52 protein-coding genes, 2 pseudogenes and 1 riboswitch (1 of these 55 only partly in view) are annotated in these 55,559 nt (G+C 73.6%); of the genes and pseudogenes, 22 read left to right on the top strand and 32 right to left on the bottom strand.

The window, feature by feature from the left end:
- Positions 1-92: 92 nt before the first annotated feature.
- The 3 genes from ACIRVF_RS14850 to ACIRVF_RS14840 form a co-directional block, all read right to left on the bottom strand.
- Positions 93-1,166, bottom strand: a complete 1,074-nt coding sequence (locus tag ACIRVF_RS14850; RefSeq protein ID WP_402816762.1) for a serine hydrolase domain-containing protein — start codon at positions 1,164-1,166, stop codon at positions 93-95.
- A gap of 95 nt (positions 1,167-1,261) precedes the next feature.
- Entirely contained in the window at positions 1,262-1,837 is a 576-nt protein-coding gene (locus tag ACIRVF_RS14845) for a GNAT family N-acetyltransferase (protein ID WP_402816760.1), read from the bottom strand.
- Positions 1,838-1,861: 24 nt separating this feature from the next.
- Positions 1,862-2,254 carry an ankyrin repeat domain-containing protein gene (locus ACIRVF_RS14840; protein WP_402816758.1) on the bottom strand — a complete coding sequence of 131 codons (393 nt, stop codon included), beginning with the start codon at positions 2,252-2,254 and terminating at the stop codon, positions 1,862-1,864.
- Positions 2,255-2,656: 402 nt separating this feature from the next.
- Between ACIRVF_RS14840 and ACIRVF_RS14835 the strand changes: the two genes are divergently transcribed.
- The 3 genes from ACIRVF_RS14835 (at position 2,657) to ACIRVF_RS14825 (ending at position 5,244) form a co-directional block, all read left to right on the top strand.
- Complete coding sequence (locus ACIRVF_RS14835) at positions 2,657-2,851, top strand: hypothetical protein (RefSeq protein WP_097238968.1); 195 nt, start codon at positions 2,657-2,659, stop codon at positions 2,849-2,851.
- A 124-nt stretch (positions 2,852-2,975) separates the two neighbouring features.
- Positions 2,976-4,592, top strand: a complete 1,617-nt coding sequence (locus tag ACIRVF_RS14830; protein WP_402816756.1) for a hypothetical protein — start codon at positions 2,976-2,978, stop codon at positions 4,590-4,592.
- A 277-nt stretch (positions 4,593-4,869) separates the two neighbouring features.
- A complete protein-coding gene (locus ACIRVF_RS14825) occupies positions 4,870-5,244 on the top strand; it encodes an RNA polymerase-binding protein RbpA (protein WP_030279777.1) in 375 nt (124 codons plus the stop codon).
- A 72-nt stretch (positions 5,245-5,316) separates the two neighbouring features.
- Here the strand turns inward: ACIRVF_RS14825 and fxsA are convergent, their stop codons facing one another.
- The 5 genes from fxsA to ACIRVF_RS14800 all read right to left on the bottom strand — a co-directional run bounded on the left by fxsA (position 5,317) and on the right by ACIRVF_RS14800 (position 10,286).
- Entirely contained in the window at positions 5,317-5,895 is a 579-nt protein-coding gene (fxsA, locus tag ACIRVF_RS14820; protein ID WP_402816754.1) for an FxsA family membrane protein, read from the bottom strand.
- 55 nt (positions 5,896-5,950) lie between these two features.
- Positions 5,951-7,603, bottom strand: coding sequence for an apolipoprotein N-acyltransferase (gene lnt / locus ACIRVF_RS14815; protein ID WP_402816859.1), 1,653 nt, complete (start codon positions 7,601-7,603; stop codon positions 5,951-5,953).
- Positions 7,604-7,714: 111 nt separating this feature from the next.
- Positions 7,715-8,167 carry an N-acetyltransferase gene (locus ACIRVF_RS14810; RefSeq protein ID WP_402816752.1) on the bottom strand — a complete coding sequence of 151 codons (453 nt, stop codon included), beginning with the start codon at positions 8,165-8,167 and terminating at the stop codon, positions 7,715-7,717.
- Between the two features lie 42 nt (positions 8,168-8,209).
- The gene (locus tag ACIRVF_RS14805) at positions 8,210-9,814 is read right to left on the bottom strand and encodes an amidohydrolase (RefSeq protein WP_402816750.1); all 1,605 of its coding nucleotides are present in this window, start codon (positions 9,812-9,814) and stop codon (positions 8,210-8,212) included.
- Positions 9,815-9,845: 31 nt separating this feature from the next.
- Entirely contained in the window at positions 9,846-10,286 is a 441-nt protein-coding gene (locus tag ACIRVF_RS14800) for an Lrp/AsnC family transcriptional regulator (RefSeq protein ID WP_030058365.1), read from the bottom strand.
- A gap of 230 nt (positions 10,287-10,516) precedes the next feature.
- Here ACIRVF_RS14800 and ACIRVF_RS14795 point away from each other — a divergent pair, with 230 nt between their 5' ends.
- Positions 10,517-11,035, top strand: a complete 519-nt coding sequence (locus ACIRVF_RS14795; RefSeq protein WP_402816748.1) for a hypothetical protein — start codon at positions 10,517-10,519, stop codon at positions 11,033-11,035.
- A 98-nt stretch (positions 11,036-11,133) separates the two neighbouring features.
- Here ACIRVF_RS14795 and ACIRVF_RS14790 read toward each other — a convergent pair whose 3' ends face one another.
- Positions 11,134-12,297 carry an acyl-CoA dehydrogenase family protein gene (locus ACIRVF_RS14790; RefSeq protein ID WP_402816746.1) on the bottom strand — a complete coding sequence of 388 codons (1,164 nt, stop codon included), beginning with the start codon at positions 12,295-12,297 and terminating at the stop codon, positions 11,134-11,136.
- A 289-nt stretch (positions 12,298-12,586) separates the two neighbouring features.
- On the opposite strand from ACIRVF_RS14790, the gene ACIRVF_RS14785 reads away from it, so the two are divergent.
- On the top strand, positions 12,587-13,183 hold the full coding sequence (locus ACIRVF_RS14785) for a uridine kinase (protein WP_402816857.1): 597 nt from the start codon (positions 12,587-12,589) through the stop codon (positions 13,181-13,183).
- A gap of 382 nt (positions 13,184-13,565) precedes the next feature.
- Positions 13,566-15,563: an AAA family ATPase gene (locus ACIRVF_RS14780; protein ID WP_402816855.1), complete on the top strand. Its 1,998-nt coding sequence runs from the start codon at positions 13,566-13,568 to the stop codon at positions 15,561-15,563.
- Positions 15,564-15,583: 20 nt separating this feature from the next.
- Here the strand turns inward: ACIRVF_RS14780 and ACIRVF_RS14775 are convergent, their stop codons facing one another.
- The 10 genes from ACIRVF_RS14775 to ACIRVF_RS14730 all read right to left on the bottom strand — a co-directional run bounded on the left by ACIRVF_RS14775 (position 15,584) and on the right by ACIRVF_RS14730 (position 24,519).
- A complete protein-coding gene (locus tag ACIRVF_RS14775) occupies positions 15,584-16,570 on the bottom strand; it encodes an NAD-dependent epimerase/dehydratase family protein (RefSeq protein WP_402816744.1) in 987 nt (328 codons plus the stop codon).
- Positions 16,571-16,743: 173 nt separating this feature from the next.
- Complete coding sequence (locus tag ACIRVF_RS14770) at positions 16,744-17,787, bottom strand: hemolysin family protein (RefSeq protein ID WP_402816742.1); 1,044 nt, start codon at positions 17,785-17,787, stop codon at positions 16,744-16,746.
- Positions 17,784-19,127 (bottom strand): hemolysin family protein, encoded by a 1,344-nt coding sequence (locus ACIRVF_RS14765; protein WP_402816740.1) that lies wholly within the window; start codon positions 19,125-19,127, stop codon positions 17,784-17,786. Before ACIRVF_RS14765 ends, ACIRVF_RS14770 begins: the two co-directional genes overlap by 4 nt.
- Before the next feature lie 245 nt (positions 19,128-19,372).
- Positions 19,373-19,813, bottom strand: coding sequence for a PH domain-containing protein (locus ACIRVF_RS14760; protein WP_402816738.1), 441 nt, complete (start codon positions 19,811-19,813; stop codon positions 19,373-19,375).
- A 163-nt stretch (positions 19,814-19,976) separates the two neighbouring features.
- Entirely contained in the window at positions 19,977-20,825 is an 849-nt protein-coding gene (gene hisG, locus ACIRVF_RS14755; protein WP_402816736.1) for an ATP phosphoribosyltransferase, read from the bottom strand.
- Between the two features lie 63 nt (positions 20,826-20,888).
- Positions 20,889-21,161 carry a phosphoribosyl-ATP diphosphatase gene (locus ACIRVF_RS14750; RefSeq protein ID WP_030279806.1) on the bottom strand — a complete coding sequence of 91 codons (273 nt, stop codon included), beginning with the start codon at positions 21,159-21,161 and terminating at the stop codon, positions 20,889-20,891.
- A gap of 103 nt (positions 21,162-21,264) precedes the next feature.
- Positions 21,265-21,738 carry a 6,7-dimethyl-8-ribityllumazine synthase gene (ribH, locus tag ACIRVF_RS14745; protein WP_402816734.1) on the bottom strand — a complete coding sequence of 158 codons (474 nt, stop codon included), beginning with the start codon at positions 21,736-21,738 and terminating at the stop codon, positions 21,265-21,267.
- Positions 21,739-21,854: 116 nt separating this feature from the next.
- Complete coding sequence (locus tag ACIRVF_RS14740; protein ID WP_402816732.1) at positions 21,855-23,126, bottom strand: bifunctional 3,4-dihydroxy-2-butanone-4-phosphate synthase/GTP cyclohydrolase II; 1,272 nt, start codon at positions 23,124-23,126, stop codon at positions 21,855-21,857.
- Positions 23,123-23,770 (bottom strand): nicotinamide riboside transporter PnuC, encoded by a 648-nt coding sequence (locus ACIRVF_RS14735; protein WP_402816730.1) that lies wholly within the window; start codon positions 23,768-23,770, stop codon positions 23,123-23,125. Before ACIRVF_RS14735 ends, ACIRVF_RS14740 begins: the two co-directional genes overlap by 4 nt.
- The gene (locus tag ACIRVF_RS14730) at positions 23,767-24,519 is read right to left on the bottom strand and encodes a riboflavin synthase (RefSeq protein WP_402816728.1); all 753 of its coding nucleotides are present in this window, start codon (positions 24,517-24,519) and stop codon (positions 23,767-23,769) included. Before ACIRVF_RS14730 ends, ACIRVF_RS14735 begins: the two co-directional genes overlap by 4 nt.
- A 227-nt stretch (positions 24,520-24,746) precedes the next feature.
- A riboswitch (FMN riboswitch) is annotated at positions 24,747-24,874 on the bottom strand.
- Between the two features lie 126 nt (positions 24,875-25,000).
- Between ACIRVF_RS14730 and ACIRVF_RS14725 the strand changes: the two are divergent.
- A pseudogene (locus ACIRVF_RS14725) lies at positions 25,001-25,096 on the top strand (DUF4242 domain-containing protein); the annotation flags it as partial.
- Between the two features lie 19 nt (positions 25,097-25,115).
- On the opposite strand, the gene ACIRVF_RS14720 reads toward ACIRVF_RS14725, so the two are convergent.
- Complete coding sequence (locus ACIRVF_RS14720) at positions 25,116-25,433, bottom strand: antibiotic biosynthesis monooxygenase family protein (protein WP_402816726.1); 318 nt, start codon at positions 25,431-25,433, stop codon at positions 25,116-25,118.
- Between the two features lie 211 nt (positions 25,434-25,644).
- On the opposite strand from ACIRVF_RS14720, the gene ACIRVF_RS14715 reads away from it, so the two are divergent.
- From ACIRVF_RS14715 to ACIRVF_RS14695, 5 genes are all read left to right on the top strand, one after another.
- Entirely contained in the window at positions 25,645-26,340 is a 696-nt protein-coding gene (locus tag ACIRVF_RS14715) for an MSMEG_1061 family FMN-dependent PPOX-type flavoprotein (protein ID WP_402816724.1), read from the top strand.
- Between the two features lie 310 nt (positions 26,341-26,650).
- On the top strand, positions 26,651-27,067 hold the full coding sequence (locus ACIRVF_RS14710; protein WP_402816722.1) for an HIT family protein: 417 nt from the start codon (positions 26,651-26,653) through the stop codon (positions 27,065-27,067).
- 310 nt (positions 27,068-27,377) lie between these two features.
- Entirely contained in the window at positions 27,378-28,292 is a 915-nt protein-coding gene (locus ACIRVF_RS14705; RefSeq protein WP_402816720.1) for a glycoside hydrolase family 19 protein, read from the top strand.
- A gap of 192 nt (positions 28,293-28,484) precedes the next feature.
- Positions 28,485-29,540 carry a serine hydrolase domain-containing protein gene (locus ACIRVF_RS14700; protein WP_402816718.1) on the top strand — a complete coding sequence of 352 codons (1,056 nt, stop codon included), beginning with the start codon at positions 28,485-28,487 and terminating at the stop codon, positions 29,538-29,540.
- Positions 29,541-29,890: 350 nt separating this feature from the next.
- Positions 29,891-31,108 carry an alpha/beta hydrolase family protein gene (locus ACIRVF_RS14695; RefSeq protein WP_402816716.1) on the top strand — a complete coding sequence of 406 codons (1,218 nt, stop codon included), beginning with the start codon at positions 29,891-29,893 and terminating at the stop codon, positions 31,106-31,108.
- Positions 31,109-31,227: 119 nt separating this feature from the next.
- Here ACIRVF_RS14695 and ACIRVF_RS14690 read toward each other — a convergent pair whose 3' ends face one another.
- Positions 31,228-31,764: a winged helix-turn-helix transcriptional regulator gene (locus ACIRVF_RS14690; protein WP_402816714.1), complete on the bottom strand. Its 537-nt coding sequence runs from the start codon at positions 31,762-31,764 to the stop codon at positions 31,228-31,230.
- Between the two features lie 117 nt (positions 31,765-31,881).
- Between ACIRVF_RS14690 and ACIRVF_RS14685 the strand changes: the two genes are divergently transcribed.
- Together ACIRVF_RS14685 and ACIRVF_RS14680 are read left to right on the top strand one after the other, a co-directional pair.
- Positions 31,882-33,339, top strand: coding sequence for an MFS transporter (locus ACIRVF_RS14685; protein WP_402816712.1), 1,458 nt, complete (start codon positions 31,882-31,884; stop codon positions 33,337-33,339).
- A 534-nt stretch (positions 33,340-33,873) separates the two neighbouring features.
- Positions 33,874-34,128, top strand: a pseudogene (locus tag ACIRVF_RS14680) (IS701 family transposase); the annotation flags it as partial.
- On the opposite strand, the gene ACIRVF_RS14675 reads toward ACIRVF_RS14680, so the two are convergent.
- Complete coding sequence (locus ACIRVF_RS14675; protein ID WP_402816710.1) at positions 34,104-34,469, bottom strand: VOC family protein; 366 nt, start codon at positions 34,467-34,469, stop codon at positions 34,104-34,106. The pseudogene ACIRVF_RS14680 and the gene ACIRVF_RS14675 overlap by 25 nt on opposite strands.
- A gap of 10 nt (positions 34,470-34,479) precedes the next feature.
- Positions 34,480-35,121, bottom strand: coding sequence for a TetR/AcrR family transcriptional regulator (locus ACIRVF_RS14670; protein ID WP_402816708.1), 642 nt, complete (start codon positions 35,119-35,121; stop codon positions 34,480-34,482).
- A gap of 639 nt (positions 35,122-35,760) precedes the next feature.
- Here ACIRVF_RS14670 and ACIRVF_RS14665 point away from each other — a divergent pair.
- On the top strand, positions 35,761-39,441 hold the full coding sequence (locus ACIRVF_RS14665) for a SpoIIE family protein phosphatase (RefSeq protein WP_402816706.1): 3,681 nt from the start codon (positions 35,761-35,763) through the stop codon (positions 39,439-39,441).
- A 113-nt stretch (positions 39,442-39,554) separates the two neighbouring features.
- Positions 39,555-39,968: a nuclear transport factor 2 family protein gene (locus tag ACIRVF_RS14660; protein WP_402816704.1), complete on the top strand. Its 414-nt coding sequence runs from the start codon at positions 39,555-39,557 to the stop codon at positions 39,966-39,968.
- A gap of 181 nt (positions 39,969-40,149) precedes the next feature.
- Here ACIRVF_RS14660 and ACIRVF_RS14655 read toward each other — a convergent pair whose 3' ends face one another.
- The 3 genes from ACIRVF_RS14655 to ACIRVF_RS14645 all read right to left on the bottom strand — a co-directional run bounded on the left by ACIRVF_RS14655 (position 40,150) and on the right by ACIRVF_RS14645 (position 43,172).
- Positions 40,150-41,217 (bottom strand): S-adenosylmethionine:tRNA ribosyltransferase-isomerase, encoded by a 1,068-nt coding sequence (locus ACIRVF_RS14655; RefSeq protein WP_402816702.1) that lies wholly within the window; start codon positions 41,215-41,217, stop codon positions 40,150-40,152.
- Positions 41,214-42,038 (bottom strand): SDR family NAD(P)-dependent oxidoreductase, encoded by an 825-nt coding sequence (locus tag ACIRVF_RS14650; RefSeq protein WP_402816700.1) that lies wholly within the window; start codon positions 42,036-42,038, stop codon positions 41,214-41,216. The genes ACIRVF_RS14655 and ACIRVF_RS14650 overlap by 4 nt, the downstream gene beginning before the upstream one ends.
- Before the next feature lie 186 nt (positions 42,039-42,224).
- Positions 42,225-43,172: a pseudouridine synthase gene (locus tag ACIRVF_RS14645; protein ID WP_402816698.1), complete on the bottom strand. Its 948-nt coding sequence runs from the start codon at positions 43,170-43,172 to the stop codon at positions 42,225-42,227.
- 203 nt (positions 43,173-43,375) lie between these two features.
- On the opposite strand from ACIRVF_RS14645, the gene ACIRVF_RS14640 reads away from it, so the two are divergent.
- Together ACIRVF_RS14640 and ACIRVF_RS14635 are read left to right on the top strand one after the other, a co-directional pair.
- Positions 43,376-44,464, top strand: a complete 1,089-nt coding sequence (locus tag ACIRVF_RS14640; protein WP_402816696.1) for a PP2C family protein-serine/threonine phosphatase — start codon at positions 43,376-43,378, stop codon at positions 44,462-44,464.
- A gap of 119 nt (positions 44,465-44,583) precedes the next feature.
- Positions 44,584-44,973: a DUF3224 domain-containing protein gene (locus tag ACIRVF_RS14635; RefSeq protein WP_402816694.1), complete on the top strand. Its 390-nt coding sequence runs from the start codon at positions 44,584-44,586 to the stop codon at positions 44,971-44,973.
- 23 nt (positions 44,974-44,996) lie between these two features.
- Here the strand turns inward: ACIRVF_RS14635 and ACIRVF_RS14630 are convergent, their stop codons facing one another.
- Positions 44,997-45,761: a poly-gamma-glutamate hydrolase family protein gene (locus tag ACIRVF_RS14630; RefSeq protein WP_402816692.1), complete on the bottom strand. Its 765-nt coding sequence runs from the start codon at positions 45,759-45,761 to the stop codon at positions 44,997-44,999.
- A 313-nt stretch (positions 45,762-46,074) separates the two neighbouring features.
- Between ACIRVF_RS14630 and ACIRVF_RS14625 the strand changes: the two genes are divergently transcribed.
- Positions 46,075-46,965 carry a DUF5995 family protein gene (locus ACIRVF_RS14625; RefSeq protein ID WP_402816690.1) on the top strand — a complete coding sequence of 297 codons (891 nt, stop codon included), beginning with the start codon at positions 46,075-46,077 and terminating at the stop codon, positions 46,963-46,965.
- A gap of 14 nt (positions 46,966-46,979) precedes the next feature.
- Here the strand turns inward: ACIRVF_RS14625 and ACIRVF_RS14620 are convergent, their stop codons facing one another.
- Positions 46,980-48,419 carry a GuaB1 family IMP dehydrogenase-related protein gene (locus ACIRVF_RS14620; protein WP_402816688.1) on the bottom strand — a complete coding sequence of 480 codons (1,440 nt, stop codon included), beginning with the start codon at positions 48,417-48,419 and terminating at the stop codon, positions 46,980-46,982.
- 329 nt (positions 48,420-48,748) lie between these two features.
- Between ACIRVF_RS14620 and ACIRVF_RS14615 the strand changes: the two genes are divergently transcribed.
- Both ACIRVF_RS14615 and ACIRVF_RS14610 read left to right on the top strand, forming a co-directional pair.
- Complete coding sequence (locus ACIRVF_RS14615; RefSeq protein ID WP_402816853.1) at positions 48,749-50,242, top strand: SDR family NAD(P)-dependent oxidoreductase; 1,494 nt, start codon at positions 48,749-48,751, stop codon at positions 50,240-50,242.
- Between the two features lie 24 nt (positions 50,243-50,266).
- Positions 50,267-50,719 carry an NUDIX hydrolase gene (locus ACIRVF_RS14610; protein ID WP_402816686.1) on the top strand — a complete coding sequence of 151 codons (453 nt, stop codon included), beginning with the start codon at positions 50,267-50,269 and terminating at the stop codon, positions 50,717-50,719.
- Between the two features lie 133 nt (positions 50,720-50,852).
- Here the strand turns inward: ACIRVF_RS14610 and ACIRVF_RS14605 are convergent, their stop codons facing one another.
- From ACIRVF_RS14605 to ACIRVF_RS14595, 3 genes are read right to left on the bottom strand one after another with little or no spacing between them, the layout of a single operon-like run.
- Entirely contained in the window at positions 50,853-53,087 is a 2,235-nt protein-coding gene (locus tag ACIRVF_RS14605) for an FtsX-like permease family protein (protein ID WP_402816684.1), read from the bottom strand.
- On the bottom strand, positions 53,084-53,770 hold the full coding sequence (locus ACIRVF_RS14600; protein ID WP_402816682.1) for an ABC transporter ATP-binding protein: 687 nt from the start codon (positions 53,768-53,770) through the stop codon (positions 53,084-53,086). Before ACIRVF_RS14600 ends, ACIRVF_RS14605 begins: the two co-directional genes overlap by 4 nt.
- Entirely contained in the window at positions 53,767-54,291 is a 525-nt protein-coding gene (locus ACIRVF_RS14595; protein WP_402816680.1) for a PadR family transcriptional regulator, read from the bottom strand. Before ACIRVF_RS14595 ends, ACIRVF_RS14600 begins: the two co-directional genes overlap by 4 nt.
- 361 nt (positions 54,292-54,652) lie before the next feature.
- On the opposite strand from ACIRVF_RS14595, the gene ACIRVF_RS14590 reads away from it, so the two are divergent.
- Complete coding sequence (locus ACIRVF_RS14590; RefSeq protein ID WP_402816678.1) at positions 54,653-55,306, top strand: hypothetical protein; 654 nt, start codon at positions 54,653-54,655, stop codon at positions 55,304-55,306.
- A 111-nt stretch (positions 55,307-55,417) separates the two neighbouring features.
- Here ACIRVF_RS14590 and ACIRVF_RS14585 read toward each other — a convergent pair whose 3' ends face one another.
- Positions 55,418-55,559, bottom strand: the 3' end of a protein-coding gene (locus tag ACIRVF_RS14585) for a YoaK family protein (RefSeq protein WP_402816676.1). 536 nt of this gene lie beyond the right edge of the window; 142 of the gene's 678 nt are visible here — the last part of the coding sequence; its start codon lies beyond the right edge, outside the window; it ends in the stop codon at positions 55,418-55,420.

Below are 55,559 nucleotides of genomic sequence, written 5' to 3'. Positions count from 1 at the left end.
CGGCCGTCCTCCGTCGCGGCCACCCTGCCCCGACCGCCGCTGCGCGAAAGGCGGTTCGTACCTAATCCACCCGATCGGGTTGCGCGCTCGTCTCACCCGAAGACGGCCCGCCGGAAGGCGTTGCGCAGGTCGGTGAGGGACTGGGTGATCCGGCTGTGGTGCACCTGGTTGGTGAGCAGCAGGGCCCAGCGGCCGAGCCGGCGGGAGACCCAGATGCCGGTACCGGTGAAGCCGTAGTGGACGAAGGTGCCCTCGGCGGGACCGGTGCCCGGGGCGTACAGCCAGGACAGGCCGCGGGCGGGAGCGAGGCCGCCGGTCTGTTCGCGCAGCGATTCGGTGATCCACGGTTCGCCCCAGGGGAGTCGGGGCGGCGGGGCGAGCAGGGCGGTGAGGAAGCGGGCGAGGTCGGGGGCGGTGGAGAAGGCCCCGGCGTTGCCGGAGACGCCGCCGAGCAACCGGGCGGAGGGGTCGTGCACCACGCCGCGCAGGTGGGCGCCGGCCGACGGGTCGTACTCGGTGGGCGCGGTGCGGGCGGTGTCCGCGGCGTCGAGCGGCCCGTAGCGGGTGTCGGCCATGCCCAGCGGCCGCCAGGCCCAGCGGGCGGCGAGTTCGTCCAGTGGGGCGCCGCCGAGGTCCTCGACCAGGTAGGTGAGCAGTACGGCGGCGCGGTCGGTGTACTCGACGGCGGTCCCCGGCGCGCGGTGCAGCGGGGCCGCGATCACCCCGGCCCGGATCGCCGCCGGTGCCCGCCCGTAGAGCTGCTCGAAGCGGGTGTACGGGAGCAGACCGGCGGTGTGGGCGAGGAGTTGACGGGCCGTCACCGCACCGGCCGGCCGCCCGGCGGTGGGCGGCCACCAGCGGCCGAGCGGTTCGTCCAGCGGCAGCCGCCCGGCCCGCCACAGCACCCCGGCGCAGGGCCAGAGCGCCACGATCTTGGTGAGGCTGGCGAGGTCGTACAGCGTGTCCGGCCCGGCGGCGAGCCGCGCGTACGGGCCCTGCCCGAGCGCGCCGTGGCCACCGCCGCCGAGCGTGCCCCCGGCGTCGCCGACGGCCCAGACGGCGCCGGCCCCGAGAGTGCGCACACCCTCGCGGACCAGTCGGTCCAGCTGGCCGCCGGGCGCGGCGAGGGCGGGAAGCCGTTCGGTGTCGGGCGGTTGGTGGCTCACCACCGGTGTCTACCCGGCGCGCGCACCGCCCAGACCCGTCGGCACCCCCGCCGCCGGCACCCCCGCCGTCGACGCCCGACCGCGACCGCGACCGTTCAGACCGCCGCCGCGAGCTCCTTGCCCATGCAGATGCTCTGCGGGTGGTCCTTGTAGATGCCGAACTTGCGGATCGCCTCGTAGCCCTCGGAGCCGTACAGCGCGATCGCCTCGGGCTGCTCGGTGCCGGTCTCCAGGATGAAGCGGGTGCGCCCGGCCTCGACGGCGGTCTCCTCCAGCCGGCGCAGCATCGCCCGGGCCAGGCCCCGCCCGCGGGCGTCCGGTATCACGAACATCCGCTTCAGCTCGGCGTCCCCGTCGCGCAGCCCGTCCGGGCCGGCCTGCTTGGCCCGCCAGCCGCCGCAGGCGACCGGGCGGCCGTCCAGGTACGCGATCATGAACAGACCGGCCGGCACCTCGAAGTCCTCGGGGTGCATCACCGTCTCGTCCGGGTCCCCGTAGCGGCGGACGTACTCCTGCTGCACCTCCGCCGACAGGGCCTGTGCGTCGGGGTGGGCGTACCCGGTGATGCGGAACTCGACGGCGCCGGTGACCTCGGTGGCGGTGACCACGGTGCCGGTGACCTCGGTGGCGGTGACCACGGTGCCGGTGACCTCGGTGGCGGTGCTCTCCATGGTGGAAGAGCCTACGGCTTCGGCTCAGCGGCCCTCGAACCGGGCCAGCAGCTCGGTCCTGCCGAACATCGCGGCGGCGTCGACGGCGGACGGGACGCCGGCCCTGGGGTCGGCGCCGCCGGCCAGCAGGGCGTCGACGACCTCCGCCCCGCCCTTGAAGACGGCCCCGGCCAGCGGGGTCTGACCCTTGTCGTTGGCGCGGTTCGGGTCGGCACCGCGCTGGAGCAGGGCTTCGACGGTGGCCGCGTGGCCGTGGTAGGCGGCGAGCATGACCAGGGTGTCGCCGCTGCCGTTGGTGAGGTCCGCGGAGACGCCCGCGTCGACGGCGGTGGTCAGGGTGGCGGTGTCGCCGGCCCGGGCGGCGTCGAACAGCTTCCCGGCGAGCGCGATCACCTCGGCGTCGGGGGCATCGGTCATGGCGGACTGCCTTTCCAGGGGTCTGGCGGGGTTCGTGCGTACCGCACCGTAGCGGTCGGCGGCGGACCGGGCCACCCGGCGTCCGGATTCCGGATCACGGCCGCGCCGGCCCGGAACCCGGTACGACGGACGGCCGAACGGATCGCGCGGCCGTTCGAGCGAACTTCCGGGACCCCCCGGAAACTTCCCACCCGCCGGCCGGGAATGCGTCGGCACCGATTCCTCGTGACATCCGCGCGACAACCGCCCCCACCCGGGCCGGTTCGCATGCCGCCGTCCGGCTTCCCGGCGGAACCACACGGCGAAACCACCCATTTGCGCCGTTCCATCATCTATTACTTTTTGTCACGATAAGTGCACTTTACGTAACACTGTCCCCGTCCCCCTCCCCGAGGAGCAGAAGTGATCCTCTCGATTTCCGGCATCGTCCTGTTCGGCACCATCGCCTTCCTGTTCTTCCGCAGGGACGGACTAAAGGTCTCCCACGCCATCGTCTGCGCCCTCTTCGGCTTCTACGTCGCCGGTTCCTCGATCGCCCCGAGCATCACCGCGGGCGGCGCCAGCCTGGCGAGCCTGCTCGGCGGCATCCGGTTCTAGGCGCGCCGCCACTCCCCCACCGGCCCGGGCGCGGATCCCACCGCCCCGGGCCCCGTCGTACCACGAGCAGTCCCCCCTCACCCCAGCCCGTCCCACCCGTCCCACTCGACCGGGGAGTCACGGAATGCCGCTCCACCGCCACCTCGTCAAGGGCCGCGAGTTCGCCCGCACCGCCGGGGACCACGCCACCGACATGTTCGCCCCGCTCGCCGTGATCGGCCGCGGGCTGCGCCACCACGCCGGCTGGGCCAAGGACCGCTGGCAGGCCACCCCGAAGGAACGCCGCGGCCCGACGCTGTTCCTGTCCGCCGCGATGCTGATCGGGATCTACCTGCTGCCGCACGGCCTGCTGTTCGCACTGATCGCCCTGATGGCCAGCGCCGCCTGGGCCGGCCGGGCCCCCAAGGCGGCCCCCGCCCCGCCCGCGCCCGACGTGGCCGACATCAAGCTCGGCGCCCTCTACTCGGCCCTCACCCCGTACCTGTGCGGGCCCGAGGACGCCAACCCGCTGTACCACTTCGAGGGCTCCTACAAGAAGGCCTTCGGCTCGTGGGAGTTCGACGCCGAGGGCCGGCTGTCCCGGCTGGAGCTGAGCTACCCCGCCTACTTCACCGACACCGAGCCCGCCGCCCGGGCCCGGATCGAGCAGGTCGTCCAGGGCAAGGCCGGGCGGGCCCGGGAGTACCGCTTCGACTGGGACGAGGAGTCCAACCGGCTGCGGATCACCGCGCTCGCCCCGCTGCCCACCGACGTCGTCGCCCAGCGCTTCGTGGCCGCCCCCGGCGAGATCGTGCTCGGCTTCACCGACGAGGACGGGACCGCCCGCACCATCCCGGTCGCCCAGGGCGGCGTCGTCACCCAGCAGCCCCCGGTGGTCTGGCGCACCGGCCCGCGCTCCTCCGAGCCCCACCTGCTCGCCCTCGGCGTCGCCGGCTACGGCACCTCCAGCCTGATCCGCTCGATCGCGCTCCAGGCCCTGCCGTACGGCGACCTGGTGGTGATCGACGGCGCCGGCACCGGGGAGCACGCCTGCCTGGTCAACCGGCCCGGCGTGCACACCGTGGAGACCAGCCTGCACGGCGCGCTGGCCGCGCTGAACTGGGCGGCCCAGGAGACCGAGCGCCGGCTCGCCGCGCTGAACGCCTCCCGGCACACCGGCGCCAGCCTGCCCGAGGACGTCACCCGGCCGCTGTGGCTGCTGCTGGACCACCCGACCGAGCTGGGCGAACTCGCCCGCGCCGAGGGCCGCCCCGACCCGCAGGACCTGCTGGAGCTCCCGCTGCGGCACGGCCGGGCCGCCCGGGTCACCGTGGTGATCGCCGACGACGTCGAGGCCCGGGACCGGATCACCCCGACCGTCCTCGCCACCACCCGGGCCCGGGTACTGCTCGGCCCGGCCGGCTCCGAGGAGGGCCGGGCCGCGCTCGGCGCCCCGCTGGACATCGTGCCCGCCGCGCACGCCCCGGTCGGCCGCGGCTACGCCCGGATCGGCAACGGTGCCCCCGTCCGGCTCCAGGTGCCGGCCACCGTCGACCCGCTCGACGACGAGGCCCCGGCCCAGCTGCGGGACGCCGTGATCGCCCTGCTGCCGCACCGCGACAGCAGGACCGAGGCGGCCCCCGCCGCGCCGCCCCGCCCGGACCGCCCGCCGGTGGTCCGGGCGGACGGCACCGCGCCGTCGCACCACCAGGTCGACCTCGGCAAGGCCGAGCCGATGATCCGTTCCCGACCGATCTCCTGATCCCGCGGGAAGCGGGGTCGGCGGGCGGCGCCGAACGGCCGCCCGGTACGCTCGTCACAGAAAGTCCCCACGATCACCAGATGTGAAATAGGTGACACCCGGGGTGATATCCCCGGCCAGATGTGACAAATCGGGCGCTGGTGGGTACAAACAGGGGCGGCACGACAGACGACGCATGTCCCGGGACGGGAATCTTCGTCGGAAGCCGAGCGTTGACCGAACGACGAAGAACAGCGACCACTAGTCCTGTGGGCCATAAGCCCGGGAGGCACGATTCATGAGCGAGCGAGCTCTCCGCGGCACGCGACTCGGGGCCACTAGCTACGAGACCGACCGTGGTATCGATCTGGCTCCCCGCCAGACCGTCGAGTACGCATGTCAGAACGGACACCGATTCGAGGTTCCTTTCTCGGTCGAAGCGGAGATCCCCCCGGTGTGGGAATGCCGCTTCTGTGGCCAGGAGGCGGCACTTCTCGACGGTGACGAGCCGGAGGAGAAGAAGGTCAAGCCCACGCGCACCCATTGGGACATGCTGATGGAGCGCCGGACGCGCGAGGAGCTGGAGGAGGTGCTGGCCGAGCGGCTGGCCGTGCTCCGCTCCGGTGGGATGAACCTCGCGGTGCACCCGCGGGACACCCGCAAGAGCGCCTGACAACACCTCGCTCCCGCCGCGTGCGGGAGGACGCGAAAAGGGACCCTGGTCACCAGGGTCCCTTTCGCGTTGTCAGCCGTTGATCGGCGGGCGGTAGGTGGTGTCCGGGCCCTGCGGGCCGCGCGGGCCGGTCTCCGGGTCGACCACCTCGCCCTGGATCACCTTCCCGTCCGGGCGGTGGATGCGCAGCTGCTCCTGCAGCCGCACCGCGTCCGCGAAGGGGGCGGCGCCCACCGGCGAGGTGCTGCGGATCGCCTTGTCCGCGACCTTGCGGCCGACGGCCCGCCACAGCGCCCGGGTCGGCGGGAACAGCAGGGTCAGGGCGACCAGGTCGGACAGGAAGCCGGGGACGATCAGCAGCAGCCCGGCCAGGACGGTCATGGTGGTGCCGGTCTGCGGTTGCTCGGACCGGGGGTCCTTGCTCTGCTCGATCGCCGCCGACAGCGCCTTCAGTCCGGCCCGCTTGATCAGCGAGCCACCGATCACCCCGCCGGCGATGAGCAGCAGCAGGACGGCGAAACCGCCCAGCCACGAGCCCACCAGGACCAGCAGCCAGATCTCCAGCACCAGCCAGGCGGTGATCAGCAGCGGCAGCACCCGGCGGAGCCTGCTGCGCGGGACCGGACGGGTGGGCGTAGCTTGCTGGGTCACGGTACGAATCCACTCCAAGCGGTGCTCTGCGCGCCGCACGGGAGGTCCGGGCCGGCTACGGCACCACCTGGTTCAACGATCCCCCGGCGGCCGGTGTTCCGACCGCCGGCTTCCGGCGACGGCCGACCAGGAGGGCGGCACCGCAGGCCAGCAGGCCGCCGATGGCCAGCGTCCACTCCGGGAGGGCGCCGACCCGGTCGGCCACCGTGGTGCCGTCGCGCAGCGGGACGGTGGCGGACAGCTCGGCCGGGGTCAGCTCCGCGGTGCGCTGCTCGACGGTGCCGTCCGGGGCGATCACCGCGCTGATGCCGCTGGTGGCGGCGATCAGGACGGCCCGGCCGTGCTCGACCGCGCGCAGCCGGCTCATCGCGAGCTGCTGCTCGGGCTGGCCGGTCTTGGCGTAGGTCGCGTTGTTGGTCTGGACCACCAGGACGCGGGCGCCGCTGTCCACGGTGTCGCGGACGATCTCGTCGTAGGCCACCTCGAAGCAGATCACGTCGCCGATCTTCGCCGGGCCGAGCTGCATCACGCCGTTGTGGTCGCCGGGGTAGAAGTCCCGGGCGACCCGCTGGAGGCGGGTGATCACCTTCATCAGCTCGGCACGGAACGGCACGTACTCGCCGAACGGGACGGGGTGCTGCTTGGTGTAGGAGGCGCCCGGGCCGGTGACCGGGTCCCAGACGATGCCCTCGTTCTGGACGTGCTGGGCGTCCGGGCCGTCCACCAGGGTGCCGACCAGGGTGGGCACGCCGACGGCCTTGACCGCCTCGTCGATGCGCTGCCGGGCCAGCGGGTCGCTGAACGGGTCGAGGTCGGAGGAGTTCTCCGGCCAGATCACCACGTCGGGGCGCGGCCGCTTGCCGGCCTGGATGTCGGCGGCGAGGCGCTCGGTGGCCGAGGCGTGGTTGTTGAGGACCATCATCGGGCGGCCGAGGAAGTCCATGCCCGGGTTCGGCACGTTGCCCTGGACGATGGCGACCTTGACGGTGTCGTTCGCGGCGGTGGGCACCGGGACGAGGTAGCCGACCAGCAGGGCGGCCACCGCGCCGAGCACCGCCGGCGCGGCCGCCCGAAGGCCGGACCCACGGGCCCGGCCCGGCCCGCGCAGGCGCAGCGCCGCCCAGGCCAGCAGGGTGCCGGAGAGCGCGACGGCGAAGGTCACCAGGGGCGCGCCGCCGATCGCCGCGAGCGGCGTGTACGGGGTGGCGGTGTTGGCGAAGGCGAGGCGGCCCCAGGGGAAGCCGCCGAGCGGCAGCCGGTCGCGCGCCCACTCCTGGGTGACCCACAGGGCGGCGGCCCACAGCGGCCGGCCGGGCAGCCGGGAGGTGAGGGCCAGTGCGCCGCCGAGCAGGGCCAGGAACAGCGCCTCGATGACGGACAGACCGACCGTGGCGTCCCAGCCGACCACCCGCAGCCAGCTGAGCAGCATCAGGAAGAACGGGAAACCGAAGGCGAAGCCCGTCCAGGCGCCCTGGCGGAAGGTGCGGTCGCGGGTGAGCAGCGAGAGCGCGGCGACGCCGAGCAGCGACAGCGGCCACAGGTCGTACGGCGGGAAGGCGAGCGCGAGCAGCAGACCTGCCAGCGCGGCCAGGCCGGTGCGCGGCAGCCCGGCGCGGACCTTGGCGAGGGTGCGGGCGCCGCGACCGGCCTTCGGGGCCGGGTCCTGTGGCTCGGGAGCGGTCCCGGACCGCTCCTGGGTGACGGGAATGGCCACCGGCGCACCATCTTCCTGGGGCTTGCTGTTCGGACGCTGTGCGAAGAAGGTACCCCGGAACGTCGGGGAGGCGTGAGGTGAGGGTGGTAAGGAGGGGGCCGGGGGTCAGCGCTCGGCGTAGACGAAGCGCCCCAGCGGCCAGTGGTCGGTGAGCCAGGCGGAGACGGCGCGGTACAGCGGGGCGTCCAGCTCGGCGCGGTCGGCGCGGACCCAGGAGCTGACCGACACGACGGCCGGGTCCTCGCGGTCCGGGTAGATGTAGACGCAGCCGATCACCTCGGCGCCGTCCGGCTCCAGGACGGTGTAGGTGAAGCCCCGGCGGGCCTCGAAATCGGCGGCGTGGCGGCGCAGGTCGGCGAGGTTGCGCTCCGGGGGCATGCCGTCGGCGGGCGGCCAGCCGCGGCCGGACCAGCCGGGGGTGGCGCGGATGTGCGTGATACTGCCCGTCCAGGCGGCGTGGTCGGAGGCGTTGCGCTGCTCGCCCAGGGGCTCCAGGCGGAACTCCGGGGCGAGCAGCTCGCGCGGGACGGTGAAGTCGGCGGGTACCAGTTCGGTCATGGTGAGCAACCTACGAGGCGCCGACCGGCCCGCTCATCCGGTTTATCGCTGGTGCACGGTGCGGCCGCGGACCACCGTGCGCAGGCAGACCGGCAGTTCGCGGCCCGGGGTGAGGTCCGGCAGGCCGGGGGTGCCGGAGCGCGGGTCGGTGGACCAGCCGGCCACCCGGGAGTCGGGGGCCTGGACGACCAGTTCGTCGGCGGCCCAGATCGCGTAGTTGGCGACCGCGCCGGGGACCAGCACGCCGTCCTGGTCGCGGCCGATCGCCCGCCAGCCGCCGCGGGTGTGGGCGGTGAAGGCGGCGCGGACGGAGATCCGGTGCTCCAGGGTCCGGTGGAAGGCGGCGGCGCGGACGGTGCCCCAGGGGTCGAGCGGGGTGACCGGGGCGTCCGAGCCGAAGGCCAGCGGGACGCCGGCCCGCAGCAGAGCCGCGTACGGGTTGAGGCCGGCGGCCCGCTCGGCGCCCAGGCGCTGGACGTACATGCCCTCCGGGCCGCCCCAGGCGGCGTCGAAGGCGGGCTGGACGGAGGCCGTGAGGCCGAGCTCGGCGAAGGCGGCGATGGCCTTGTCGTCGAGCGCCTCGGCGTGCTCGACCCGGTGGCGCAGCGCCCTGACCCGGTCGGCTCCCACCCGCTCGCCGGCGGCCCGCACGCCCTCGATCACGGCGGCCACGGCGGCGTCGCCGATGGCGTGGAAGCCGGCCTGCAGGCCGGCCCCGGTGCAGTCGGCGACGTGGTCGGCGACCTGCTCGGCGGTCAGGTAGGCGGTGCCGGTGTGCTCGGCGTCGGTGTAGGGGGCGTGCAGGCAGGCCGTGCGCGAGCCGAGCGCGCCGTCCACGAAGAGGTCGCCGCCGGCGCCCACCGCACCGAGCCTGCGGGCGGTCTCGATGCCGCCCAACTCGCCCCAGTAGCCGAAGACTTCCGGTCCGTCACCTTCGGCGGCCAGGGCCAGCAGGGCGGTCAGGTCCGCCTCGGAGGAGATCTCCGGACCGGCGCACTCGTGCAGCGCGCCGATGCCGAGTTCGGCGGCGCGGGTCAGGGTGGCGCGCTGGGCCTGCCGGCGCTGCTCGGGGGTGAGGTGGGCGAGGGCGGTCCGCCGGACGGCGTGGTGGGCGTCCTTGGTGAGCGGGCCCTCGGCGTCGTGGCCGGGGCGCCCGGCCAGGCCCTCGGTGAGGGTGCGCAGCGCGGTGGTGGCGAGCGCGGAGTGCACATCGGTGCGGGAGAGGTAGAGGGCGGCGCCGCGGGCGGCCTCGTCGAGTTCGGCGAGCGTGGGCGGGCGGCCCTCGGGCCAGCCGGTCTCGTCCCAGCCGTGGCCGATCAGCACCCCGCCGGGCTCCTCCCCCTCGACGAAGGCGGTGACGGCGGCCAGGGCGGCGGCCAGCGAGGGACTGCCGGTGAGGTCGAGACCGGTGAGCGCCAGGCCCGTGGCGGTGGCGTGCACGTGGGCGTCGACGAAGGCGGGGGTGACCAGCGCGCCGTCCAGCTCGACGATCTCGTCGGCGGTGCCGGTGTACGCCTCGGCGGCGCCGTCGCTGCCGACCCAGGCGATGTGCCCGCCCTCCACGAGCATCGCGGTGGCGAAGGGGTCGGCGGGGCTGTAGACGGCGCCGCCGCGCAGCAGGACGGTCCGGGAGGTGCGTTCGGTCATGCCGCTAAGTCTGCACCCCTCCCGTTCCTGGTCAGAGCTTCGGGGGTCGCGCCTCGTAGGGAGTGGAGAGGACGACGGTGGTGCGGGTGGACACTCCGGCGGCGCTGCGGATGCGGGCGAGCAGGTCCTCCAGGTCGCCGGGGGCTCCGACCCGCACCTTGAGGATGTAGTTCTCGTCACCGGCGACGCTGTGACAGGCCTCGATCTCGGGCAGGCCGGCCAGCCTGTCCGGGGTGTCGTCGGGGGCACTGGGGTCGAAGGGCTTGACCGAGATGAACGCGGTCAGCGCCAGGTCGACGGCGTCGGGGTCGATGATCGCGGTGTAGCCGCGGATCACCCCGCGCTGTTCGAGGCGGCGCACCCGCTGGTGCACCGCCGAGGTGGACAGGCCGGTGGCCTTGCCCAGGTCCGTGTAGCTCATCCGGCCGTCCTCCAGGAGCAGCTGGACGATGCGTTGGTCGAGATCCTCCACAGTGCGCAAACCTACCGGGTCGGGGGCACGGGGGGCGCACGGTGGTGGCACACAGTCGGATTGCAGGTGTCACGCGGGCAATTGCCGGGTGAATGTGGCGGGGGGTGTGGCCAAGGACACACCCGGTGCATCGCGGTGCACAACTCCGCAGGATTATGAGCCCGGGCGGCAGGGAAGTGCTGGTTGTGGCCCTGAGCGACCACGCCGGGCCCGATCCTAGGGGGATCCTCATGCCTGCTACTGACCAGCGCGTGCTGGCCGCCGACGAGACCGACGATATGACCGGCCGCGACGACCTCGGGGTCGATCACGCGGTCGATCACGCGCCGGGTACCGACCCCGGCGAGGCCGAGAACTGGGACATCTTCCGGGTCCACTGCCCGGAGTGCCGTCGCCCGATCGCCCTGGTGGCGGACGAGGAGCGGCTGCCGCAGCACGCGCTGCTGCCCACCTCCTGGAACCCCTTCGCCCCCGCCGTCTGCCCCGGTTCGGGCGCGCCGACCGACGACCTGGCCGAGGTGGAGACCCCCGAGGACGCCGAACCGTCCGGCTTCGACGCGCTGTTCAAGCTGCCGAGCGGGCTCGACTGGCGCACCCAGCCGTTCTCGCACGCGCTGGTGCACCGCCCGGTGCGCAGCGCGGCCGCCGCCACCACCGTCGCCGTCCAGGCCAAGGCCGTGCGGACCGCCCCCGCGGCCGCGCCGCTGGCCACCATCCCGGAGCAGCGCCGGCGCCTGGCGCGCCGCTGACTCCCGTTCTCCGCAAGCCGGTTGACGCTACGTGGAACCGCCTTCGGCCGTCACTCCGCACCCTGGAGTGACGGCCGGAGGCCGCATCGGGGAAGGGCTCAGCCCTGCGTGAGGTGGCGGCCGATCACCAGGCGCTGGATCTGGTTGGTGCCCTCGACGATCTGCAGCACCTTGGCCTCGCGCATGTACCGCTCGGCCGGGAAGTCCTGGGTGTAGCCGTAGCCGCCGAGCACCTGGACGGCGTCGGTGGTCACCCGCATCACCGTGTCGGTGCAGAACAGCTTGGCCATCGCCGCCTCCTTGGAGAACGGCCGGCCCGCGTCCCGCAGCCGCGCGGCGGCGAGGTAGAGCGAGCGCCCGGCCTCGATCTGGGTGGCCATGTCGGCGAGCATGAAGGACAGGCCCTGGAACTCGGCGATCGGGCGGCCGAACTGGCGCCGGGTGCGCGCGTAGTCGACCGCGAGGTCGAGCGCGGCCTGGGCGACGCCTATCGCGCAGGCGGCGATGCCGAGGCGGCCGGAGTCCAGCGCGGCCAGCGCGATCTGGAAGCCCTGGCCCTCCTCACCGATCAGCCGCTCGCGGGCGACCCGGGCGCCGTCGAAGTGCAGCTGGGCGGTCGGCGAGGACCGCATGCCCATCTTGTGCTCCGGCGGCGCGGCCGACAGGCCCTGCTGGGTACCGGGGACGAGCAGGCAGCTGATGCCCTTGGCGCCCTCGGCGCCGGTGCGCACCAGGGCGCTGTAGAAGTCGGCCTGGCCTCCGTGGGTGATCCACGCCTTGGTGCCGTTGACGACGTACTCCTCGCCGTCCAGGTCGGCGCGGGTGCGCAGGGCGGCCGCGTCCGAGCCGGACTGCGGCTCGGAGAGGCAGTAGGCGCCGAGCTGCTCGCCGGAGAGCATGCCGGGCAGCCACTTCTCGCGCTGCTCCTCGCTGCCGAAGGTGGCCAGCGCGTGGCAGGACAGGGTGTGCACACTGACGCCGAGGCCCACGGCCAGCCAGCCGGACGCGAGCTCCTCCAGGACCTGGAGGTACACCTCGTAGGGCTGCTCGCCGCCGCCGTACTTCTCGTCGTACGGCAGGGACAGCAAACCGGCCTCGCCGAGGGTGCGGAAGGTTTCCCGGGGGAAGCGGCCGGCGGCCTCGTCCTCCGCCGCGCGCGGCTGGAGCTCGCGCTGGACCAGGTCCCGGGTGAGGCTCAGCAGTTCGCGGGCCTCCTCGCTGGGCAGCTGGCGCTCCACGGCTTTCACGGGGGAGGGGGTCATGGCGGGGGTCGCCTCCTCGATCGGGCGCCGGCCCGGGGTGGCGGGTCCGGCGCGGGTGTGGCAGGTCGGCCCGACCGGCACCGGGTTGCGGTGAACGGCCGTTCACAGGCGTGGCGAAGGCGAGTATGCCCGAAAGCCGCGCCGCCGTCACGACCAGCACAGATGAACTGTCCGCAGTGGTGGGCTACGGCACCGTAGGGTTGACGTTGTGGCTGTATCCGGAACCGTTCCCACCCGTCGCCCGTCCGCTCCCGGACCGGACGGGCTCCACGCGCTCGACGCGCTCGACGTGCTCGCCGCCGAGCTGCGCGCACTGCCGCCGTCCTGCGGGCCGGTGCGGCTGGTCGCGGTGGACGGGCACGCCGGCTCCGGCAAGACGACCTTCGCCGGGCGGCTGGCGGCGGCACTCGGCGGGGCGCCGGTGGTGCACCTGGACGACCTGGCCACCCACACCGAGCTCTTCGAATGGACCGGGCGGCTGCGGGAGCAGGTGCTGGAGCCGCTGGCGGCCGGCCGGGACGCCGAACACCGGGTCTACGACTGGACGCTGAGCCGTTTCGAGGGCACCGCGCCGGTGCCGCTCGCCCCGGTGGTGCTGGTGGAGGGCGTCGGCGCGGGGCGCCGGGAGGTGCGGCCGTGGCTGGCCCGGGTGATCTGGATGGAGCTGGAGGCCGCTGCGGCCCGGCGGCGCGGCGAGGAACGGGACGGGCCGGAACTCGCCGGGTTCTGGGCCCGCTGGGCCCGCGCGGAGGCGGCGCACTTCGCCGCCGACCCGAGCCGGCCGTTCGCGGCGACGCGGGTCGACGGAGTGACCGGGCGGATCCTGCCGGGCACCGTCGGTGAAACTTCAACTAGCCCCTTGACCTGCGACATCACCAGGATTTAGGTTCTCCTCAGCCGCCGGAACCCACCGTTCCGGCGCCTCGGACCCGGCGTCCCCGGCTTGTTCCCCCGTGAGCCGGGGGCGCCGTCCGGTCCGCTCCCCCACCCCTGCCGGTCAGCGGTTTTTCGGCCATTCGCCTGCTCAACCACCGTACGCACAATCGCATTTGACCCTGCACGGCACCCTTCCGGATCAGCCCCGCGCCGGTACGATTCCGGTAGGCGCACATGCGCCCCGGGGGCTTCCGACCACCGGCCCTGCGCGCTGCGATCCGCCGGCCGGGCCCCGGGCCACACCGCGGGGGGCGTGAGTGACGACGGTGGACAGTTCCGACAGCACGGCGGGCCGCCCGGACCGGCTCGCCGACCGGGCCTGGCTGCGTGCCATGGACGCCTACACGGCGGGCGCCTACACCCGGGCCGAGGAGGAGTTCCGGGCGGCCGTCCGGCTGGACCCGGGCATGGCCGACGCCTGGCTCGGGCTGCACGCGCTGCGCAGCGACACCTCGGCGGCCCTGCTGGCCATGTACCGCAACCAGAAGCGCTTCGGCGAACAGCGGCGGCTTCACCGGCGCCCGCTCAGCTCCTGGTACTGGCTGGGCTGGTGGGTGCAGCCTGTACTGGAGGACGCCCGCGACCTCGCGCTGGCGCACGCCTCGCACTGGCTGGACGGCCGCCACCTGGCCGAGCTCGACCGGGCGCTGGAGCAGTGCCCGGCGCCCAGCGAGGACCCGTCCGCCCAGTTCCTGTACGCCTGCCGGTCCTACCTGCTCAAGGACTGGGAGCAGTTGATCCGGGACACCGACCGGCTCCTGGACGACCCGCTGCTGGGCATCGAGGCCGGACTGTTCGCCGGCATGGCCCGGGTGCGGCTGGACATGTGCGCCCAGGCGCAGGGCCCGTTGGCCGCCTCGCTGGCGCGCTGCCGCTCCGAGCAGCCCCAGCGCAAGGAACTGCGGTACTGGCTGGCCCGGGCGTACGAGGGGGCCGGGCGCAGCGCCGCGGCGCTGCCGCTGTACCGGGCGGTGCACCGGGCGGATCCGGCGTTCATGGACACCTCGGCCCGGCTGGCGGCGATCTCGGCGGAGGACGCGCTCGCGGACGGACTGCTGGCGGGCGGGCGCCCGGGCGGGCCGGAGGCGCTGGGGCCGGACCTCACGGGGCCGGACGTGGTGGGACTGGACGGCGGAGGGCTGGACGGCGCCGGGTCGAGCGGCGCCGGGTCGAGCGGCGAGCAGGGGTACCAGGACGACACCGGCTACGCCGAGGGGCCGCTCTACGACACCGAGTTCGGCACCGGGACCGCCCCCGTCGGCGGCGGGGCCTCGGTGGACGCCACCCTGGTCGACGGCCCGCTCACCGGGCCCGGACCGGACGCCGCGGCCCCGGTGGACGGCGCGCCGCAGGCCGCCGGCGAGCGCTCCGGCTCGGGCGTCCCGGTCGTGCCCGCAGCCGCCCTGCCGCTGCCGGTGCGCGGGGCGGCGCAGCCCCGCACCGCTCCCCCGCCGGCACCGCGACCCGCGGGCGACGAACGGGAGTTGGACGCGGCGCTGGCTGAGCTCTCGCTGATGGTGGGCCTGGAGCCGGTCAAGCGCCAAGTGCGGGCGCTGTCCGCCCAGTTGAAAATGTCGGGACTGCGCGCCGAGCAGGGGCTGCCGGTCCAGCCGCCGAAGCGGCACTTCGTCTTCTCCGGCCCCTCCGGCACCGGCAAGACCACCGTGGCGCGGATCCTCGGCCGGGTCTTCCACGCCCTCGGCCTGCTCTCCGGCGACCACCTGGTGGAAGCCCAACGAGCCGATCTGGTGGGCGAGTTCCTCGGCCAGACCGCGGTCAAGGCGAACGAGCTGATCGACTCCGCGCTGGACGGCGTGCTGTTCATCGACGAGGCGTACAGCCTCTCCAACTCCGGCTACACCAAGGGCGACGCCTACGGCGACGAGGCGCTCCAGGTGCTGCTGAAGCGGGCCGAGGACAACCGGGACCGGCTGGTGGTGATCCTGGCCGGCTATCCCGAGGGGATGAACCGGCTGCTCGCCACCAACCCGGGCCTCAACTCCCGCTTCACCACCAGGGTCGACTTCCCCAGCTACCGGCCGAACGAGCTGACCGCGATCGGCGCGGCGCTGGCCGGCCGGGACGGCGACGGCTGGGACGAGGACGCGGCCGAGGAACTGGCCAGCATCTGCACCCACGTGGTGCGCGAGGGCTGGATCGACGAGCTGGGCAACGGCCGGTTCATCCGCACCCTGTACGAGAAGTCCTGCGCCTACCGGGACCTGCGGCTGTCACTGCTGCGCGAGCCGCCGGGCCGGGAGGACCTGGCGACCCTGCGGCTGCCGGACGTGGTACAGGCGTACGGGGAGCTGATCGACGGCCGGGGCTGACGTCAACTCCCCCGCTCGCGTCACTCCTTGAGCAGCTCCGCCTCCCGCTCGGGGTCGAGCCCGACGGTCGGCCGGTCTTCCCGCTGGGGGGCGTCGCCGCCGATCGAGCGCAGCCAGGCCCAGGTGTCCTCGACCGTCTCGGCGACCGGACGGCAACGAAGCCCCGCGTCGACGGCGCGGGCGACCGAGCAACCGTGCACGGAGTCGTACAGCTCGCCCGGCGGCAGCCAGACCGGCAGCTCCGTCCACGGCTGCACCCCCGCCGCCACGATCCGCTCGGGGTCGGTCCAGCGCAGCTCGGCAGCCGAGCCGGTGGCCCGGACGCAGGCCTCCAGCAGCCCGCCCATGGTGGTGTGGCCGGCCGGGCTGACCACGTTGTACGGGCCGCCCAGCCGGGCCGCCACGGCGTCCAGGGTCCAGGCGGCGAGGTCGCGGCCGTCGATGTACTGCAGCGGCAGGTCGCGCGGGCCGGGGGCGAGCACCGGCCCGCCGCGGGCGATCCGGTTCAGCCACCAGGGCAGCCGGCCGATGTTCTCGTACGGGCCGAGGATCAGCCCGGCGCGGACCAGCAGGGCGCTCCCGCCGTACTCGTCCTCCAGGGCCAGTTCGGCACCGCGCTTGGCCTCGGCGTAGGGCACCTCGCCGGTGAGGTCCGGGGAGGCGGGCACCACGGGGGCCTCCTCGTCCGCCCCGGGGCGCAGCGGGTCGTCGTACACCGACCGGCTGGAGACGTACGCGTAGTGGCCGACCCGGCCGTTCAGCCGCCGGGCGCTGTCGCGCACCGCCGCCGGGGCCCAGGACCAGGTGTCCACCACCGCGTCCCACTCCCCCGTGCCGAGCACCGCGAGGCCGTCCTCGGCGGTGCGGTCGCCCAGCAGCACCCGCACGCCCTCGGGGGCGGGCTGCGTGCCGCGGTTGAGGGCCGTCACCTCCCAGCCCCTGGCGAGCGCCTCCTCGGCGACGGCCCGTCCGACGAACTTCGTTCCACCCAGCAGCAGCAGTCTCATGCCGGCCACCCTCCTCCGGGGGTGGCCGGCACGGGAACCGTTGCCTGCTGTGGGCAGAATCGCCGTCGGCGAAACGACGGCGAAACGACGGCGAACGTCAGCGCACGACCGCACACGACCGCGCACGACCGCGGACGTCAGCGCACGGCGCCGTGTGCCGGCGGACCGGGGTGTCAGACCGTCCGGTGGTCCGGGTCGTGCATCTCGCCGACCAGTTCCTCCAGGACGTCCTCCAGCATGACCGCGCCGATCGTGCGGCCGTCCTGGTCCAGCACGGAGGCCAGGTGGCAGGCGGCCCGGCGCATCGCGCCGAGGGCGTCGTCCAGCGGCAGGCTGCCGCGCAGCACCGTGATCGGCCGCCACAGCCGGGCCGGGACGGGCGCCGACCGGTCCTCCAGTTCGAGGATGTCCTTGAGGTGGACGTAGCCCAGGTAGCCGTGGCCGGCCGGGTCGCCGTCGGTGACCGGGAAGCGCGAGAAGCCGGTGCGCAGGGCGAGTTCCTCGACCTCGGCGGCTGTCACCTTCGGGTTGACGGTGACCAGTTGCTCGGGCGGCAGCAGCACGTCGGTGACCGGACGGCGACCCATCTCCAGGGCGTCCTCCAGGCGCTCCTGGCGGTCCTCGTCGAGCAGACCGGCGTCCCTGGAGTCGACCAGCAGGTACATCAGCTGCTCGGTGGTGAACACCGACTCGACCTCGTCCTTGGCCTCGACCCGGAAGAGCCTCAGCACGCCGTTGGCGAAGGCGTTGAGCAGCCGGATCACCGGGGCGAGCCAGCGGGCCAGCCGGTCCAGCGGCGGGCCGAGCCAGAGCGCGGCCCGCTCCGGGCCGGCCATGGCCATGTTCTTCGGCACCATCTCGCCCATCACCATGTGCAGGAACACCACGAGGGCGAGCGAGATCCCGTACGAGAGCGGGTGCATCAGGCCGGACGGGACACCGATCGCATGGAACGGGCCCTCCAACAGGGCGGCGATGGTGGGCTCGGCGAGCGCACCGAGACCCAGCGAGCAGACGGTGATGCCGAGTTGGGCGGCGGCCAGCATCGCGGAGACGTTGGACAGCGCGTGCAGCACGGTGCGCGCACGCTTGTGCCCGGCCTCGGCGAGCGGCTCGATCTGGCTGCGGCGCACCGAGACGACGGCGAACTCGGCGCCGACGAAGAAGGCGTTGCCGAGCAGGAGCAGCAGGGCGACGGCGAGTTGCAGGACGGTCATCGGACGTCCTCCCCGTCCGCGCCGAACAGGCCGGGCACGCTGGTGCGCTCCACCCGGACCTGGCTGGTGCGGTGCCGGTCGACGCCGGTGACGGTGAGCCGCCACCCGGGCAACTCGGCCTGCTCGCCCACCTCGGGGAGCTTGCCGAGCAGGTCGGCGACCAGGCCGGCCAGGGTCTCGTACGGGCCGTCCGGGGCGTTCAGGCCGATCGCCTCCAGCCGGTCGAGCCGGGCGCGGCCGTCCGCCACCCAGGCGGGCAGGCCGTCGACGGCCGGCAGCGGGAGCAGGTCGGGGTGGTCGTCCGGGTCGTGCTCGTCCTGCACCTCACCGACGATCTCCTCGACGATGTCCTCGACGGTGACGACGCCGGCCGTGCCGCCGTACTCGTCGACCACGATGGCCATCGGCTGGAGGCGGCGCAGCTGGTCGAGCAGCCGCTCGGCGGGCAGGGTCTCGGGCACCAGCAGCGGTGGCGAGGCCAGTTCGGCGACCCGCACCCGGCCGCGCCGGGCGGCCGGGACGGCGAGGGCGTCCTTGAGCGTCACGATGCCGGTGACCTCGTCCACGGTGTCGGCGTAGACCGGGAACCGGGACAGGCCGGTGGCCCGGGTCAGGTTGATGACGTCGGAGGCGGTGGCGTCGCGCTGGAGGGCGGAGACGTCGATCCGCGGGGTCATCACCGACTCCGCGGTGAGGTCGCCGAGGCCGAGGGTGCGGACGAACAGGGTCGCCGACTCCTCGTCTATCGCACCGGCCTTGGCCGAGTGCCGGGCCAGCGAGACCAGCTCGGCCGGGGTGCGGGCGTGCTCCAGCTCCTCCTGCGGCTCGACGCCGAAGGCCCGTACCGTGCGGTCGGCGGCGCCGTTCAGGAAGCTGATCAGCGGGCGGCAGACGAAGGAGAAGGCCATGTGCGGGGCGGCGACCGCGCGGGCCACCTGGAGCGGGCGGGAGATCGCCCAGTTCTTCGGGACCAGCTCGCCGATCACCATCTGGACGACGGTGGCCAGCACCATGCCGACCACCACGGCGACGCCGCGGGCGGCCGACTCGGGCACCCCGATGCCCGCCATCACGGGCTGGAGCAGGGTCGACAGGGCCGGTTCGGCGAGCATGCCGACCACCAGCGAGGTGACGGTGATGCCCAGCTGGGCGCCGGAGAGTTCGAAGGAGAGGTGCCGCAGGGCCCGGGAGACGCGGGCGGACTTGGCGTCCCCCGCTTCGGCGGACCGTTCCACCGCGCCGCGGTCGGCGGTCACGAAGGCGAACTCGGCAGCCACGAAGAGGCCGTTGGCGAGGATCAGGAGAACGGCTGCGAACAACAGCAGCCAGGCGGTGATCACAGTGCCGCCTGCCTTCCGGGGGTCGGAAGCGAGGCGGCCCAGGTACTACCGGACGGATCGTCCATCGAGGGGGTGTGTCACTCCTCAGGTCGCTCGAAGCGCGAATCGGTTCGAGTGGGGTCGTTTTCGGGCAGGGCTGAAGTTTTGCCCCGCTTTTACCAGCGTAGACCATACCGGCGCGGTGCTAGGAAGCGTGTTCGGACCCGCCGGGGCGCGGGCCGCGTGGGCCCGCGCCGTCAGAGCCGTCAGACCTGGGCGTGGTGCTCGACCAGGTCGCGCAGCGCGCGGGCGTCCGCGATCGCCTGGGCCTTGCCGACGCCGGACTGGATGCCCACCGCGGCGAGCGAGGTGCCGTCGGCGAGGTCGAGGGTGGCCCACGGGTCGCCCTGGCGGAAGTTGACCCGGACGATCTCGGCCCAGGCCAGTCGGCGGCTGCGGACGAAGTTGACCACCGTCACGCCCTCCGCGTCGGCGCTCACCCGCGGGCGGGCCAGCATCAGGCCCACGCCGGCGAACAGCAGCCCGCTGGCGATCATCATGATCCGGTCGTTGAGCTGCCAGCTCGCCGGGAGCAGCATCGCCAGCACGACGAACAGCACCACCAGCAGGGCGCAGACCGGCAGCAGCACCACGCGGGTGCGACGGGGTGCCCAGGTGACGGGGAACTCGACGGGCGGCGTGGACACGTGGGGTCTCCGGTGGTGGTTCTGGGCCCGGTGGCTCCGGGGGTTCGCGACAGCACGAGGGCGGGGACGCCGGTCGGCGTCCCCGCCCATTGAACCGTTCTTTACCCGCGAACGTGCGAGCAGGTCCCGCGGACAGCGCGTGTCCGCGGCTCGTGCGAGCGGGTCAGAGGCGGCAGGCGTGGATGTTGGTGACCAGGATCGCCCGGGCGCCGATGCCCCACAGGTCGTCCATGATCTGCTGGGCCTCCTTGCGGAGCACCATCGAGCGGACGGCCACCCAGCCCTCGGTGTGCAGCGGGGAGACGGTCGGCGACTCCAGGCCGGGGGTGAGCGCGACGGCGGCGCTGACCTTCTCGGCGCGGATGTCGTAGTCCATCAGCACGTAGCGGCGGGCCACCAGCACGCCCTGCAGGCGGCGCAGGAACTGCTCGACCCGGGCGTCCTCGCCGGCGCCCTTGGGGCGGATGACCACGGCGTCCGAGATCAGGATCGGCTCGCCGAAGACCTCCAGGCCGGCGTTGCGCAGGCTGGTGCCGGTCTCCACCACGTCGGCGATCACGTCGGCGACGCCCAGCTGCACGGCGGTCTCGACCGCCCCGTCCAGCTTGGTGACCGTCGCCTTGACGCCGTGGTCGGCGAGGTGCTGCTCGACCAGGCCGGTGTAGGAGGTCGCGATGCGCAGGCCCTCCAGGCCCGTCACGTCCTTGACGTCCACGCCCTCGGGGCGGGCGAAGCGGAAGGTCGACCCGGCGAAGCCGAGGGCGAGCACCTCCTCCGCGTTGGAGTGCGAGTCCAGCAGCAGGTCGCGGCCGGTGATGCCGACGTCGAGGCGGCCGGAGCCGACGTAGACGGCGATGTCCCGCGGGCGGAGGAAGAAGAACTCGACCTCGTTGTTCGGGTCGACCAGCACCAGCTCCTTGGGGTCCTTCCGCTGGCGGTAGCCGGCCTCATGGAGCATCTCCGCCGCGGGACCCGAGAGAGAACCCTTGTTGGGGACGGCGATGCGCAGCATGGGAGGTTGCTTCCTTACCTGTTGGGAGGGGTGTCTGCGGGGAGCTCGGGCGTACTGGGTGTTCTAGAGGTACTTGTAGACGTCGTCCAGCGTCAGCCCGCGGGCGATCATCATCACCTGAAGGTGGTAGAGGAGCTGCGAGATCTCCTCCGCCGTCTGCTCGTCCGACTGGAACTCGGCGGCCATCCAGACCTCGGCGGCCTCCTCGACGACCTTCTTGCCGATCGAATGGACGCCCTGCTGGACGAGCTGGGCGGTGCGGGAGGACGAGGGGTCGCCGGTGGCGGCCTTCTGCTGGAGCTCGGCGAAGAGCTCCTCGAATGTCTTCGAAGCCATGATGGGACTCACCATACGGCGTGCGGGCGGACGGGCGGTAAACGGTCCCGGACCGTGGACGGTCGGCTGGACGTCCACGGTCCGGGACCGGTCACCGGGGCGCTCAGCGCAGGTCGCGGAGAGTCACCGCGGTGGCGACGGCGGCGGTGACGGCCTCGTGGCCCTTGTCCTCGGCGGAGCCCGGCAGACCGGCGCGGTCGAGCGCCTGCTCCTCGTTGTCGCAGGTCAGCACGCCGAAGCCGACCGGGACGCCGGTGTCAACGCTGACCTGGGTGAGGCCGGCGGTGGCCGCCTGGCAGACGTAGTCGAAGTGCGGGGTGCCGCCGCGGATCACCACGCCGAGGGCGACGACGGCGTCGTAGCCGCGGTCGGCGAGGCGCTTGGCGGCGACCGGCAGTTCGAAGGTGCCGGGCACGCGCAGGACGGTCGGCTCCGCGACGCCCAGCTCCTTGAGCGCGCGGTGGGCGCCGTCCAGCAGGCCGTTCATCACCTGGTCGTGCCACTGGGCGGCGATGACCGCGACCTTGAGGTCGGCGGCGCCGTCGATGGTCAGCTCGGGGGCTCCGTGGCCGCTCATGTCGGTGTTCCGTTCTGTCTGTCTGTCGGTCGGTCTGTCGGTCTGTCGGTCGGGTCGGTGGCCGGTGGCCGGAGGGGCGGGTCTGCGGGCAGCGGCAGCGGCGGGGGCGGGGTGCGTCAGGAGCCGAGGCCGGGCAGGTCGTGGCCCATCCGGTCGCGCTTGGTGCGCAGGTAGCGCAGGTTGTGCTCGCCCGGCTCGATCTCGACCGCTTCGCGCCCCTTGACCTTGAGGCCGTGGTCGGTGAGCGCGGTCAGCTTCTGCGGGTTGTTGGTCAGCAGCGTCAGCGAGCGCACGCCCAGGTCCGCCAGCATCTGCGCCGCGATGCTGTAGTCGCGGGCGTCGGCGGGCAGGCCGAGGTCCAGGTTGGCGTCGACGGTGTCGCGGCCCTGTTCCTGGAGCTCGTACGCGCGCAGCTTGTGCGCCAGGCCGATCCCCCGGCCCTCGTGGCCGCGCAGGTAGAGCACCACGCCGCGGCCGACCCCGGCGACCCGCTGGAGCGAAGCCTCCAACTGGGGGCCGCAGTCGCAGCGCAGCGAGCCGAAGACGTCGCCGGTCAGGCACTCGGAGTGGACCCGCACCAGGACGTCCTCACCGTCCGGCAGCCGCCCGTCCGGCCCGAGGCCGCCGGCCACCAGCGCGATGTGCTCGACGCCGTCGATGGTGCCCTGGTAGCCGACGGCGGTGAACTCGCCGTGCACGGTGGGCAGGGCGGTGACGGCGGCCCGGTCCACGTGCAGCTCGGTGCGCCGGCGGTAGGCGATCAGGTCCTCGATGGAGATGATCGCCAGGCCGTGCTCACGGGCGAAGGCGACCAGCTCGGGCAGCCGGGCCATGGTGCCGTCGTCGTTGACCACCTCGGCGATCGCCCCGGCCGGCGCCAGCCCGGCGAGCCGGGCCAGGTCCACGGCGGCCTCGGTGTGCCCGGGGCGGACCAGCACGCCGCCCTCGACGGCGCGCAGCGGGAAGACGTGCCCGGGGCGGGTGAGGTCGCCGGGCTCGGTGCCGGGCGAGGAGAGCAGCCGTACGGTGCGGGCGCGGTCGGCGGCGGAGATGCCGGTGTCCACGCCCTCGCGGGCGTCCACCGAAACCGTGTAGGCGGTGCCCTTGCGGTCCTCGTTGACCTGGGTCATCGGCGGCAGCTTGAGCCGGTCCAGCTCCGCGCCCGTCATCGGGGCGCAGATCACGCCGGAGCTGTAGCGGATGGTGAAGGCCATCAGCTCGGGCGTCGCGGCCGAGGCGGCGAAGACGAGGTCGCCCTCGTTCTCGCGGTCCTCGTCGTCGACCACGACCACCGCGCGGCCGAGCGCGATGTCGGCGATCGCCCGCTCTACCGGGTCGAGGACGAGCTCGTCGCCGGTGCTGCCGGGGTGGGTCTGGTTCTCGGTCATGCCGTGGCTCCCTGCGGGACGTTGGCGGACGTGGCTCGCGGCTCACGGGTGCTCAGCCACCAGGAGCGCAGGCCGAGCAGCACCAGGACGAAGTAGACGGAGTAGGTGAGACCGGAGAAGGTGTAGCCGCTGTTGAAGGCGAACGGGACGCCGACCGCGTCGACCGCTATCCAGGCGAACCAGAACTCCAGCCAGCCGCGCGCCTGGGCGACCATCGCGGCGAGCGTGCCGACGAAGATGTAGGCGTCCGACCAGGGGCTCCAGGACAGGCTGGGGTAGGCGGTGAACAGCATCGCCAGGCCGACCGTGCCGACCGCGGTGCCGGCCACCAGGGCGGCCCGCTCGGACCAGCCGGCGAACCGCACGGCGATCGTCCCGGTGTCGCGGCGGCCGCGGCGCCACTGCGCCCAGCCCCAGGCGGCGGTGACGATGACGATCAGCTGCTTGCCGATCAGGCCGGGGACGTGGCCGCCGAGGTAGGCGGCGATCAGCACGACGCCGGAGAGGAGCTGGACCGGCCAGCTCCAGACCGAGCGGCGCCAGCCGAGCGCCAGGCCGCCGAAGCCGAGCAGGTTGCCGATCATGTCGGCCCACTTCACGTGTTCGCCGAGGACGGTGAACGCCTCGCCGCTGAGCCAGCTCACTTGGATTCCCCCGTGGTGGTCGTGGTGGTGCGGTCCGTGCCCGGCAGGTCCTGCGGATTCTGCGGGTTCTCCGCGTTCTCCGGGTCGTACGGGTGCTGCGGTTGGGGCAGGTTGGGGAGGGTGCGCGATTCGAGCAGCCGCTCCACGTACTTGGCGAGCACGTCCACTTCGAGGTTGACGCTCTCGCCGAGGGCCTTGGCGCCGAGCGTGGTGAGCGCGAGGGTCGCCGGGATGAGGCTGACGGTGAAGCTGTCCCGGGCCGCTTCCACCACGGTGAGGCTGACGCCGTCGACCGTGATCGAGCCCTTCTCCACGAGGTAGCGGGAGATGGACTCCGGCAGCGAGAAGCGCAGCACCTCCCAGCGCAGGTTGCCGTCCGCGTCGCGCTCGCCCGGCTCGCGGCTCAACAGCCGCCCGGTGGCGTCGACGTGGCCCTGGACCAGGTGGCCGCCGAGCCGGGCTCCGAGCGCCATCGCGCGCTCCAGGTTGACCGGGGAGCCGGGCTTCAGCTCGCCCAGGCTGGAGCGGTGCAGCGTTTCGGCCATCACGTCGGCGCTGAACTCGCCGGTCTCAGCAGCCAGTTGTTCGGCGCTGTCGACGACGGTCAGGCAGACGCCGTTGACCGCGATGGAGTCCCCGTGGCGCGCGCCGTCACGAACGACCGGACCACGCAGGCGGATTCGCGAGGAGTCGCCGATCTCCTCGATCGACACGACCTCGCCGAGCTCTTCGATGATGCCGGTGAACACCCGGGTCTCCTCGCGCTTGGGGCGCGGACTCCGGGGCGGCAGAGGGAGATGACACGGACGGGCACCGGTGCACAGGCCCGTGCACGACCCGTCGCCGGGGGTGCCGGAGCCGCCGGGAGATCGCTCACCCGGCCCGGGAGACACTGCTCCCGCCGTTCACCTGACCGTGGCCCGGTCCGGTGTCGTGATGGACGCCGATGGACCACGGGTACTGCTCTTCGTCCGCCCGCGCACGCCTCCCATCCGGACTTTAACCGTCGGTCCAGGAATTTCACCTGGTCAACCGGCCGCTGGCTGCGGACGGGTCGCGGACTGTAACCGCCGGTTCGGATTTTCACCGACCCCGGAGTGCGCTGAACGTCACTGCTGTTGACCACATTGTGCCACGCGGGACCCAAGCCGAGGGAGAGTGTTCCGCTGTGGCCTGTTTCACGGTCCTGCGGGGAATGCGGGCGGGTGGGTGGCGGGCGGCGCCGGTGTGCTGTCCGGCGCACCCTCCGGGGAAGCGGTGCAGCGGGTCGACCACCGGGCCGGGCACCCGGCGGGCGAGATCCACTCGGTGCCGCTCTCGGTGTGAGGGACCGACCGGTTCGGATTCAGAGGACGGCGGGTGCGGTGACCGGCATGAAGTGGGTGACCTCCGGCGGGTGCATCAGGTAGTGCAGTTCGCCCTCCGACCAGACCGGCCGGATCCGCCACATCGGCCCTGCGTAACCACGCAGGGCCTCCTCGTCGCGCCAGCGACTGACCACGAGCACCCGGTGCAGTCCGCCCTCGGTCACCGAGCGCAGCAGTTCACCGCCGAGGCAGCCGTCCGTCCTCCCGAGCTGCGGCAGCACCTGGCTGGCCAGATGTGTGCAGAACTCCTCGATGCGATCGGCCGTGACCTGCCCGGCCCAGATTCTGACGATCACGGCCACCACCTCCGGCTGGCTGGAGTCCCTGGCCCCATTATCAGCGGAAAATCGCTGGTGGGGAGGGGTGGAGCGGTGCTTTCACGGAGAGTGGTGGATCCCGGGTGGGCGGGGGCGCCGCGGGCGCGGGACGGCGTCCGCCCCCACGGTGGTGGCGGGACCGCGAACCCGGGCCGGCGGTGCGGCGAACGGCCTCGGCTAGATTCCCCGCATGACCCTCACGCCGGACACCATCGCATCGTCAACCACCGCTCCGGGCACCCCGAACGGCCTGTTCGCCGCCCTCAGCGCGGGCGCCCTCACCGACCCGGCGCAGCTGCGCGAGGTCTACGAGCAGCCGGGCGAGCACGCCCGCCGCAAGCAGGTCGACCGCCTCCACGAGGTCGCCCAGCGGCTCATCGCCTGCTCCTCGCTGGTGTTCGTCGCCAGCTCCGACGCCGCCGGGCGTTGCGACGTCTCCCCGCGCGGCGGGCCGGCCGGGCTGGTCTCGGTGCTCGACGAGTACACCCTGGCCATTCCGGACGCCACCGGCAACAAGCGGTTGGACACCCTGCACAACATCCTGGAGAACGGCCGGGTCGGGCTGCTCTTCGTCGTACCCGGCCGGGACACCACGCTGCGGGTCAACGGCCGCGCCTGCGTCTCCACCGACCCGGAGCTGCTGCGGCAGCTGACCGCCGTCGGCAAGCCGCCGCGCAGCGCGATCGTGGTGGCCGTGGAGGAGGTGTACGCGCACTGCCCGAAGTCGCTGCTGCGGAGTTCGGCGTGGAAGCCGGAGAACTGGCTGGCCGTGAACGCGCAGCCGAGTTCGGCCGAGGTCACGCTGTCGCACCTGCGGGACGACTCGCTGACCGTCGAGATGATCGAGCAGACGGAGCGGGAGGCGCTGCTGTACCGGTACGAGTAGGGCCGCGCCTTCGGGCGCGGTGCAGTGCTTCTGCACCGGCGGCGCGCCGCTGCCGCCGGACTGCCCGGCCGCCGGGCCGGGTGGGCCGGCGCCGGAACGGGTGGGCCGGCGGCGGAACGGGGGCCGGCGGCGGTCCGGGGGCCGGCGGCGGTCCGGGGGGCCAGCGGCGGTCCGGGGGGCCGGCGGCGGGGGCCTGCGGTTCGGGGCGCGCCGGGGGCACCTCCCGGCTCGGGCGGCCGACCGGGTGACGGCGGGCGCGGGCCGGGTTCGCGGGGGTGCCGGGAACTCCGCCGGTGGTTTGAATGGGCGGATGGACTGCGTCTTCTGTGCGGTGGTGGCGGGTGAGGAACCCGCGCACCGGGTGCTGGACGACGGGACGGTGGTGGCCTTCCTGGACCGCCGGCCGCTCTTCCCCGGCCATGTGCTCGTCGTGCCGCGTGCCCACCACCGAACTCTGGCGGACCTGCCCGTCGAGGAGGTCGGACCGTTCTTCCTGCGGGTGCAGCGGGTGGCGGCGGCGGTCGAGCAGGGGCTGGGCGCGGCGGGGAGCTTCGTGGCGGCGAACAACCGGATCAGCCAGTCGGTGCCGCACCTGCACGTGCACGTGGTGCCGCGCAATCCGAAGGACGGGCTGCGCGGGTTCTTCTGGCCACGGGGGAAGTACCCGGACGAGGCGGGGGCGGCGGAGATCGCGGCCCGGCTGCGGGCGGCGCTCGGGGAGGCGTAGGCCCCCCGGGGCCCGTCCCGTCCCTCGGAACCGTCTCCCTCGGAACCCCGGCCCCCGGAACCCCGTCCCTCGGAACCCCGCCCCCGGGGCCCCGTCCCCCGCGTCCTTGACGCACATCCCTTCGAAGGCACTTCCGTCTGACCTCTTGACAGGTATAGACCACTCCGGTTGAGTCGGTGCCGGCCCCGTACCGGCCCGGGCCCCGGTCGGCCGTCCCCCACGACGTGCCCCCGTACGGTGCCCGGCTCCCCCGCCCGACCAGGTCCCTGTCCCGACGACGTGCGGCCCCCACCGCACAAGGGGTGATGACGTGTCAACCAAACGCCTGCTCGCGCTGCTGTCCGCCGTGGCCACGGCGCTCGCGCTCGCGGTGCTCCTCCCGGCCTCCGCCAGCGCCGCCGCCTGCGGCACCGCGTGGAGCTCCACCGCCGTGTACACCGGCGGCGCCGCCGTCTCGTACAACGGGCACAACTGGACGGCCAAGTGGTGGACCCAGAACGAGCCGCCGAGCACCGGCGGCTCCGGGGTCTGGGCCGACCAGGGCCCCTGCGGCGGCCCCACGGGTCCCGGCCCGACCCCCACACCGACTCCGACGTCCGACCGGGGCGGATTCCCGGTCAGCCAGGCGCAGTTCGACCGGATGTTCCCGAACCGGAACCCCTTCTACACCTACCAGGGCCTGCTGGACGCGACCGCCGCGTACCCCGGCTTCGCCGCCACCGGCAGCGACACCGTACGCCGGCAGGAGGCCGCGGCCTTCCTCGCCAACGTCAGCCACGAGACCGGCGGTCTGGTCTACGTGGTCGAGCAGAACACCTCCAACTACCCGCACTACTGCGACGCTTCGCAGCCGTACGGGTGCCCGGCCGGGCAGGCCGCGTACTACGGGCGCGGACCGATCCAGCTCAGCTGGAACTTCAACTACAAGGCGGCGGGCGACGCACTCGGCCTGGACCTGCTGAACCACCCGGACCTGGTGCAGACCGATCCGGCGGTGGCCTGGAAGACCGGCCTCTGGTACTGGAACACCCAGAACGGCCCCGGCACCATGACCTCGCACGACGCGATGGTCAACGGGCGGGGCTTCGGTGAGACGATCCGCAGCATCAACGGCGCGCTGGAGTGCAACGGCAACAACACCGCGCAGATGCAGCACCGGATCAGCCTGTACCAGGAGTTCGTGCAGATCCTCGGCACGGTGCCCGGGGGCAACCTGAGCTGCTGACGGCGGGTCGGCGGGCCCGTCCGTCGGCGGGCCCGCCGTTGCTGCTGTGCTACTTCTCCGGATGGAGGGGTCCGTACTTCGTGAGGCGCGACCGGGCGGAGCGCGGCGTACACCCGTGGGAGCATCCGGAGCGATCGAAATCATTTTCCGGGCGGACGACTTCGCAGGTCGTGGCCACCTAGGCTCAGGCGCATGAACGAACTCGCCCGCCTCGTGGAGCAGACCGCCGACCGGCTCGCGGGCCGGCACGTCGGTGTGGTGGTCGCCGGGCTGGCCGGTGGCGCCGTGGAGATCCACGGCGCCGGGCGGACGGGGCCCGGCGGCGGGGTGCCCGGGGCGCGCACGCTCTTCGACATCGGCTCCGTCACCAAGGTGTTCACCTCGCTCGTGCTGGCCCGGCTGACGCTCGACGGGGCGGTGCGGCTCGACGAGCCGCTCGCCGAGGTGCTCCCGGGCCGGGCGGCCGTCCCGGTCCGGGGCGGACAGCCGATCACGCTCCGGCACCTCGCCACCCACACGTCGGGGCTCCCCCGGCTGCCCCGGGGCATGATGGTGCGTGCACTCCTCCAGCCCAACCGGCCCGATCCCTACGCCCACTGCACCGCCGAGCGAATACTCTCCGGCCTCGCCCGCACCCGACTGCACTCCGCGCCCGGGCGCAGCTTCCGCTACTCCAACCTCGGCGCCGGGCTGCTCGGGATGGCCCTCGCCCACCGGGCCGGAAAAGGGTACGAGGAGCTGGTGACGCGTGAGGTCTGCGCGCCGCTGGGGCTGGCCGACACCTGCCTGCAGCCGGGCGCGGAACGCTCCGAACGGCTGGCGCACGGCCACGCGCCGGGCGGGCGGCCGGTGCCCTCCTGGGACCTGGCCGCGCTTCCCGGCATGGGCGGGCTGCGCTCGACCGCGGCCGACCTCACACTGCTCCTGCGGGCGCAGTTGGCCGCCGAGCGCGAGCCCGACGCGCCGCTGGCGCCCGCGATCCTGTTCACCCGGGAGACCAGGCACCGGGTCAACCCGTTCGCCTGGACGCACCTCGGCTGGCTCGGCCACCGGCTGCACGCCCAGCAGGGCAGGCACCTCCAGCTGTGGCACAACGGAGGGACGGGTGGATCCAGTTCCTTCGTCGCCTTCGACCCGGAGCAGCAGGTGGGGGTGGTGGTGCTGGCCAACACCCGGCGGTCGGTGGACCCGGCGGGCACGGCGCTGCTGCGGAGGCTGCAGACCGGGTTCGGCGCGGCGAGACGCTGACGGGCGCTGGCGCTGCGGCTGCCGTCGCGATCGCCGTCGCCGTCGACGGGGGTGAGCTGGGGGCGGGCGATGTGGTGGTGGCCTGCGGGCTCGTCCCGCAAGGCGCGAGTGCCGCGCTGATCGCAGCCGAACGGTCGCTCCCGCGCGAGCGATGGACGAGTTCGAGGCCGGTTCGCGGGCGGTTCGCCACAGACCGTGTGCGAGGCGGGCGGCCTGGCCAACGCGAGGGTCCTGGAAGCGATCCGCTGACCGCATCCACCCCCTAGGGGCCGCCAAGGGCCCGTCCCGCAGGGGAACGGTACGCCGCTGAACCGACGTCAGTTCCCTTGCTGCGAAATACCGTCGGACACATGACCCGACACACGAGCCGACTTCGCACCACTGCGGCCGCCGCAGCACTGCTGCTCGCGCTGCCCCTCTCCGTCGCCGTGGCCGCCCCGGCCCTGGCCGCGCCCGCCACCCCGGCCGCCACCCCGCCCACCTCCACCGCTGGTGCGTCCGCCACCGCGCCGAGCGCGCTCCACGTCGAACTCCCGCGCCCGACCGGGCCGGACGCGGTCGGGCAGGAGGTCCTGCACCTGGTCGACCAGGACCGTCCGGACCCGTGGGTTCCCTCGGCCGGGCCGCGTCAGCTGATGGTCACGATGTACTACCCCGCCCATGCCGGAACCGGCAGCCCGGCCCCGTACATGACCGCTCCGGCCGCCCGGATGCTGCTGGACCACGAGCTCCCGGGCAACACCATCCCGACCGAGCTGGTGACCGACGCCCGGACCTGGTCCCGCACGAACGCCCGCCCGCAGGGTGGCCACTACCCGCTGGTGGTCCTGTCCCCCGGCTTCACCATGCCGCGCACCTCGCTCACCAGCCTCGCCGAGGACCTGGGCAGCCGGGGGTACGTGGTCGCGCTGGTCGACCACACCTACGAGAACACCGGGACCACCTTCCCGGACGGGCAGACGCTGCCCTGCGTGATGTGCGGCCGGCTCAGGGACAAGGAGGCCTGGAAGACCCTGGAGGAAAGCCGGGCCAACGACGTCTCCTTCGTCATCGACCAGCTCACCCAGCGCCCCCAGCCGGCCTGGCGCTATGCCCGCATGATCGACCGCGACCGGATCGGCATGGCCGGGCACTCGGCCGGCGGCGCGGCCACCGTCCCCGCGCTGCTGACCGACGACCGGATCAGGGCCGGAGCGGATCTGGACGGCACCATGCCCTACCTGGTGCCCGAATCCGGCGTCGGCGGCAAGCCGTACCTGATGATGGGCCACTCGCTGCCCGGCGGCAACGAGGACGGCAGCTGGACCACGAGCTGGCCCCGACTCGACGGCTGGAAGCGCTGGCTGACCCTCGACGGCTCCGACCACGGCAGCTTCACCGACTTCCCGTTGTTCTACGACGCGCTCGGCGTGTCCCAGAGCCCGGGCACCACCGTGTCGGGCCGGCGCGCCGTCGAGCTCACCCGGCAGTACGTCGGCGCCTTCTTCGACCTCCAGCTGAAGGACATCGACCAGCCGCTGTTCGACGGGCCGACCGCCGCCAACCCGGAGGTCCGGTTCCACTCCTGACCCGCTGCACCCGCGAGGCCGTCGGCAATCCGCCGGCGGCCTCGTCGGTGTGCCCGCCCCCTCTCGGTGCTCGTCAGGCGGCAGCCGCGGTGCTCGCCAGGCCGCAGCCGCGGTGCCCGCTACGCCGCCGCCGAGGCGATCGGTTCGAGCAGCAGGTGGGAGCGGACCAGGGCTCGGGAGACGGGGTCGTCGCGGTGCCCGCCGGTACGGGCCGGGTTGGGGCGCATGACGACCTCGGCCGGGGGTACGGGCCCGCCGCCGCACTCGGGACAGGCGCCGATGAGGTCCAGGTCGGTGCCGCAACGGGCGTGCGCGAACAGGTGGTGCGGGCCGCCGTCGGTGGCGTGCCGGCCACCCCAGCGGCTCAACTGGTAGAGCGGCCCCCAGAGTTCGAGGCCGGTCTCGGTGAGCAGGTAGCCGTGCCGCAGCGGCGCCTGCTGGTACGGCTCCTTGCGCAGGACCCCGGCTGCGACCAGCGCGTTGAGGCGGGCGGTGAGGACGGCGCGCGGGATGCCGAGGTGGGCGAGGAAGTCGTTGAAGCGCTGTACGCCGTAGAACGCGTCGCGGACGATCAGCAGGCTCCAGCGCTCGCCGACCACCTCCAGGGCGCGGGCCAGTGCGCACTCCTGCAGTTCGTAGTCGGTTCCCAGCGCCATGCGGGCCAGCGTAGTCCACCCACGGGGTGGGTTCAATGAACAGACTGGCAGTGGTAGCGTGCCACCAGAGACGGTTCATTGAACAGACCCATCGCCCAGTCCCCGGAGGGAACACCCATGTCCCCCGCACCACCCGGCTCCGCCCTCGCCACCGGGGCCGTCCGGCCCGCCGCCACCCTGGCCGTCACGGCCGCCGCGACCGCCCTGACCACCGTCGCCTACACCGCTCCCACCGCCTCGCTCGCCGCCACCGCCCAGGCCGCCCACCTCGGCGCCTCCGGCCGCACCTGGATCCTCACCGGCACCCTGGTCGGCATCTCGGCACTCCTCCTCACCACCGGCAGCTCCGCCGACGACCACGGCCGCAAACGGGTCTTCACCTTCGGCGTGCTGCTGTTCGCCGCCGCCGAGGCGCTCGCCGCCCTCGCCCCCGGCGGAGCCGTCTACCTGGCCGCCCGGGTGCTGCTCGGCGTCGCCTCGGCCGCCGTCCTGGCTCCGGCGCTCGGCCTGATCAGCCACGCCCACCCCGCCGGACCGGACCGCATCCGGGCCCTCGGCACCTGGGGCGCGGCCGTCGGCCTCGGCATCGCGGTCGGACCGGTCTACGGTGCGCTCGTCCAGCAGTGGGCCGGCTGGCGCGCGGTCAGTGGCGGGCTCGCCGTCGTCTCGGCCGCCGTGGCCGCCTGCGCCGCCGCCTGGCTCACCGAGTCCCGGGCGGACCGGCCCCGCGCGCTCGACCCGTACGGCGTCCTGACCCTCACCACCGGAACCGCCCTGCTCATCGCCGGTCTCGCCGAGGGCCGCAGCGGCTGGGGACGGCCCGTGGTGGTCGTTCTCCTGGCGGGCGGGGTGCTGCTGCTCGCGGCGTTCGCCCTGGTCGAGGCGAAGGTGCGCGAACCGATGCTCGACCTCGCCCTGTTCCGCGACCCCGGGTTCATCGCCGCGACCGGCGGTGCCCTGTTCACCGGGCTCTCGCTGGTCGGCTTCATGAGCTACCTGCCCACCCTGCTCCAGGGTGTGCTCGGCCTCTCCGGTCTGGCCGCGGGCGGAGTACTGGCCATCTGGTCGGGCCTGTCCGTGCTCTCCGCCCTCCAGGCCCGACGGCTGGCCACCCATGTCTCGGCCACTACGCAGGTCGCCCTCGGCCTACTGATCTGCGGACTCGGCGAGGGCGGGCTCTACGGACTCACCCCCGACGCCAGCTGGCTGCGGCTCACCCCCGGCCTGGCGGTCGCCGGCATCGGCAGCGGCGTCCTCAACGCGGCCCTCGCCCGGCTCGCGGTCAGCAGCGTCCCCGCCCACCGGGCCGCCATGGGCTCCGGCGCCAACAACACCTCCCGCTACATCGGCTCGGCCCTGGGCGTGGCCGTCACGGTCGCCGTCGCCGGCTCCGCCCGACCCACCACCTCCGGCCCCGAAGCCGCCGCCCACGCCCTGGCCACCGGCACCGACCGCGCCGTCCTGGTCGCCGCCGCCCTCTGCCTCATCGGCGCCGCCCTGACCCTCACCACCCGCACCCCCGAACCCCGCCCCCAGCCCACGCCCCCCGTCCCCGAACACGCCACCACCCAATGACCCCGCGCGGAAGTCGGCCCCGCCGACTTCCGCGCGAGCCACCCCCCCACTCCGGGGGCCACACTCCCGAAACGCGGCCCGCCCCCGGCTCGCACGCAAAAGTCGCCCGCGTCGACTTCCGGCGCGTGGTACCCCGCGCACCACGGAACGCGGCTCCGCCGGCCGTAGCGCTGGCGCTTGAGGAGCTTGAAAGTTACGCGGAATCTGTCCGGGTGATCATGTCTCCCCGGTGCAACTACGGACTTGGGAGATGGCTTGACGGCACGACGGTGCTGACAGAGAAGTGGCCGGTGCCGGGTCGGCACGAGCAGGCGGCGGTGTGGCTGCCGATCTGGACTGATCTGGGGCGGGCGCCGAGGACGATCGACACCTACGCCTGCGGACCGGCCGAGTACCTGGTGACGTGCGAGCGGGAGGACATCGGTCCGGTCATCGCGAACCGCGCCCACATTGCCATCCAAGTAAGGGAGTTGACGTCACGGCCGCGCCATCGGGGTTCGAACGTGGTGGCGATCGACTCGAAGTCGGGGCCGGCGCCGCTGTCCCTCCTGGGCCCCTGGGTCACCCTGGGTCACCCTGGCCATGCTGGCCCACGCGTTCCTCACCGTCGTCCGCGCCCACGAACACGCACACCACCCCGCACCGGACGACCTGATCCCGCTGACCCGCAACGAGATCCGGCACCTGTTCATCAGTGCCGCTGTCCGAACCGATCACGGCCCGGCCCACCGGCTCCGCCGGTCCGCTTGGCGGCACCACCACCGCTACTTGGGGGACATGACCTCATAGAGGTTTCCGGCGTCATCGGTGAAGTACAGGCCACGAGCACACAACGGGTGGTCTGTCCGGCCGTTGTCGGGCTCGCTGGGATCGTTGCCATAGGGCACCCCGGCAGCGTTGAGCCGGGCGAGGATCTCATCGAAGGACGACGGGTCCACGTCGAAGGCCAGGTGGTGGCCGACCGGATTCTCGACGGACATGAAGTCCAGCGTCAGGGAATCGTTGACCTGCACCGGCGCGAAATGCCTGTCTGCGCCTCGATAGTCCAGTCCCATGACGGAGGCGAAGAGGCGCGCTGCTGCCTCGTTGTCGACGGCTGGAACGATGGTGTGGTTCAGCGTGATGGACATGCTCTGTCTCTCAGATCTCGACTGGCTGGGACAGGACGCCGTGCAGGAAGACGTCGACGAGGTCGCGCACTCCCAACTGCGGCGCCGGATCCGTCGGGTCGCCTCCGGTTGGCGGCCTGTCGGCCCCGACGAACAGGAGACCTAGGAAGATCAATGCTGCCTGCTCGGGAGGCAACCGCAGCGACTCCCGCTCAGGCTCGAAGAGTTCGGCCAGCGCCTCTCGAACGAGCAGGGAACCGGCCGCACGATCAGGCGGGGCCCCTGCGTTGCCGGGACGGCCACTTCGTCCCCGCCCGCCCGTCGCATGAAGCGCCCCGACCACCGCGCCGACCCGGTCCAGGTGGGCGTGCAGCGCCGAGGCGGCCTCGGTCAGCCGGTCGGCGAGCGGCTGGTCCGTAGATACCAGGGTGAGTGCGTCGAGGGCGGGGGCAGGACTGAGCGCCTCGGTCACGCACGCGTCCAGGAGTTCCTCCTTGTCCGCGAAGACGCGGAAGATGGTGCCCTCCCCGATCCCTGCGGCCCGGGCGACCTGGCGTGTCGTCACCGCGCTGCCGTGCTCGATCACGAGGGGAAGCGCGGCACGGACGATCATCTCCCGGCGGCTGTCGGCGTCCATCGCCGGTGCTCTTCGCCGACTGGGTGCGGTCGTCATGGAGCAAGTATCGGAGTGAGTGCTCACTCCGGTCAAGGAATCGTTGCCACGAAGCGTCAACTCTGATCGATCACGTGCCGAACACCTGAAGATCACGATCTACAGCTGGAGCAGAACCCGTGCGCCCCCGGTCGACGCAGGAAGTCGAACCCACCGACTTCCTACTCATGGCAAAGGCCGGCGCAACACGGAAAGCCGCCCGGCCCCTTTCCCAGCCCGGGGCCGACGCGCACGAGCGACAACTCCGGGCCCAACATCGGCGCGCGGATGACAAGCCGAGCGGGCATGCTCCTCATGCTCCAGTGAATCCCCATGGGAAGTCGAACCTGCTGGCCCGGCCCGGGGCCGACGCGGCACGGGCGATGGCTCCTGGGCACCGTCAGCGTGAGCGTGCGCCCGGCGCTTCCAGCAAGCCCACGCGCAGGAAGTCGGATCCACCGACTTCGTGTGCGTCGGCTCGGGGGCCGTGCGGTCTGCCCAACGTGCGACGGTCACCGCTCACCACGAGTAGCGGGGTGACGCCGTGGTAACGGATCGTGAGGGTGCGGTGGGCCACGATGAGCGGGGCATGGGGGCTGCGTGCGAGGATGGCAGGGCTGGTGGGAACGGGCTCCCGGGTGGTTGGGCGGTTCTCTGGCCATGGTGAACGACGACGGACAGCGCCGGGGGGATCCTCAGCAGGACGCCCTGCTGATGCTGCCGATCGCCACGGCGCTGATCGCGGCCGACGGGCGGATCCTGCACTGGAGCGGCGACGCGGAGGCACTGCTCGGTTACCGCGCGGACGAGGCCGTGGGCGTGAAGGCGGCCAAGCTGCTGACCTCGGACGAGCGGCGGCCCGAGGTACTGGAGCTGTTCGGGGAGATCCTGGCGGGCCGGGAGTGGTCGGGTGTGTTCCCGGTGCGACACCGGGACGGCCACCTGGTGAACCTGGAGTTCCGCACTCATCCGGTTCAGGGGCCCGACGGCGCGCCGCTGGTGCTGGCGGTGGCTTCCGAGGTGACGACGCTGCGGCGGATCCAGGCGGATCTGGCCGTGCTGGACGGTTTCTTCACCCAGTCCCCGGTGGGCATGGCCGTGTTCGACACCGAGCTGCGCTTCATCCGGCTGAACGAGGCGTTGGCCCGGGCCAACGGCCTGGCCGCCGCGGCGCACCTGGGCCACCGGCTGACCGAGGTGCTGCCGGGCATCAACGCCGCGGAGTGCGAGACGGTGATGCGGCAGGTGCTGGCGAGCGGCCTGCCGGTGGTGGACTTCCTTTCGCACGGCCGCACCCCGGGGAATCCGCAGCGCGACGGCGCCTGGTCCGCCTCGTACTTCCGGCTGGCGGACCAGGGCGGACGGGTGCTCGGAGTGAGCGCGACCATCATCGACGTCACGCAGCGCTACCGCGCGGACGCCCGGGCCGCCCAGGCGCAGGAGCGGCTGTCGCTGCTGGTGGACGCGACCGCCTCGATCGGCACCACGCTGGACCTGCGACAGACCGCCCGCGAGCTGGCCGACGCGATGGTGCCCAGGGTCTCGGACATCAGCGGCGTGTTCGCCCTGGAGGCGCTGATCGCGGGGCGCAACGTCGAGCCGCCCGCCCCCGACGCCCCGCAGCTGGTGCGCCGTCTGGCGCTGGCGACGTCCGACCCGCTGTACCCGGCCGACGCCCTGCCGGTGGACTCGGTGCACGAGCTGCCGCCGGACTCCCCGTACGCCCGGGCGATGGTCACCGGGAGGACGGTGGTGGTGCCGTCCTGGGAGCTGTCACCGCTGGCCGACGGCCTCAGCGAGAGCCGCCGCCAGGCGTTCCTCGGCGACCGGCCGCGTTCGGTGCGGATCACGCCGCTGGTGGCGCGCGGCACCACGCTCGGCATGGTGGTGTACTCGCGGCGCGGCGAGCGGGAGTCCTTCGCCGAGGCCGACATCACGCTCGGTGACGAGCTGGCCTCGCGTGCGGCGGTCGCGATCGACAACGCCCGGCTGTACCTGCGCCAGCACCAGACGGTGCTGGCCCGGCAGCAGGCGCTGCGCGAGGCGAAGGCCGCGCAGGAGCGGCTGGCGCTGGTGAACGCCGCGTCGGCCCGGATCGGCACCACGCTCGATCTCGACCGCACGGCGCAGGAGTTGGCCGAGGTGGCGACGCCCCGGTTGGCCGACACCGTGGTGGTGGAGGTGCTGGACGAACTGGTCCGGGGCGAGCGCGAGGTGCGGCCCTCGGCGGACGGTTCGGCGCTGCTGCGGCGGATGGCGTTCCACTCGGTGCGCGGCTCGACCCTGGCGCCGATCGACCGGCTGGGCGGGGTGCACCGATTCCTGCCCGGTTCGCCGTACGCGTGGAGCCTGGCGCACCGCAAGCCGGTGCTGGTGCCCCGGATGGACGAGGACGGCATGGCCTGGTTCGCCGAGGACCCGGTGCGCACCGCCGCCGTACGGGAGCAGAACGTGCAATCGATCATGGTCGTGCCGCTGATCGCGCGCGGCAATCCGGTCGGCGTCGCGGGCTTCTACCGGACGCTCGTGGAACGCCCGTACGACGACGAGGACCTCGCGCTGGCCGGGGAGTTGGCCGTGCGGGCGGCGGTGTCGATCGACAACGCGCTGCTGTTCACCCGCGAGCGCGACGCGGCCGCCGCCCGGCAGCGGGCCCTGGACGAGGCCTGGGCCGCCCAGCAGCGGCTGGGTCTGCTGAACGAGGCCAGCAACCGCATCGGTACCACCCTCGATCTGCACCGCACCGCACGGGAGTTGGTGGACGTGGTGATCCCGCGCTTCGCCGACTTCGTCACGGTGGACCTGCGCGACGCGGTGCTCGGCGGCGAGGAGCCCGGCCCGGTGCCGAAGGACGGGTCGGTGCTGATGCGGGCGGTGGCGGTCGGCGAGACGGCGCCGGACGGCAGCATGACGGCGGCGGCCGACCAGGTGGGCGAGACCTCGCAGTCGGCCGAGGTGTACGCGCAGAGCCTGCGCACCCGGCGGTCGATCCTGGTCTCCGCGGTGACCGAGGAGGACCTGCGGCGGATCGTCGCCTACCCCGACCGGGTGCAGCCGGGGCTGGCCGCCGGGGTGCACTCGTACCTGATGGTGCCGCTGGTGGCGCGCGGACTCGTGCTGGGCGGTGCGGAGTTCGTCCGTACCCACAACCCGGTGCCGTTCGGCCCGGCGGACCGTTCGCTGGCCGAGGAGCTGGGCGCGCGCACCGCGCTGGCGATCGACAACGCCCGGCTCTACCGCCGCGAGCGGGACACCGCGCTCACCCTCCAACGCAGCCTGCTCCCGCAGGAGATCCACCGCACCATCGGCCTGGAGCTCGCCTACCGCTACCTGCCCAGCAGCGTGGTCAGCGAGGTCGGCGGCGACTGGTTCGACGTGGTGCCGCTCTCCTCCGGACGGGTCGCGCTGATCGTCGGCGACGTGATGGGCCACGGCATCCGGGCCGCCGCCACCATGGGCCAACTCCGCACCGTGGCAAGGACGTTGATTACCCTGGAGCTCAACCCCGCGCGGGTGCTGCACCGGCTGGACGAGGCCACCGCGGCGCTCGGCGAGGGGCAGTTCGCCACCTGCGTCTGCGTGGTCTACGACCCGGCCGACCGCAACTGCACCGCGGCCTGCGCCGGCCACCTGCCGCCCGTGGTCGCCGACACCGGGGGCAACGCCCGTCTCGTCGACCTGCCGCCCGGCGCGCCACTGGGGGTGGGCGGAGTCCCGTTCGAGAGCGTCGAGTTCACCCTTCCCGAGCAGGCCATCCTGACCCTCTACACCGACGGCCTGGTCGAGCGCCGGGGCCGCGACCTCGACGAGGGCCTGCGGCTGCTCTGCCGAACGGTCGCCGACCGGAGCCGCTCGCTGGAACAGACCTGCGACGCCGTGCTGACCCGGCTCACCGGGCGCAATGCCGAGGACGACATCGCCGTCATCATGGCGCAGGTCCGCCCGGAGGGCGCCGACCGGATCGCCTCCCTGCCGCTCACCGGCGACCACGCGATGGTCGCCCACTCGCGCCGCTTCACCCGCGAGACGCTCGCCGCCTGGGGCCTGACCGCGCTCACCGACTGGGCCGAGCTGCTCACCAGCGAGCTGATCACCAACGCCCTGGTGCACGCCGGATCCCCCACCCAGCTACGGCTGTTCTGCGACCGGGTGCTCACCGTGGAGGTCGCCGACCGGGAGAGCGGGACGCCCCGGATCCGCCACGCCCACAACGAGGACGAGGGCGGCCGCGGCATCCACCTGGTCAACGAACTGGCGCACCGCTGGGGCAGCCGCCGGACCGCCGACGGCAAGGTGGTCTGGTTCGAGCTGGAGCTGCCTCCGGGGTACCCGACTGCATGAACAACCGACCGTTGTCGGCGCGGTCCAGGAGTTGTTGGTCGGCGGTACGGCCGCTGGGCTTTGCTGGTGCCACGGCGGGAGAGTCCCGACCGGACGGACCGGAGGAGCCCCTCATGCAGCAGACCGACGCCCGCACCGTCGTCACCGAGTACGTCACCCGCCTCGCCGCGGGCGAACGGGACGCCGCCATCGCCCTGTTCGCCGAGGACGCCACCTGGACCTACCCGGGCAGCCTCGAACTCTCCCGCACCTGGCGCGGCAAGCAGGAGATCTTCGGCGACTTCCTCGGCCAGGTCGGCACCCTCTTCGCCGCCGACGGCCTGCCGACCCTCACCCTCACCCATGTCCTCGCCGACGGCCCGCAGGCGGTGGCCGAGTGGACCGCCGTCGGCAAGGCCGCCAACGGCGCCGTGTACGAGAACCACTGCCTGGGCGTGTTCACCGTGGAGAACGGCCTGATCACCGCCGTCCGCGAGTACCTGGACACCCACCACGTGGCGCAGACCCTGCTGGCCGGAACGGCCTGAACACCCCCGACCGGCCCGAACGGCCCGAACGGCGTTCCGCCGGGCCGGTACCGTGCTCGCCGCCACGGACGACGACCGCAGCGCCACCGTGGCGGTGGACCGCCCGTCCTGGTGAACCGCTGGGCGAGCCGGCCGGTTCCGGCGGCGGCCTCACTGCCGCCCCCGCCACCGGCTGATCTGCTCAGTCCGGCAGCAGCAGGTTGACGTCGCCGAACTCATGCCACAGGTACCGCTGTCGGACGGCCTCCCGGTAGCAGGCCGCCAGCAGTGGGCGGCCCGCGACGGCGGCCAGCATCAGCAGGTGGGAGGCGCGCGGCTCGTGCCAGCCGGTGAGCAGCCCGTCCACCGCGCGCACCCCGCGCTCCGGGGTGATGACCAGCTCCGTCCAGCCGTCGGCCTCCTGGAGCGTGCCGTCCGGTCTCACGGCCGACTCCAGGGCGCGCACCACGGTGGTCCCGACGGCGATCACCCGTCCTCCCCCGGCCCGGACGTGGCCGACCAGCCGGGCGGTGGCGGCGGGGACGTGGAAGCGCTCGGCGTACGGGGCCTCGTGCGCCTCCGGCGAGGCCACCCCGGTGTGCAGGGTGACGGGAGCGACGAGGACGCCCCGACCGGCCAGCCGGGCCACCACCGCCGGTGTGAACGGACGCGCCGCGCTGGGCATTTCGCTGCTACCCGGCACGCTCGCGAAGACCGTCTGATAGGCCTCGATCGGCCAGTCGCGGTCCACGTAGCCGTACCGGATCGCCCGCCCGTGCTGCCGAAGATACGGCAACAGGCCTGCGGGCAGGGTGAGTTCGGCGTACCAGAGGCGGCCGGTGAAGGGCTGCACCAGCTCGGCCGCGCCGTCGGCCGGCAGGGCGACGCGCAGGCCCGGCCGGGCCGGGGACTCCTGCGGCGGGTAGTAGGCAGCCGCCGCTCCCGGTACCGGCCGGCGCAACTCGACCAGGTGGGCGCCCTGTTGGTCCGGCTGCGCGGAGGAGAGGTGCAACGCGACCGGGCTGCCGTCGGGCAACCGACCCGGCAGGGCGGCCGGAAGGGTGGCCGAGTTGTTGACCACCAGGAGGTCCCCCGGGCGCAGCGCTACGGGCAGTTCGGTGAAGCGGCGGTGTTCCACGGCGCCGGAGGTACGGCGGCCGACCAGCATCCGGACACCGTCGCGGCTGCCGCCGCGCGCCTCCACCGGTGCGCGGGCGGAGAGTTCGGGCGGGACGGTGACGTCGAGACCCAGCTCGGTCAGGGCCGTCATCGGCCACCCCGGTCAGCCACCGTCGCCTGTTCGGCCACCGTCGCCGGGTCGGCGGCCGAAGCCCGGTCGGCGGTAGGGACCGCCGCCAGGTCCTCGGCGCGGTAGCGACCGGAGGGCGTACGGTCGCGCAGCAGACCGAGCAGAACGGGCGCGACCTGCGCGGGCAGCGGCTCGCCGGAGATGTCCTCCCCCGGGCTGGCCTCCTGCAGCATCCGGGTGCGCATGCTGCCCGGGTCGACCGCCCAGACCCTCAACTCCTCCTCCTCCCTGGCGAGTACGGCGGTGGCCAGGTCGAGCGCGGCCTTGCTGGCGCCGTATCCGCCCCAACCGAGGTAGGGCTCCACGGCGGCGTCCGAGCTGATGTTGAGGACGGCACCCGAGTGGGCGCGCAGTTGCGGCAGGACGAGCTGGGTGAGGGCGATCGGGGCGAGGGCGTTGACCTCGAAGAGCTCCAGGAGGTCCGGCAGCGGGAAGTCGGCCAGCCGGGGCAGCGGTTCGGCGCCGGGGCCGGTGGCGCCGTTGAGCGAACCGGCGTTGTTGACCAGCAGGCTCGCGCCGCCGAGGCCTTCGGCGGCCCCGGCCAGACGGGCCCGGTGGTCGTCGTCGACGATCGAGCCCGGGAGGGCGACGACCTTGGTGACGGCGGCCAAGGCCACCTCGGCCTCGGCGAGTTGGGCCTCACCGCGGGCGGTGATCACCAGCTGCCAGCCCTGGGCGGCGAGGGCGTGCGCGAGAGCCAGTCCGAGGCCGCGGGAGGCTCCCGTGACCAGCGCGACGGGGGAAGCGACGGGGGCGGGGGTGGAGTCCGGTGCTACGTTCATGGCCCAACGATCGCGCCGCCGGGCCGGGCCGCGGATCGGCCTCCGGAACCGGGACCGGATCCTCCGTTGGCCCTAGACCGACAGCCGGACCCAGGACCGGGCCTGCGTCCGGCCTGAGCCTTGCCCGCACGGACCGTGGGGCCCCGCACGAGGCCCCACACCGGCCCCGCACGGACCGGCCGCCGGCTAGGAACCGGCCTCCCAGCCGGACGGGTCGGTCCAGGCCGCGAGGGTGCGGCGGGTCTCGAAGCGGCGCTCCCGTCCGGTCAGCGGATCGGTGAACTCGACCGCGGAGGCGAGCAGTTGGAGTGGCCGGCGGAAGTCGTCCGGGGCCGGTTCGGGCAGCACCACCGGGTACACCGGGTCCCCGAGGATCGGCAGTCCGAGGCCGCTCATGTGCAGCCGCAGCTGGTGGGTGCGCCCGGTCAGGGGCCGCAGCCGGTAGCGGCCGAGGCCATCGCGGCACTCCAGCAGGTCGATCCGGCTCTCGCTGTTCGGCGGCTCGTCGACCTCCCGGGCGGCGATCACCCCGCGCTCCTTGACGATGTGGCTGCGCACGGTGCGCGGCAGGCTCAGCTCCGGGTCGTACGGGGCGATCGCCTGGTACTCCTTGCGCACCTCGCGGTCCCGGAACATCGTCTGGTAGGCGCCGCGGTCCTCGGGTCGGACCACGAACATGGCCAGGCCGGCGGTGAGCCGGTCGAGCCGGTGCGCGGGGCTGAGCGCGGGCAGGTCGAGGGAGTGCCGCAACCGGGAGAGCGCCGTCTCGGTGACGTGCCGGCCGCGCGGGGTGGTGGCCAGGAAGTGCGGCTTGTCGACCACCACCAGGTGCTCGTCGCGGTGCACCACCACCAGCTCGAAGGGGACCGGCGCCTCCGCCGGGAGGTCCCGGTAGAACCACAGGTGCGCGCCGGGGCGAAACGGTTCGTCGAAGGCGATCGGGCCCTGTTCGCCGACGATCTCGCCCCCGCGCAGCGCCGACTCGACCCGCGCGGCCGCCACCGCGGGCAGCCGCTCCAGCAGGTGGTCCCGCACGGTCGGCCAGTCGCCCACCAGGGGCAGTCGCAGGTGCACCGGGTCCACGCCGTGGCGCTGCGGGAGGGGGGAGGCCGGGCGGCGGCTCTTGCGTCTCATCTCCCGGCCCAGCCTAGTGCTCGCCCCCGCACGGCCTGTGCCGAGGTACCGGCACCCTCGGCGCACCCGGCGCACCCGGGGTGGTACGGCGCCGGGACCCCGGCGCACCGGGGCGCCGAGGTGCTGACCCGGGGCGGGACGGGGAAAGTGGTTCGAAGGCCCTCGGGCCCCTGGAACCGCTGCGACCCGATGGAGGAGAACGCGTGAGCGCCGACGGCCCGGACGGCCTCCCGCCGCTGTACCTGCCACGGCGGACCCGGCTGCTGCTGTACGGCGCGCTCCTGCTGCTGGTCGCCGCCGTGGTGGCCGCCCTGGCCATCGGCCCGGGGACGACCCTGTCGCCGCTGCTCGCGGTGGCCCCGGTGCTCTCCGCGGCCGCCACCCGCAGGCCCCGGGTGCCGCTGACGGTGGGTGCCGTGGCGCTGCTGGCCGTCAGTGCGCTGGAGTCGACCAACACCGAGCTGCCCTCCTCGGTGCGGATCAGCGTGCCCGTCACCGTCCTGGCCGCGACCCTGGCCAGCTCCGCCAGCGTGGTGCTGGTGGCGTCCCGCGAGCGGCAGCTGTACCAGGTCCGGACGGTCGCCGAGGCGGCGCAGCGGGCCCTGCTGCGGCCGCCCGCCGAGCGGATCGGGCCGCTGCGGCTGGCCGTGCGGTACGTCGCGGCGGCGGCCGAGGCGCGGATCGGCGGGGACCTGTACGCGGTGGTGGAGACCCGCTTCGGGGTGCGGATCCTGCTCGGGGACGTGCAGGGCCACGGGCTCCCGGCGGTGGAGACGGCGGCGGACGTGCTGGGGGTGTTCCGGGAGGCGGCCCGCACCGAGCCCGATCCCGGGCGGCTCGCGGAGCGGCTGGACGCGGCGCTCACGGCGCGGCCGGGCGACGGGCGGTTCGCCACCGCCCTGCTGCTGGACGTCCCGGACGGCCGGGAGCCGGTGCGGGTGGTGAACTGCGGCCATCCTCCGCCGCTGCTGCGCCGGGCCGGGCGGGTCGGCGAGCTGGCGCCGGCCGTCCCGGCGCCGCCGCTGGGCCTGCGCGAGCTGACCGGGGAGGACTACTCGACGAGCCGGTTCGAGCCGAGCCCGGGCGACCTGCTGCTGCTCCACACCGACGGGGTGTCGGAGGCCCGGGACGCCGACGGCCGCTTCTACCCGCTGGCGGAGCGCCTGCCCGGCCTGCACGGCGGCGGACCGGCGGACCTGCTGGACGCCGTGCTGGCGGACGTCCGGGGCTGGGTGGGCGACGCCGGCCTGGCGGACGACGCGGCCCTGCTGGCACTGCGCTGGGACCACTGAGCCGGGCGGGTCCTCGTCGTCGCCTCGTGCACCGTCCCGCTGTCAGTGGCGTGTGCAAGGCTTCACGCACGGTCGACGAGGTGCCGACCGTGCGTGCGGACCGGCGGGAGGAGCGTGTCATGGGTGCGGTGGCGAGCGGGTCGTTCGAGCTGACGGCGTTCGAGCCGGTGGAGACGGAGGAGCGCGAGGGCGCCTCCTTCGGGCGGGTCAGGATCGCCAAGACCTTCACCGGCGGGCTGAGCGGGCGCAGCGAGGTGCGGATGCTGTCCGTCGGCGACGCGTCGGGCGGCCCCGCCTCGTACGTCGCGGTGGAACACGTGACGGGCGAACTGGACGGGCGGGCCGGCTCGTTCGTGCTCCAGCACGCGGCCTGGGACACCACCGGGGTGACGATACGCGTGGTGCCGGGCACGGGGGCGGGCGAGCTGGCCGGGATCACCGGTGAGTTCCGGCTGGCCGTCGACGGGTCCGGCACCCACACCTACGTGCTGGAGTACGAGCTGGGCTGACGCCCACCCCCGTGGCCGGTGGCTCACGGGACCGGCTGGGTCGCCTCCAGGCGCTGGATGGCGGTCCGGACGGCCGTCGTGAAGCTCCAGAAGAGCGGCAGGGTGTTGGCTTCCGCGTCGGCCCGGGTGCGCACCCCCGGGGCGAACATCGCGGTCCGCAGTTCGGCGGTCAGCTCCAGCTGGGCGCCCATGCCGAGCAGACTTCGGTTGCAGATGTTCTCCGGGTCGGTGCCGGCGAGCTCCTGCTCGCGGGGGACGTCCACGGCCCGGATGCCCGCTGCGGCGAACTCCTCCGTCAGGTACCGGCGGAGGCCGGAGTTCAGGCCGCCGACCAGCACCGCCCGGGCACCGTTCTCCAGCCCGGCGGTGGCGGTGGTGCAGCCGTGCAGCGACAGCACGTTGAGGCTGTCGGAGCACATCGCGCGGACCACGGTGTCGTCGCAGTGGTTCGAGGTGACGTGCAGCTCGCGGTTGCCGGAGGAGCGAAGGCCCTCGAACATCCAGTAGTCGTGCACCGGCCCGGCGGCCGGGGTCGGGGCGAGGCCGACGAGGTGGTGGCCCGCGACGGCCAGGCACAGTTCCGAGGTGCCGACCTCGATGCCGCCGCCGTGCGGGGCGATGACGGTGGTGCGGACGGAGGCCGCACGGTCCTGCGGACTCCGGTCGTCGATCCGGTGTCGGCGGTAGCGGCGGCCGTAGTCCACGCCCTCGACCAGGCTCGGGTCGGCGTACAGGGCCGTGTTGGAGGGATAGCGGTCGGCGGCCATCAGGGCACGGCGGTCGGTCACGATCGGAACCATGGCAGGAGGTGGGGTTGTACGGGACGTTTTACGGGACGTTTTACGGGACGTTTTACGGGACGTTTTACGGGACGGTGTACGAGCCAGGGCCGGGAGCAGCGGAGCGGCGGCGGGGTCACGTCCGGGTTCGCGCCGCTGCGGAGCGGCATCGGCCTGATCGTGTGACACCGGCTCGACGGACGCGCGCCGCGCCGACAGGCCTGTCTCCACGCTGCCACGATGATGCGATCAGCGCACGATCTGTCTCGGAGGGTGGAGCATGCCCGGTACAGCGGCGGCCGGAACGGTGACGGCCCGAACGGTGACTGGCCCTGCGGCGACGGCCCGGACACCGGGGACGGTCGAGGAAGTGGTCGGCCGGCTGCGGGAGATCGCGGCGGCCCTGCCCCTCGCCGACGGGGTGGCGGTCTTCAACCGGCTCTACCTCACCGTCACCGAGGCGGTCCGCGACCGGCTCGCCGTCGGCTACTTCGCCGATCCGCCGGCGATGGCCGAGCTGGACGCGGTGTTCGCCGGACGGTACCTGCTGGCCGTGGCCGCCGACGCGGCCGGGCAGGAGCCGCCCGCCTGCTGGCGACCGCTGTTCGCGCTGCGCGCCCACCCTGGGGTGCACCCGCTGCAGTTCGCGTTGGCCGGGATGAACGCCCACATCCAGCACGACCTGCCGCTCGCGGTCGTGGACCTCTGCCGTCGCCGGGGCTGCGAGCCCGCCGATGTCGAGCAGGACTACCACCGGATCAACGGGGTGCTGGCCGAGGTGGAGTCGGTGGTCCGGGAACAGCTGCTGCCTGAGCCCGAGCTGCTGGACCGCGCCGAGCCGCTGACCCACCTGCTGGGGGCCTGGTCGGTCGAGGCCGCCCGGGAGGGAGCCTGGTCCGCCGTCCAGGCACTCTGGGAGCTGCGCCGGCTCCCGGCCGCCACCCGGGCCTTCACGGCGGCGCTGGACGGCTCCGTCGGTCTGCTCGGCCACGCCCTGCTACTGCCGCTGGTGCCGTACGACGGCCGTGACGAGCAGGACCGGCAGGACGCGCAGGACGCACAGCACGGACGTACCGAGCAGCACGGGCGAAGCGACGACACCCCCGCCGCGCCCGACGCCCCTGAGACCCCCGACGCCCCTGGGACCCCCGACACCCCCGACAGGCCGACGGCCGCCCGGCTCCCCGAATCGAGGAACCGGACGGCCGTCTGAACGGGCGCGGGCGATCAGGCCCAGCTGGAGTGCAGCGGCTTGCCCTCGGCGTAGCCCGCCGCGCTCTGGATGCCCACGATCGCCTTCTCGTGGAACTCCTCCAGGCTGCTGGCGCCCGCATAGGTGCAGGAGCTGCGCACGCCGGCCACGATCGAGTCGATCAGGTCCTCCACGCCCGGGCGGGTCGGGTCGAGGAACATCCGGGAGTGCGAGATGCCCTCCTCGAACAGCGCCTTGCGGGCCCGGTCGTACGAGGAGTCCTGGGCGGTGCGGTTGCTGACGGCGCGGGCCGAGGCCATGCCGAAGCTCTCCTTGTACTGGCGGCCGTCGGCGGCGGTCTGCAGGTCGCCCGGGGACTCGTAGGTCCCGGCGAACCAGGAGCCGATCATCACGTTGGAGGCACCGGCGGCCAGCGCCATGGCGACGTCGCGCGGGTGGCGCACGCCGCCGTCGGCCCAGACGTGCTTGCCGAGCCGGCGGGCCTCGGCGGCGCACTCCAGGACGGCGGAGAACTGCGGGCGGCCGACGCCGGTCATCATCCGGGTGGTGCACATCGCGCCCGGCCCGACACCGACCTTGAGGATGTCGGCACCCGCCTCGACCAGGTCGCGGACACCGGCGGCGGAGACCACGTTGCCGGCCACGATCGGGATCTGCGGGTCCAGGCCGCGCACCGCCTGCAGCGCGCTGATCATGCTCTCCTGGTGCCCGTGCGCGGTGTCGACGACCAGCACGTCCGCGCCGGCCTCGATCAGCGCCTTGGCCTTGCCCGCGACGTCGCCGTTGATGCCGACGGTGGCGGCGATCCGCAGCTTGCCGTTCGCGTCCACGGCCGGGGTGTACAGGGTGGCGCGCAGCGCGCCCTTGCGGGTGAGGAGGCCGACCAGCTTGCCCTCGCCGTCGACGACCGGGGCGAGCTTGCGGTGGGCCTCGGTGAGCTTGTCGAAGGCCGTGCGCGGGTCGATGTCCTCGTCCAGCACCAGCAGGTCGCGGGACATGATGTCGGCGAGGCTGGTGAAGCGGTCGACGCCCTGGCAGTCGGACTCGGAGACCACGCCGACCGGCTTGCCGTCCTCCACCACCACGAGGGCGCCGTGGGCGCGCTTGGGCAGCAGCGAGAGCGCCTCGGCCACGGTGGCGCCGGGGGTCAGGGTGATCGCGGTGTCGACCACCAGGTGGCGGCCCTTGACCCAGGAGATGACGTCGGCGATGACCTCGGTCGGGATGTCCTGCGGGATGGCGACCAGGCCGCCGCGGCGGGCGACGGTCTCGGCCATCCGGCGACCGGCGATGGCGGTCATGTTGGCGACGACCAGCGGGATGGTGGTGCCGGTGCCGTCGTTCGAGGAGAGGTCGACGCCCTGCCGGGAGCCCACGGCGGAACGGCTGGGGACCATGAAGACGTCGTCGTACGTCAGGTCGTACGAGGGCTTGAGGTCGTTCAGGAAACGCATGAATGGGCTCTCTGGCTGGGAGAAATTACACCTCGGGTGCGGGTGCGGCAGGGCCGCCGGGGCGCACTCGGGCGCCCTGCACCCAGCATTCGATTCTCCGTGAGGGCGGGGCCAAAAGCCAGTTCGAGGAGCATTGCTGGGGGTGTGCACAAACCATGATCAGTGCTCCGCGCGTAGACATGGACGATCCTCCAAACGCCCTCACCCCCGCCCGCCCCTGCGCTTCCCCGTCCGTCCCCCACGTCGGCCTTTCGCCCGGGCCCGGGCGGCTCCCGTAGCATTCACGCGGTAAAGGCGAGGCGACTGGGAAAGCGGCAGTGGGCGTGAGCATCGAGCAGACGGACATCGAGCAGGCTCTAGGCGAGGAGGAGATCGACTACGGTCCCGGCCTCGACCCCGAGCGGCTGCGGCTCTGCCTGGAGGTGCTCGCGGAGCTCGACGAGCTCCACGTCGACCACCCGGACGCGATCACCGTCCGCAAGGCCGTCGGCGGCATATTCCGGACCCTGAAGCAGCGACGCCGCCAGGAGACCCGGGCCCGCAAGACGGCCAACGACCGCGAGGTCACCGCTCGCACCGCCACCGGCGCTCCGACCCGGATCGACGACGAGACGGCCGGCGCCTTCGGCCTCACCACCGTCACCACGAGCGAGATCGCCGGCATCCTGGAGCGGCCGCGCTCCTGCTACATCTGCAAGACCCGCTACGTCGAGGTCGACGCCTTCTACCACAACCTGTGCCAGAAGTGCGCCGCCCTCAACCGCTCCCGCCGGGACGCCCGGGCCGACCTCACCGGCAAGCGCGCCCTGCTGACCGGCGGCCGGGCCAAGATCGGGATGTACATCGCGCTGATGCTGCTGCGCGACGGCGCCCACACCACCATCACCACCCGCTTCCCCAACGACGCGATCCGCCGCTTCAAGGCGATGCCGGACAGCGCCCAGTGGATCCACCGCCTCAAGATCGTCGGCATCGACCTGCGCGACCCGGCCCAGGTGATGGCCCTGGCGGACGAGGTCGCCGCGGACGGCCCGCTGGACATCCTGATCAACAACGCCGCGCAGACCGTCCGCCGCCCGCCGGAGTCCTACCGCGAGCTGGTCAACGCCGAGTCCGCCCCGCTGCCGGCCGGCGAGCTGCCCCAGGCCACCACGATCGGCCGCTTCAACAGCGGCAGTGTCGACCTGCCCGCGCTCCCCCACCAGGCGAGCGGCGGCGAGCAGCGGCTGGCCGCCGAGGACGTCACCTCGCTCGCCCTGGTCACCGGCTCCGCCACCCCGGCCCGGATCGAGGCCGGCACCGCGATCGACGCCGGCGGCCTGGTGCCCGACCTCGCGCCCACCAACAGCTGGGTGCAGACCGTGAGCGAGGTCGGCCCGGTCGAGCTGCTGGAGGTCCAACTCTGCAACTCCACCGCGCCCTTCATCCTGATCAGCCGGCTGCGCCCGGCGATGGCGGCGTCCGCGTCGCGCCGCAAGTACGTGGTCAACGTCTCCGCGATGGAGGGCGTGTTCCAGCGCGGCTACAAGGGCGCCGGCCACCCCCACACCAACATGGCCAAGGCCGCGCTCAACATGCTGACCCGCACCAGCGCGCAGGAGATGTTCGAGTCCGACGGCATCCTGATGACCGCCGTCGACACCGGCTGGATCACCGACGAGCGGCCGCACCCGGACAAGATGCGCCTGGCCGACGAGGGCTTCCACGCCCCGCTCGACCTGGTCGACGGCGCGGCCCGGGTGTACGACCCGATCGTGCGCGGCGAGGCGGGCGAGGACCTGTACGGCTGCTTCCTCAAGGACTACGAGCGCGGCAACTGGTGACCCCCTGAAGGAGATGACGGCGAAGTGACCACCGTACCGATGCTCGGCGCCGGGATCATCGTGCCCACCGGGGACGGCCGGGTGCTGATCGGCCGCCGCACCACGGCCGGCGAGTCGCCGACCTGGAGCCTGCCCGGTGGCAAGGTCGACCCGGGCGAGTCCTTCGAGCGGACCGCGGCCCGTGAACTCGCCGAGGAGACCGGGATCGTGCTGCCCGCCGAGGCGATGCGGGTGCTCGCCGTGCACCTGGACCACGAGCTCGGCCGGCCCCGGCTGACCGCCGCCGTGCTGGCGCCGCCGAGCCTGGCCGAGGCGGTGGTCACCGAGCCGCACGCCTGCGCCGGCTGGGAGCGCTTCCCGGTGGACGCCCTCCCGGAGCCGATGTTCTACCCGTCCGCCCTGGTCCTCGGCAGCTGGCTGCCGGGGCTGGACGGCGTACGGCGGGACGGGACGCACGGCTACCCCGTCGCCCGCTGATCCGCGGGCGACGGGGGCGCGGAGTCCCGGGGTCGCGGGGTCCCGGGGTCACCGAGTCCCGGGGTCGCTGGGTCACGGAGTCACGGGGTCGCGTAGTCCCGGGGTCACGGAGCCACCAACTCCGTTACGCGGCTCAGCCGTTGCGGGCCGACTCCGGCCCGGTGATCCGCCCCAGCAGCGGCAGGGTCGAGGCGATGATCCCGAGCGAGGCGGCCAGTCCGAAGCCGACCAGCCCGAAGTACGTCAGGCCGGGCGACACCAGGTCGTAGCTCATCTGCGACTTGAGGAACATCGCCGCCGCGGCGAAGCCCGCCCCGATCGCGAGCGCCGACACCGCCAGCAGCGGCAGCGCGCTCTCCAGTCCGGCCACCCTGCGCAGCAGCCGCAGCGGCGCGCCGGTCAGCCGCAGCATCGCGAACGGCCGTCGGCGGTCGGACAGTCCGGCCACCACGCTCACCGCGAGGCTGCACCCGGCGATCGGCAGGGTGGTCAGCAGCACCACGTTCGCCAGCTGCCGCCAGCTCCGGAGCTTCTTCTGCCCCTCGGAGGCCCAGTCCTCGGCCAGGCGCGGCTCGTAGGTGGGGAGTTCCTTCATGAACAGGGTCCGCAGCTGTTCCTTGGCCGCCTCGGAGCCGTCGGTGGTCGCGTAGAGCATCCGCACCGGGAGCTCGGCCACCTCGGCCGCGGAGATCGCGGCGGCCGGCCACTCGTGCCCGCTGCTGTCCGTCAGGTCGACCAGCCGGTAGGGGTCGACCGCCGCGACGGCGGCTCCGGGCGCGCAGTGGCCGACCACGGGGATCTGCGCGAGTTCCGCGCAGATGACCAGGCTGGGCACCACCCGCCGCTCGCCCTGCTGGAACGCTCCGATCCGGGCCAGGTTGTCGTGGATCAGGGCGATCCCCTGGAAGCCGGGGACGGCCCGGGCCTGGGCCGGCACCCGGTCGGGCACGGAGGGCAGCGCGACCGCGTCCTCCTTGTTGCCGAAGGGGACGTCCACGATCGCCTTGCGCACCTCGGGAGCGCCGTTCAGCATGCTCTGGTTGGCGTTGATGGTGCCCATGATGGCCAGGGTTCCGGTGGCCACGAACAGCGCCAGCACCAGACCGGAGACCGAGCGGAAGCCCGCCCTCGGATCGTCCGAGAGTCGGCGCATCGCGATCAGCGAGGCCGGCCGGCCGGTCCGCCGGGCCACCGCCTGGGCGGCCGCCATGGTGAGCCACGGACCGGCGGTCATCAGGCCGAGCATCACCAGCACGAAGCCGGTCAGGTACGCCGCGGACTGCCCGTTGGTGGTCGCCGGTCTGCTGCCGACGAAGTAGCCGAGCTCGGCGAGGCCGGCGACCAGCGGGATCAGTCGCCAGGGGCTCGGCGGCTTCGGGGTCACCCGGCGGGAGACCCCGAGCGGCGAGATGGTGACCCGGCGCAGGGCGAACCTGGCGGCGAGCGCCGCCGCCGCCGGCACGCCCAGCACCGTCATCGCGACCTGTGGCAGGGTCAGGCTCAGGTCGGAGGCGAAGAATCGCTCGCCGGTGAACGGCACGTCCGCCACCACCGGTTTCAGCGCGAGGTACAGGCCGAAGCCGACCACCGTACCGATCACCGCGGCCACGGTGGACTCCACCGCCGACATCACCGACACCTGCCCCGGCGTCGCGCCGACCAGGCGCATCGCGGCGTAGCGCTGCTCCCTGGTGGCGGCGGACAGCCGGGTCGCGGTGCCGATGAAGATCAGCACCGGGAAGATCAGCGCGGCGGCCACCACGGTGAGCACCAGGACCATCCGGTCCCCGTGCACGCCCGCGCCGTAGCAGGAGCTCTCGCAGTCGGCGGGCAGCGCGGTGGCGATGCCGGTGACGGCGGTGGCCCGCGGCAGCGCCTTGACCTCGTCCACGGTCCTCCCGACGACCACGGCCAGGCTGTCCGGGGAGGGCAGCCCGTCGCTGCCGAGGGTCCCGGCCAGTCGCCCCGGGAAGCGGTCCCCGAGCTCGACGGCAGGGGTGTCGCGCAGCAGCTTCTCCAGCGCGGGCGAGGCGTAGTACTCGCCGGGCGCGGGCAGTCGGCTCAGGCCGGGCACCACGGGCGAGCTGGACCCGGTCGGGGCGAGGTCGGCCCGGAACACGGTCTTCCCGCGGTAGTAGTCCACCCGGGCGCCCCACCAGAGCGGATCCGCCGAGGTGGCCGCCGTCGCGCCCTGGACGCCCGTGTTCATCCAGACCTGCCGCTCGTTGGCGCGGTCGATCGCGTTCATGCCGGCGAAGGTGGACAGCAGCAGTCCGACCCCGATCGCGACCGCCGCCGCGATCATCAGCAGCCGGGCCACGGCCTCCCGGCCGCCGCTGAAGGCCAGTCGGAGCGAGAAGGGGATCACGGGGCCACCGATCCGGCGGAGAGCGTACGGGCCCGGCCGTCGCGGACGATCGCCTCGCGGTCGGCGTAGGCGGCGACCCTCGGCTCGTGGGTGACCAGGATGACGGTGGTGCCCTGCTCCCTGGCCGCGGTGACCATCAGTTCCATCACCTGCTCGCCGGTCAGCGAGTCCAGCGCACCGGTCGGCTCGTCGGCGAACAGCACCTGCGGACGGGCCACCAGACCGCGGGCGAGCGCCACGCGTTGGGCCTGGCCGCCGGACAGCTCACCGGAGCGGCGGTTCTCCATGCCGTCCAGGCCGAGCCGGCCGAACCAGGGACGGGCCTGGGCCAGCGCGGCGCCGCGGCGCACGCCGTTCAGCAGCAGCGGCAGCGCGACGTTCTCCTCCGCCGTCAACTCCGGTACCAACTGGCCGAACTGGAAGACGAAGCCGAACTGGTCCCGGCGCAGGGCGCTGCGCCGGGCCTCGCTCATGCTGTCCAGGCGCTGCCCGTTGAACAGCACCTCACCCGCGTCCGGCACGAGGATGCCCGCCAGGCAGTGCAGTAACGTCGACTTGCCCGAGCCGCTGGGGCCCATGATTGCGAGCACCTCGCCCGCTCCGACGGACAGGCTGGCTCCGCGCAGCGCGGGCGTCTCGCCGAAGGCGAGGGCGAGGTCGCGGGCCTCGATCACGGGGGTCATGCGCGCACCTCCGCGGCGAGCGCGTCGAGCCGGGCGACGGTCAGGTCGATCCAGCGCAGGTCGGCCTCCAGGTGGAACAGGCCGTGGTCGGCGAGCAGGACGTCCACCAGCGGTCCGCCGCGGCGCAGTTCGGTGAGTTCGCGCATCCGGCGCAGGTGGGCGGCGCGCTGGGTGTCCAGGTACCGCTCGGCGTCGCGGCCGAGCATCAGGGCCAGCACCACCTTGGTGAACAGCACGGACTGGAGGTTGGGCTCGGGGGCCACCGGGTCCTGGAGCCAGGTCTCGAACTCGGTGGCCCCGGCCTCGGTGATGACGTAGCGCTTGCGCTCCGGCCCGTCGCCGGGCTCGGCCTCACCTGCCACCACCTTGCCGTCGCGGGCCAGCCGGCCGAGGGTCGCGTACACCTGGCCGTACGGGAGGGGCTTGCCCCGGCCGAAGAGGGAGTCGTAGTCGCGCTTGAGGTCGTAGCCGTGGCTCGGCTCCCGCTCCAGCAGCCCGAGGAGGGTCAAAGGAACACTCATGGGGAGGACCATACACCAGGGATATACACCGAGTGTATACCTGGGAAGAACACGGCCCCGACCTGGCGGAACGTCAACTCCTGCTGAGAGGCGGGCAGGAGACGGCCGGACGACCGCCCCCTGCTCCGCACCACCGGCCGGAACCCCCACGGTCCGGCCGGGCCGACACCGCGCCCAGGCACGGGGGCGCGGCCCGGCCCCAGCCTGCCCCGTCCCAGGGCGGCTGCCGAGGGCCGAACGTCCCGGGTGATCGGGTCCGGCGGTACTACGAACGCGCACCACTCTTGTGCGAGGGGGGCGATCGGGTGGAAATTGGGTGACGAAACCCCGTACGCGACCGCGTCCTTGAGGAGAGCTCAGCGTGTCCAGCACATCCCGCCCGGCCAGGCCCGCGTCGCTCCCGCGGCGAACGGGCCGTGGGCTGCGGCGGGCCTTCGGTGCCCGGCACGAACCGTTGGCCCGCCCCGTCGACCGGTCCCGCGCCCGTGCCTGGCTGCTCACCGTCCTCGGCGGCTTCCTCGCCGCCGCCCTCGCCGTCGGCGGCGCGCTGCTGCTGTACCGCTCCACCGCACCACAGGCCGACACCGACCGGACCCGGCTGCACCAGGTCGACGCCGTGGTGACGGCCGCCGAACACGGCGCCGTCAGCGGCAGCCGCTTCTCCGCCGGCTACGGCAACCGGGTCGACGCCGAGGCCTCCTGGACCTATCCCGGGACCACCCCGCACGCCGGCATCGTCCGGGCCCCGCGCGCGGCCACCGCGGGCACCGTCGTCCCCATCTGGGTCGACCCCGCCGGGAACGCCAGCGCGCCCCCGGCCAACCGCGCCGCCCTCGCCGTCTCCGCCGCCTGCACCGGCGTCGGCACCCTCCTCGTCCTGCTCGCCGTCCTCGCCTTCGCCCTGCGGCTGCGCCTGAACGTGCTCGACCGCCGCGCCGAAGACGAGTGGACCGCCGGCTGGGCCCGCCTGGAACCGCTGTGGAGCGGGCGCGCCGGGAACCGCCGGGAGGACTGAGCGGCTCGGCGGGGCCGGGGTCGGCCTTCGCCGCGCCTTCCGGAGGACTGAGCGGCTCGGCGGGGCCGGGGTCGGCTCTCGCCGCGCCGGCAGGACTGACCGCCCAGCGCCTCAGCGCCGGTGCGTCCAGGCCGGGGCCGGGGTGGACCTGGCCGCGAGGTGGGTGAGGGCGCCGACGGCGACCAGCAGGGCGAAGGCCAGGGCCAGGGCGACGGGGACGGAGGCGTGGAGCACGAGGGCTGCGCCCAGGAGT

It is taken from the genome of Kitasatospora sp. NPDC101157, from assembly GCF_044768255.1.
GTDB lineage: Bacteria > Actinomycetota > Actinomycetes > Streptomycetales > Streptomycetaceae > Kitasatospora.
The sequence above is the reverse complement of the archived record's forward strand: the minus strand, read 5'-3'. Positions and strand labels throughout refer to the sequence as shown.

Coding starts and splice junctions, on each gene's coding strand:
- ACIRVF_RS14790 (WP_402816746.1), bottom strand. CDS start 12,297: ATGACCCCCTCCCCCGTGAAAGCCGTGGAGCGCCAGCTGCCCAGCGAG.
- ACIRVF_RS14690 (WP_402816714.1), bottom strand. CDS start 31,764: ATGGCGCTGGGAACCGACTACGAACTGCAGGAGTGCGCACTGGCCCGC.
- ACIRVF_RS14710 (WP_402816722.1), top strand. CDS start 26,651: ATGGACTGCGTCTTCTGTGCGGTGGTGGCGGGTGAGGAACCCGCGCAC.
- ACIRVF_RS14665 (WP_402816706.1), top strand. CDS start 35,761: ATGGTGAACGACGACGGACAGCGCCGGGGGGATCCTCAGCAGGACGCC.
- ACIRVF_RS14675 (WP_402816710.1), bottom strand. CDS start 34,469: ATGTCCATCACGCTGAACCACACCATCGTTCCAGCCGTCGACAACGAG.
- ACIRVF_RS14650 (WP_402816700.1), bottom strand. CDS start 42,038: ATGAACGTAGCACCGGACTCCACCCCCGCCCCCGTCGCTTCCCCCGTC.
- ACIRVF_RS14620 (WP_402816688.1), bottom strand. CDS start 48,419: ATGCGTTTCCTGAACGACCTCAAGCCCTCGTACGACCTGACGTACGAC.
- ACIRVF_RS14670 (WP_402816708.1), bottom strand. CDS start 35,121: ATGACGACCGCACCCAGTCGGCGAAGAGCACCGGCGATGGACGCCGAC.
- ACIRVF_RS14700 (WP_402816718.1), top strand. CDS start 28,485: ATGAACGAACTCGCCCGCCTCGTGGAGCAGACCGCCGACCGGCTCGCG.
- ACIRVF_RS14795 (WP_402816748.1), top strand. CDS start 10,517: ATGCCTGCTACTGACCAGCGCGTGCTGGCCGCCGACGAGACCGACGAT.
- ACIRVF_RS14655 (WP_402816702.1), bottom strand. CDS start 41,217: ATGACGGCCCTGACCGAGCTGGGTCTCGACGTCACCGTCCCGCCCGAA.
- ACIRVF_RS14830 (WP_402816756.1), top strand. CDS start 2,976: ATGCCGCTCCACCGCCACCTCGTCAAGGGCCGCGAGTTCGCCCGCACC.
- ACIRVF_RS14660 (WP_402816704.1), top strand. CDS start 39,555: ATGCAGCAGACCGACGCCCGCACCGTCGTCACCGAGTACGTCACCCGC.
- ACIRVF_RS14685 (WP_402816712.1), top strand. CDS start 31,882: ATGTCCCCCGCACCACCCGGCTCCGCCCTCGCCACCGGGGCCGTCCGG.
- hisG (WP_402816736.1), bottom strand. CDS start 20,825: ATGCTGCGCATCGCCGTCCCCAACAAGGGTTCTCTCTCGGGTCCCGCG.
- ribH (WP_402816734.1), bottom strand. CDS start 21,738: ATGAGCGGCCACGGAGCCCCCGAGCTGACCATCGACGGCGCCGCCGAC.
- ACIRVF_RS14635 (WP_402816694.1), top strand. CDS start 44,584: ATGGGTGCGGTGGCGAGCGGGTCGTTCGAGCTGACGGCGTTCGAGCCG.
- ACIRVF_RS14845 (WP_402816760.1), bottom strand. CDS start 1,837: ATGGAGAGCACCGCCACCGAGGTCACCGGCACCGTGGTCACCGCCACC.
- ACIRVF_RS14780 (WP_402816855.1), top strand. CDS start 13,566: ATGGACGCCTACACGGCGGGCGCCTACACCCGGGCCGAGGAGGAGTTC.
- ACIRVF_RS14740 (WP_402816732.1), bottom strand. CDS start 23,126: ATGACCGAGAACCAGACCCACCCCGGCAGCACCGGCGACGAGCTCGTC.
- ACIRVF_RS14810 (WP_402816752.1), bottom strand. CDS start 8,167: ATGACCGAACTGGTACCCGCCGACTTCACCGTCCCGCGCGAGCTGCTC.
- ACIRVF_RS14595 (WP_402816680.1), bottom strand. CDS start 54,291: ATGAGTGTTCCTTTGACCCTCCTCGGGCTGCTGGAGCGGGAGCCGAGC.
- ACIRVF_RS14695 (WP_402816716.1), top strand. CDS start 29,891: ATGACCCGACACACGAGCCGACTTCGCACCACTGCGGCCGCCGCAGCA.
- ACIRVF_RS14825 (WP_030279777.1), top strand. CDS start 4,870: ATGAGCGAGCGAGCTCTCCGCGGCACGCGACTCGGGGCCACTAGCTAC.
- ACIRVF_RS14600 (WP_402816682.1), bottom strand. CDS start 53,770: ATGACCCCCGTGATCGAGGCCCGCGACCTCGCCCTCGCCTTCGGCGAG.
- ACIRVF_RS14715 (WP_402816724.1), top strand. CDS start 25,645: ATGACCCTCACGCCGGACACCATCGCATCGTCAACCACCGCTCCGGGC.
- ACIRVF_RS14775 (WP_402816744.1), bottom strand. CDS start 16,570: ATGAGACTGCTGCTGCTGGGTGGAACGAAGTTCGTCGGACGGGCCGTC.
- ACIRVF_RS14750 (WP_030279806.1), bottom strand. CDS start 21,161: ATGGCTTCGAAGACATTCGAGGAGCTCTTCGCCGAGCTCCAGCAGAAG.
- ACIRVF_RS14645 (WP_402816698.1), bottom strand. CDS start 43,172: ATGAGACGCAAGAGCCGCCGCCCGGCCTCCCCCCTCCCGCAGCGCCAC.
- ACIRVF_RS14840 (WP_402816758.1), bottom strand. CDS start 2,254: ATGACCGATGCCCCCGACGCCGAGGTGATCGCGCTCGCCGGGAAGCTG.
- ACIRVF_RS14770 (WP_402816742.1), bottom strand. CDS start 17,787: ATGACCGTCCTGCAACTCGCCGTCGCCCTGCTGCTCCTGCTCGGCAAC.
- ACIRVF_RS14805 (WP_402816750.1), bottom strand. CDS start 9,814: ATGACCGAACGCACCTCCCGGACCGTCCTGCTGCGCGGCGGCGCCGTC.